Origin of the sequence: Acinetobacter sp. YQ_14 (assembly GCF_043102985.1) — a bacterium.
Classification (GTDB): Bacteria; Pseudomonadota; Gammaproteobacteria; order Pseudomonadales; family Moraxellaceae; genus Acinetobacter; species Acinetobacter venetianus.
Genome location: NZ_JBICJJ010000023.1, coordinates 288,357 through 331,567, shown reverse-complemented (window position 1 = coordinate 331,567; position 43,211 = coordinate 288,357). Strand labels below are relative to the sequence as shown.

Sequence of the window (43,211 nt, the reverse complement as noted above, 5' to 3'; positions counted from 1 at the left end):
TTCGTATGAGTGGGGGTGTTTCTTTATTGGGGAAAAGGAAGATAATTAGAGTATATTTAGCTTATATAGAAAGTATTTTTAAAGAGCTAATATGGTTTATAAATTAAGTGATCAGTTAGATCACATAGGTAATCCAAAATATCTTTTTGAAGCATATGATGAATATTTAAAGACAAATAAAAATAAATTACCTGAAAGTCTACTAGTTCTCCTTGCATCTGACTGATGGTATGGTGGTAGTGGTTCAACAGCTCCCTATTATTGTGAATTAGATAATTTTGAAATTATTGATTTTGGAAAAGAATCAGCTCATCTTATCCTTATATTAATTAAGAAAGATCATCGAGACTATAAAGAAAAACCTTTTCGACTTAGATTGATTTATCAAGGTTTACTAGAACTCAATATTCCTCATCAAAAAGATATTTCAATTAATCCTTTTATGTGGCGCTATGATGAGTTCTTATTTTTTGATCCATGGAGTAGTTATGGACATAATGAAAGAATGTTTACTCATAATATTGAATGGGTTGGGAAAAATGTTTGGTCTATTACTGCGAAACAGATTGTTGCTACATGGGAAGATCTATAAAAGAGTATTAATTTTTTAAATTTAAAGAATGACTATGTCAATAAAATTGTAAAATAGACAATATAATTTTAATTCATTTATTAATCAAAGATATAGATGAATTGAATAAGTTTATACAACATATCTTTTTACTCATTGAGCTTAAAATTTAGTTTTTGTTGATATTAGATATTTGTATGCATTGGGTCGTCGCTGAAACCTATTCTTTTCCTTATGAGGCTCAAATCGCAAAGACTCAGCTCGAGGCGATGGCGATTCCTGCACGTATTGAAAATGAACATACAATCAATATGGATTGGTTATATTCTAACGCGCTCGGCGGTGTTCGTTTACTTGTACCTCAAGAGCATCTAAGTGTAGCTCAAAGTATTCTTGCTCAAGATTTTAGTCAAGATGTAGATCAAATTCTTGGTTCTGAACAGATTAGTTGCCCTCAATGTGGCAGTACGGAAGTAGAGCCTTATACACAAGGAAAGAAGCCAGCGTATTTAGTTTTTCTGTTGATTGGCTTTCCATTGTTTTTCTATAAGAATGGAATGAAGTGTAAGAAATGCCAGTACTTTTGGAACTAACTTATTTTAAGCATAGAGTTTCCACAATAATCTTATATGATTTGCCAATTTGAATCAAAATCAAAAGACCAGCCTTAATTGAGGTAGAGAAAAACACGCAATCGATTGATTGGGGGAGTAGCTTCACTGTGAAACATATTGCTGGATAGGGACGATCTTCTTTGGTGCTGCGAACATAGAACAATATTTTTAACGAAAATATCTTTTATTTGAGTAATATTTAATTCATCCTGCGTATGCTTGATTTAAGTGAATGTATACAAAGTGCTATAAAAACAAAAAAGAGAGAAAACATGAGCAAGAAAAAACAATTAGATAGTGTACAAACAGCAGCATTGTTGGACATATTGAAAAATCGTTTTGAACAGAATATGCAAAGACATCAGGGTCTAGCTTGGTCTGATATTGAAGATCAATTAAAACATCAGCCAGAAAAATTATGGTCACTGGATCAAATGGAAGTTACAGGTGGAGAGCCTGATGTCGTTGTGATTGATGCTGATTCATCTGAAATTATATTTTATGACTGTTCCATTGAAACGCCGAAAGGACGTAGAAGCCTTTGTTATGATCGTACTGCTTTGGATGCGCGTAAGGAACATAAACCTAAAAATAATGCGATTGACGTCGTTGAGACAATGGGTGTTGAACTTTTAACTGAAGCGCAATATAGACAGTTTCAAGAAATTGAAAATTTTGACTTGAAAACTTCTAGTTGGGTAAAAACACCAGAAGATGTTCGTACCTTAGGTGGAGCAATTTTCTGTGATAGCCGCTATGGTCGTGTATTTACTTATCATAATGGTGCACAGTCTTATTATGCGACACGAGGTTTCCGCTGTCGTTTAAAAATCAAATAAGCTCTGAAATTTGATATTTAATGATAAGAAATAAGATCTTTTTTAGTTATGAGCTTTGCCAAGCGCTTGCTTGGTTTGTTGTGTTTTGCTACCTTAGTGATCACTAAATATTCTAAAACAATGATCGATACTCGCTAGGAAGCAGAAAATGCAATTAAATCCAATGTATTACAATGAACAACATCAAGCCTTTGCTGACAATGTCCGTCGTTTTGTACAAAAAGAAATGACGCCATTTGTGAATGAGTGGGATGAGGCTGAAACATTTCCTAGAGAACTCTATAAAAAAGCTGCTGAAATTGGGTTGTTGGGCTTAGGTTTTGGCGAAGAATATGGTGGAATTCCTGATGCTGATCCATTTTATTCTCTATTAGCTGGTGTTGAAATGGCGAAGGCAGGATCGGGTGGCGTACATATTTCTTTGATGGTTCATACCATTGGTGCACCACCGATTCAGCATTTCGGTAGTGAGGAATTAAAAGCCAAAGTATTACCCGATATTATTTCAGGCGAAAAAATTTCAGCATTGGCGATTACTGAACCTGGCGGTGGTTCAGATGTAGCCGCATTGCAAACCAAAGCGATTCGTGATGGTGATTATTATATTGTGTCGGGCGAAAAAACCTTTATTACGTCAGGTATTCGTGCGGACTATTACACGGTTGCAGTTAGAACTGATCCGACCAAAACAGGTGCAGAAGGTATCTCGATGTTACTTATCGATGCACATAGTGAAGGTATTACCAAAACACCATTAAAGAAAATGGGATGGTGGGCTTCTGATACTGCACATTTACATTTTGATCAAGTTCGAGTGCCAGTGTCCAACTTGTTAGGTCGAGAGAATGCTGGTTTTAAAGTGATTATGAATAACTTTAATATGGAGCGGTTTTTCTTGGGAGTAGTGGCTTATGGTTATGCACAAGTTTGCTATGAAGAGGCTTTAGATTGGGCTCAACAACGTAGGACTTTTGGTAAGCGTTTAGTTGATCATCAAGTCGTTCGTCATAAATTAGTAGATATGGCAACTCAATTGACAACCACACGAGCTTTGCTTGAAGAAACAGCTTGGAAAATGACGCAGCCTCAATTGCAGGGTGCTGATCTCGTTGCTCAAATTTCTATGCTTAAGAATGTTGCAACTCGTACCATGCAATTCTGTGCGGATGCAGCCGTTCAAACACTGGGGGGGATGGGCTTTATGCGTGGAACGAAGTCGGAGCGTATTTATCGTGAAGTCAAAGTAAATATGATTGGTGGCGGTGCAGAAGAAATCATGAAAGATTTGATTAGTAAGCAGTTGGGTTATTGAACCTATTCAATACATCATTGAAAGTGCGGTTAACACACCGCACTTTTTTATTTAACGTTTATTCTAGTTCAGCGAGTTCTTCTAAAGAGATCTGACGGATTTCAAAGATGGGTTGTTTCAAAAATGAATTCAGCGTTTTGATATTAATAAAATTTATGTTATCTAGTGCAATACCTTCGATACTGTCTTTTTCCACATCGTAACGAATATCTGGAGTTTGTTCGATGAATTGTTTGAATAACAGTGGACTATCGCTTAACTCTGCAAGTGGTTTGTCCATCAAAGCTTCAAATTCATAGTCCATCGCATAAATATTGGCTTCCCACGACACATCACTAAAGTTCTCATCTTGACTCGAAATAATGCTACCAGTTTCATAACCTGTGAAATAGTCTTCTTCAGAGTTGATCCAGAGTACATAGCAAGGTTGTGTCGCATCGATTTCTAAGAGTTGATACCAGACAATACCTGAAATTTTGGCAAACTCGAAAGCATCATCTTCATTGAGTTTTGGAATTTCTCCATCATCAATATCAAATTTTTTGCCTGTTTTTTCTAATACAAAAGCTTCAAGTTTTTCATAGATTTCATCATCTACTTCGCCATTACCGATGTCATAGTTACATAGTTCATCATAATATAAGCCTTCGACAACCAAAGCTTTGTATGCCTTTTCCGCTTCTGCTTTATCCGTATAAATCTGTTTAATTGACCCAGTTGAAACGCAATTGGTCAGATGCCATTCATCGTTGTAAGCAAAATCATTTTGACGAATCACGTATTGGATATTACTCATGTTTATTTCCCCTTAAGTTAAGCAATTTTAGTTTTTAATTCTTGCAATTTGACTGCACTCGGTGGTGCGGCCATCCCATTATCCATCCACAGTTCAAAACGCATTGGATTGAAAAAGAAGTCTGGACTGATATCAAAATCAATCAACTTGGCTTCGCTTTTTCCCATCATTGGCAAAATGGTATTAATAAACCAACTATTGTGCGTAATCAGTAAGGACTTTAATTGACCGGTCACTGATAATGGCGAGAGTAATGTAGCTGACAGCTTTGGGTCATCAATCACATCAGCGTGGAATTTCTCTAGGCGTTTCGCTAGTCCATCTGAGGGGATATCCTGCATTGCTGCAACAAAGTCTCCGATCGTTGGAATAAAACGATGGTGGAAATCGACTAGCAAATGATCTTTTTCGCATAAGTCTTTGACTTCGATACTTTTGCCTGCACTATTTTCAAAGTGGTGTCCAAAAATCGGAATAATCACTTCTTGCACGCCCCAAAAAGTATGCAAGATACGATGGCGATTGTCAGTGCATAGCATTTTGGTACTGTCGATTAGAGCATGAATATCAATATAATCTTCAAGCTCGCCCCCACGACGTTTCACCGAGATATTGGCATGTTGAACTGGATTCATTTTTACATTTTTATAATCATTGATGTTTCTGAAAAATAGCAGTTTTTTAGGCAAACGCAAATAGAATAAATGGGCTAAACGTTAAGTTATGTCGTGATTAAAATATAAATAGTTCTTAGAAGACTTGATATTTATGATCTGTCCAATCTGTATTTAAAATTGCCCAGCGCTCATGGTCTTTCCATTCTTTTCCACCGACTCGAAGATATTGGCGAGAGAAGCCTTCTTTCACAAAACCTGCATTTGCGGCAAGGCGAATAGAGGACAGATTGTCTGGTTGAATATTGGCTTCTAGTCGATGTAGATTCAGTGTTTGAAATGCTTCTTGTAATAGAAGTTGCAGTCCGTGTCGCATATAGCCATGACCCGCATAGGGGTAAAAGGCCTCATAACCTAAATAGGCAGAATGGAAATGACCTCGAATAATATTTGAGATATTAAAGGTGCCTACAATGACATCATTTTCTATTAAGCAGACAAAATAACGATGCTCTTGAGTGAGATACTGCTCAAAGTCGTTCGGTGGGTAAGTCCAAGGTTGATGAAGTCGAATACTATTTTGATAGGCGAGTTTAATTTCTGCTAAATCATTTGGTTGAGGTTTGCGTAAATAAATATTTTCTATTTTATTCATATTGCTTTAGTTCATTTTCTAATTCTTCTTTTAAATCCAGAGGATCTATAATCCAAACGGTTGTTCCTAGATTAGGTAACACGCCTACTTTTAGGCCGCCATTATTTAAATTTGGTAGCCATGTTTCAAGAAAGGTATCTAACTGTATTCGTGATGGTTTAAGCGATGGGTAAGCTTCATAAAAAGCTAATGTGTAGTCAGCATGGGGCCATACAGGTAAATATTCGAGGTCCTGTTGCGGAGTAATAATTAGGAAATTTTCATTATTGTCTTCTAATATCCAAAGTTCCTCCCAATCACAAACTTTTGAAATAAAATGCTCATAACGTTGTTTGCTTGTTAACGCAAATACATTCTCTAGTTGTTTTGGATGCATTCGATAACTCATTTCAAAGCCATTTCCCAAACCATTTCAGTCAACTCATCAATTTTGACTTTACCTTCTGGTCTATACCAAGTCACAGTCCAAGAAATAGAACCACCAACTAAACGACGCCAGATAAAAGCATCATGTTTAACTTTACCGAGTACGCGTAATTTCTCAATGACATCGAGCCAAACTTGCTCATATTCATTGCGCATTTTTAAAAGATAATCTTGTTTTTCTTTAGAAAGGGCAAACCATTCATGCACAAGTACCGCCATGGCTGCGCCAGTATCGCCAGCAATCGAAAGTAATTCAGCTTTAATTAAATGACGTAATTGCTGTTCAGGATCATTTGAGCGTTCAGCTGCTTCTTTTAAACGGGCAAAATTATAAATGATGGTTTGTTCCATCACGGTTGCAAGAATTTCATCTTTACTTTTGAAATGATGAAATAAACTGCCAGATTGGATACCAATAAATTCACCGAGTTGGCGTACTGTGGTTTTGTCATAACCTTGTTTGTAAAATAGATAGGCAGCACCTTGCAATAAGCGCCCGCGTGGAGTGTCATCAAAACAAACAATTTTGGGTATTTGCTCAATTGAAGTTGCGATCATGCCGATTTTTCTATCCCGTCTCATCTAAAGTGTATTGTAACAAAATTCATTTCATGAATTGTCTTATCTTTTTATAACAAGCATTTGCCTGTATTTGTCTAATTTTGCCAATACAGCATATCATTATGCACTTTACAAACCAAGCACTTGCTTGGTAATGTTAAGTCGTTTTTAGCAATAACAATGAGAAAGCGCATGACAAGTGTCAAACAGGATGAGCAGAGGGTAATCACAATAGGCTGTGCATCAGGATTTTGGGGAGATACCAATACTGCTGCATTTCAACTCGTGCATTTGAGTGACATCGATTATCTAGTCTTTGATTATTTGTCAGAAATCACCATGTCGATTATGGCAAAAGCGATGATGACTGATCCAAATCATGGTTATGCACTAGACTTTGTTAGTCGCGTCATGTCGCCGCTGCTCAATAAAATTGCTGAGAAAAAAATAAAAGTAATCAGCAATGCAGGTGGGGTGAATCCACTGGCTTGTCGTGATGCGTTACAGAAAATTATTGATGAAAAAGGTTTAGATTTAAAAGTTGCTGTGGTTCTAGGTGACGATGTATTGCCAAAGCACACTGAATTACAGCAAAAAAATATCAAAGAAATGTTTAATGGTGAGCCTTTACCAGCACATGTTGCTAGTAGTAATGCGTATCTCGGTGCAGTTGCGATTCGTGATGCACTAGATTTAGGTGCTGATATTGTGATTACTGGGCGTGTGGTTGATTCGGCGGTTGTGCTTGCCCCATTATTGCATGAATACAAATGGTCACTTGATGATTATGACAAGTTGGCACAAGGTTCATTGGCAGGACATGTCATTGAATGCGGCGCTCAATGTACAGGTGGGAATTTCACCGATTGGCGTTTAGTGCAAGGCTTCGACAATATGGGCTTTCCAATTGTCGAAGTCAGTGAAGATGCTTCATTTATTGTGACGAAACCACAAGGCACAGGTGGACTGGTTTCAAATGCAACGGTGGCAGAACAAATTGTCTATGAAATTGGCAATCCGCAGGCTTATTTACTTCCTGATGTGACGGCTGATTTTAGCCAAGTGCATTTAGAACAAATTGATGAAGATCGAGTCAAGGTGACTGGTGCAACAGGTCGAGCACCAACACAACAATATAAAGTTAGTGCCACTTATGCCGATGGTTATCGTGTGTTAGTGAGTTTTTTGATTGCTGGGCGTGAAGCACCTGAAAAAGCACAAACCATTGCTGATGCCATTATCAACAAATGTGAACGAGTTTTGGGTTTGCGTTCTGTACCACCTTTTAGTGAAAAATCTATCGAAATTTTGGGTATTGAAAGTACCTATGGATCTCATTCTCGAATTCAAGAAAGCCGTGAGGTTGTGGTCAAAATTGCGGTCAAACATATGTTTAAAGAAGCTTGTATGTTCTTTGCTTCAGAAATTGCACAGGCATCAACAGGGATGGCTCCTGCATTGGCTGGGATTGTCGGTGGGCGTCCTAAAGCTTCGGCAGTGGTGAAGTTGTTCTCTTTCTTAATTGATAAAGATCAAATTAAGGTCGAAGTTGATTTTGCAGGGCAACGTCATCCAGTGCAGATTCCAACAGGTTCTGCCGATCAAGCATTTACTCAACATCCTGTGGGTGAGGTCGCAGTTTATCAGGGTGATGAAATTGAGGTTGCTTTAGTTGAAGTTGCACATGCGCGTAGTGGTGATAAAGGCAATCATAGCAATATTGGCGTGATAGCGCGCAAAGCAGAATATTTGCCGTGGATTCGCGCTGCTTTGAATGAGCAGGCTGTCGCTGAATATATGCAGCATGTTCTCGATCCAGAGAAATCAAGAGTGATTCGTTATGAACTGCCTGCCATGAATGCATTAAATTTCATGTTGGAAAATGCCTTAGGTGGTGGTGGTATCGCTAGTTTACGTATTGATCCACAAGGCAAGGCATTTGCTCAGCAATTGTTAGATATGCCAGTAAAATTACCTAGAAAACTATTATCTTGAGCTGCATTTACCTGGTGTTGGAGTCTCGTTTGTCGTAAAGCGGCACAAACGAGATTCTGATACTTTTTACATTATGTCTAACCCACAAGAAACCAGATAGTTATAGATTGAGTCATAGTATTTTTGAGGTCTTGTTGGATCTTTTCCATCTACAGCAGGAATAAAAATAACCATACCTTGTCGGGCTCGGGTTAATAGAACTCTATAAGCATTGAGAAGGTAACTTTTAGCTGAGTCTTTATTAATATTCTGCCACTTTGAACCTTTAAAGTTTTGAAATTTCCAACCTTGATCATAATAGAGGTTAATATCCCAAGCTACGCAGGTATAGTCGATTTCAAGTCCTTGGATATCGAACTCAGTCGCAATATCCTCTAAATAATAAGATGATCGGGTATCATCTTGATGATTTAAAAACCAATCAGTTGGAGATATATTATTCTTAACATAGATACCTTCTGCTTTTAGTCTTTTAGCGCCTGAACTTGTGATTAGTCCAATTCTTTCCGTACCTCTAGCTTGATGTCTTAACCAGTTTTTTGCCTTGTCTAAATCTCTCGTGATTTTAATTGGATAATTATGTTTGATGTCTTGGAAAATTTGAGCGGCTTGATCATTTTGATTGTCTAAAATGGATTGGATCAAGGATGCAACTTTTTCACTTCGAAATGAGCGGACAGAGGTGGATAAATGAAGATCAGTTTTTTGATGTCCATGTTGTTCTAACCAATGTGATAAATCTGAATTATTTAGATAGGTATTAGGTTCAGCCAAAATCTTATCTGAATAATAAATATCCCAAGATTGGTATTTTGTTTTTAACGACTCAATCCATTCTGAAACACCGGCTTCACCTGTATTGATTTCTTGTCCGCCTCCGATTAAACATATAATTGCACACCAATCTTCATGTCGATCCATTACACTGATTAAATATTCGGGTTCAGACATGTCAAAGTTTGTGATTCCCTTTTTCTGTTGCATAAACTTGGAGACTTGTTCTTTTTGCCAAGCTCTTTGTGCTTCATCGAAAACGACAACCTTTTCAATAGGGGCATGAGGCGTTCTTAAATTGTCATCTCTAAAATGATGAATATTTTGGATAAAAGCCTTTGCTTTCCTTTCAGCTTCTGTGCGTAATATTCTCTGACCACTCCTTTTAGCAGATTCTACTGAATCTCTGGTCAATGCTTCTCTCAAGACATCAACTAACGGACCATTACCAGATAGAAATACTGAGTGTTCTGATTCATCTGCTTTTAGTCGTTCATTTGCGATGTTTAGACCTGCAAGCGTTTTTCCTGCACCAGGAACACCTGTTAAAAAGCAGATTGATTTCCTATGCTGGGCTTTAGAGTCTTCGATAATTTTATTTATTAAAATAGAGGTGTTGGAGAGGTTAATTGCACCAGCATCACTTCTTGAAATTTCTTTAACACTATGGCCTTTATATAAAGCTTGAGCTGCTTCAATAATAGTTGGTGTAGGTTTATATACGCTATTTTCCCAAGTCTGAATATTTAAACTTTCTTCTATTTTTATATGGTCTAGAATTTTGATCAGCGTTGCTTTAAAGTTTTCTTTATTACATAGGATACAACTGTTCAGCGCTAGAGAGCTCTCAATCTGAGAGGTAGTATTAGGGGCATTCGTCGCGATAAGGATCGGGATAATCGTTTTATTATGACTTCTTTCATGAAAATTTTGTAAATCTAAGCAATAGTCAATTGCCTGATTTTGAGCATAGTTTGAATAACTTTTTTCGCCTACTTTGAACTCTATTACAAATATTAAATTATTTATAATTAATATATTATCTACTCGTTTTCCCATTCTAGGGATAGAGAATTCAAAATATAAGTGTCCACAAAACTCTTTAAGTTCCTGTTTTAGAAAATCAATTTGTTCAAGCCAAGCATTTTTCTGTAAATCTTCTAAATCATGTTGATGATGACGTGCAAGTTGTCCAAAAATGGCATTTTTATTTTCATTTAAAAAAAAATCTATTGAACTTTGATAATAGCTTGTATTCATTGTCAGTTTTTAAAATTTAAAAAAATCTTAGATTGAACAGCATGTTAGCACTATAAATAATATTTTAGCAAAAAATGACATTTTAATTTGAATAAGAAAGGCATCTTGGTACTTTACAAACCAAGCACTTGCTTGGTAGTGTGTATTCAGTTAAAAATAATAGATGAATGGATCATAAAACATGGGTTATCAATCAATTTTCAGGACAGATGCATTTGCTGACAAAGTTGTGATTGTTACAGGAGGAGGCTCTGGTATTGGCCGTTGTACTGCACATGAGTTGGCATCTTTAGGTGCTCAAGTGGTGATTACTGGGCGAAAAATCGAAAAGTTAGAAAAAGTCAGCCAAGAAATTATTGAAGATGGTGGCAAAGTCCATTTCATCGTCTGTGATAATCGCGATGAAGAACAAGTCAAAAACATGATCGCGGAGATGCTGGAAAAGTTTGGCAAGTTAGATGGTTTGGTGAATAACGCGGGTGGTCAGTTTCCTTCTGCATTAGAGAATATTTCTGCGAATGGCTTTGATGCTGTTGTTCGTAACAACTTACATTCAACATTTTACTTGATGCGTGAAGCTTATAACCAATGGATGGTCAAACATGGTGGCAGTATCGTCAACATGACCGCAGATATGTGGGGTGGGATGCCGGGAATGGGACATTCAGGTGCAGCACGTTCGGGTGTCGATAACCTAACTAAAACGGCTTCAGTAGAATGGGGGAAATCAGGTGTACGTGTTAATGCGGTTGCACCAGGATGGATTATTTCATCTGGGATGGATAACTACAGTGGTGATTTTGCCAAAGTAATCATTCCAAGTTTAGCTGGCAATGTTCCACTAAAACGCATGGGAACAGAGTCAGAGATTTCTTCAGCAATTTGTTATTTACTTTCTGATGCAGCGGCTTTTGTTTCAGGTGTGACTTTACGTATTGATGGTGCTGCTTCGCAAGGGACACGCATGTATCCATTGGCAGATGCAACAAATAATGAAGCCTTTAATGGCTTCCATCGAGCATTTATACCAGACATATTTAAAACAGATGGAGAAGAAAAATGAGCATTCTCCAATCTGAAATTGCAGTGGGTAGTGAACAGTATCAACAAAATCGAGATGCTTTATTAGCGCAACTTGCAGAAGTCCGTGCGGTTCAGCAAAAAAGCATTGATAAATCTTATGCGGCAAAGCCTAAATTTGATAAGAAAGGCAAAATTTTACCGCATGAACGTGTGCGTTTACTGCTTGATGCAGACTCGCCCTTTGTCGAGCTTTGTGGTTTAGTCGGCTACAACATGCATGATGATAAGGATGGTTCTGAAGCGGGTGGCGGTATTATCGCAGGGATTGGTTTTGTCAGTGGTGTTCGTGCCTTGGTCACTGCCAGTAATAGTGCGATCAAGGGTGGCACCATGTCACCGATGGGTGTACAGAAAACCTTACGTCTACAAAAGATTGCGCTTGAGCAAAAGCTACCGATTGTGACACTAACTGAAAGTGGTGGTGCGAACCTGAACTATGCGGCAGAAGTATTTACCTATGGTGGTATGACCTTTGCCAATCAGGCACGCATGTCTGCGGCAGGGATTCCACAAATATCGGTGGTGCATGGTAATGCCACTGCGGGCGGTGCCTATCAGCCTGGTTTATCTGACTATGTGATTGCTGTGCGTAAGCAAACCGAGATGTTATTGGCTGGTCCACCATTATTGTTGGCAGCAACAGGGGAAGTGGCAACGGCTGAGGAACTCGGTGGTGCAGAAATGCATACCCAAGTATCAGGTGTTGCTGAGTACTTGGCGGAAAATGATGCCGATGGTATTAGACTTGCTCGCGAGATTTTTGAGCATTTGAATTGGAAGGAACAAACCACTCGTTTAGATCAAAATTATAAAGAACCGCGTTTCGCACCTGAAGAATTGCTTGGCATCATTCCTAAAGATCCAAAGCAACCTTTTGATATGAAAGAGATCGTGGCTCGACTTATTGATGATTCAGATTTCCTTGAGTTTAAACAGGAATACGATGCTTTAACAATCTGTGGTTGGGCGAAAATTGGCGGAATGCATATTGGTATTATTACTAATAATGGCCCAATTACACCGCAAGGTGCAGTAAAGGCTGCGCAGTTTATTCACCTCTGTGAACAGACGCAACGTCCGCTGTTATTTTTGCATAACACCACTGGTTTTATGGTTGGAACGGATGCTGAGCAAAATGGCATTATCAAACATGGCTCTAAGCTGATTCAGGCAGTTGCCAACGCCACCGTGCCGAAAATTTCGATTGTCATCGCAGGTTCTTATGGCGCAGGGAACTATGCCATGTGTGGACGTAGTCTATCGCCTGATTTTATTTTTGCTTGGCCGAACTCGCATGTCGCTGTGATGGGTGCGGCGCAAGCGGGCAAGGTGTTAAGGATCGTTGCTGAGGGGAAACAAAAAGCTTCAGGGATGGAACCAAATCCACAAATGTTGGATTTCCTTGAGCAAAGTACCTCGATGAAACTAGAACAACAGTCGACTGCTTTATTCAACACAGCAATGTTGCATGACGATGGCATTATCGACCCACGAGATACTCGTAAGGTTCTGATCTTCTTGTTACAGACCATTTATGAAGCACAGCAACGTGAGTTAAATCCAACACGTTTTGGTGTGTCGAGATTTTAAAAATCCCTCCCGACCTCCCTTTAAAAAAGGGAGGAGTTCCCCTCTTTGTTAAAGAGGGGTTAGGGGAGATTAAATTTAAGGAAAAAATAATGAAATTTACCGCAGAGCATGATGCATTACGCCGTACCGCACGTCAGTTTGTAGAAAATGAACTCAATCCCTTTATTCCTGAGTGGGAGGAAGCTGGGCGTTTTCCTATTCATGACGTCTTTAAAAAAATGGGCGATTTAGGTTTATTAGGTATTTGTAAGCCTGAGGAAAATGGCGGTTTAGGTCTCGATTATTCTTATAATCTTGTGGTCGCAGAAGAGTTAGGACGTGCTGCATGTGGCGGTGTGCCATTGGCTATTGGGGTGCAAACCGATATGGCAACACCTGCACTGGCTCGTTTTGGCAGTCAGGAATTACGAGATGAGTTTTTAAATCCTGCAATTCGTGGTGAATATGTGGCATCGATTGCCGTGTCAGAAGTTCATGCAGGTTCTGATGTTGCAGCAGTAAAAACGACAGCAAAAAAAGATGGCGATGATTACATCATTAATGGCAGTAAGATGTGGATCACTAATTCACTACAAGCAGACTTCTTTTGTTTACTTGCTAATACCTCAGATGACAAACCGCATGTCAATAAATCGATGATTATTGTTCCAGCAAAAACGGCAGGGATTAGTTTTTCAGAACCGCTCAATAAATTGGGTATGCGTTCAACCACAACAGCTCAAGTCTATTTCGACAATGTTCGTGTACCACAGCGCAATTTAGTCGGTGCTGAGGGCATGGGCTTTATGATGCAAATGATGCAGTTCCAAGAAGAACGGATGTGGGCATGTGCCAATGCCATTGGTGGTTTGGAAAATGTGATAAAACAAACCATTGATTATACAAAAGATCGTACTACTTTTGGTCAGCCGCTCATTAACAATCAGTATGTTCATTTCCGTTTTGCTGAGTTGATGACCGAGATTGAAGCACTCAAAGCACTCACTTATCAAGCCTGTGAACAACACATCGCAGGCGAGAATGTCACCATGTTGGCGTCGATGGCGAAACTGAAAGCAGGACGTTTAACTCGTGAAGTTGCTGATAGTTGCTTACAGTACTGGGGGGGAAATGGTTTTATGTGGGATAACCCAGCGTCACAACTTTATCGTGATGGTCGTTTAGGCTCGATTGGTGGTGGTGCAGATGAAATCATGCTCGGAATCATCTGTAAATTGATGGATATTTTGCCGAAGAAACAGAAATAAAATAGGAGAAGAAAAATGACACTTTCAACTTCTCTTACTGATCTACAGGTTGATGACAGCATCCAACTTGAACGACACGGCAGCATTTTAACACTTTGGCTCAATCGACCTGAAAGCCGCAATGCCATGAGTTTGAATATGGTCAATGCCATTCAACAGGTATTTACCCATATTGAGAATGATACTTTGATTCGCGCTGTCATTTTACGTGGTCAAGGTGGTCATTTTTGTGCTGGTGGTGACATTAAAGATATGGCGGCATTGCGTCTCGAAGCAGCCAATGTCGGCAGTTTAAAGCCTTATGTGGATTTCAATCGTCGCTTTGGTGCCATGATTGAGCAAGTCGATCAAGCTCCACAAACTGTAGTGGCCGTTTTGGAAGGTGCTGTGCTAGGTGGCGGCTTTGGCTTAGCTTGTGTTTCGGATATTGCGATTAGTCGAGATACAGCACAGTTTGGTTTGCCAGAGACTGGTTTAGGTGTTTTGCCAGCGCAAATTGCGCCGTTTGTGGTGAAACGAATTGGACTGACCCAAGCACGTCGTTTGGCATTGTTAGGTTTACGCTTCAATGGTGACACTGCACAAAAATTAGGTGTGGTACATGATGTAGTTCGTGATGAAACTGAACTTGAGCAGTTACTCAGTGAGACCATTCAACACATCAAACGTGCCGCACCTCAAGCATCCCGAAATACCAAAGCGCTGTTACACCGTACTTTGAACGAACCTTTAGAATCTTTACTTGATGACGCTGCACAGCAATTTGCGCAAGCAGTCGGTGGGGCAGAGGGGCAAGAAGGTACGATGGCATTTATTCAAAAACGTTTACCAACTTGGACTGAGCAATAATGAAATTTTCAAAAGTTTTAGTCACAAATCGTGGTGAGATTGCCGTTCGTGTGATGCAAACCGCGAAAGCGATGGGCTATCAAACCGTCGCTGTGTATTCAGATGCCGATGCCAATGCTCGTCATGTTCAGGTTGCTGATGAAGCGGTTTATATTGGTGAATCGAAAGTTTCAGCATCTTATTTATCGATTGCCAATATTATTGCTGCTTGTAAAAAAACAGGTGCAGATGCCGTACATCCAGGTTATGGCTTCTTGTCTGAAAATACCGATTTTGCTCAAGCATGCAGCGACAACCAAATCACTTTTATTGGACCAAATGCTGCTGCAATTCATCTGATGGGGAGTAAACGCTTATCTAAAATTGCCATGATTGAAGCAGGTGTTCCTTGTGTTCCGGGCTATGAGGGCGATCAGCAAGGAATTGAATACTTGGCTGAGCAGGCTGAAAAAATTGGCTTTCCTTTGATGGTCAAAGCCTCCGCGGGTGGTGGTGGTCGCGGTATGCGACTGGTTCATCAATCTGCTGATTTACTAGAGGCATTAAAAACAGCACGTTCAGAAGCAGAAAATGCCTTTGGTTCTGGTGAACTGATTATTGAAAAAGCCGTGATTGCGCCGCGTCATGTGGAAATCCAAGTCTTTGGCGATATGCATGGCAATTATGTCTATCTATTTGAACGAGATTGTTCGATTCAACGTCGTCATCAAAAGGTTGTCGAAGAAGCACCTTGTCCAGTAATGACGCCTGAATTACGTCAAAAAATGGGTGAAGCAGCAGTTGCTGCCGCGAAAGCTTGTGACTATATCGGCGCGGGAACGGTTGAGTTTTTGTTGGATCAATCTGGCGAATTTTATTTCTTGGAAATGAACACGCGTTTACAGGTTGAACATCCTGTCACTGAGATGATTACGGGATTGGATTTGGTAGAATGGCAACTCCGTGTTGCCAATGGTGAAACTTTACCACTGCAACAAAATGAACTGACTCTAAATGGACATGCCATCGAAGTCCGTTTATATGCAGAAGATCCGCGTCAGGACTTCTTGCCGCAAACAGGCAAAGTATTACGTTGGCAACCTGCGGGCTCTGATGGAATGCTACCGAATGTTCGTATTGATCATGGCATGTCAGAGGCGGGCGAAATCAGTCCGTTTTATGATCCAATGGTGGCGAAGGTGATTGCTTATGGTAAAACCCGTCAAGATGCAATTCGTTTATTAGCGCGTGCAGTAGATGATTGCGTATTACTTGGTGTAAATAGCAATAAACAATTTTTGGTGAATTTATTACGTCATCCGATTATTGTGGCTGGCGATACCAATACTGCATTTATCCAACAGCATTTTCAGGATGATGTGAGCTTGCATCAACAAGTTCCAAGCATTGAAAGTCTAGCGATTGCAGCAACATTATTTGCACAACACAGGGCTTTAACGGCATGGCAAACAGGCATTGCAACGCCGTTACCATTAAAGTTGAAATGTGCAGATCAACAATTGTCACTACAAGTCGAGATGGATCAGCAGCAAGTCACTGTGCGATTATGTGATCAACCCTGTACGATTCAGGTTGTAGAAATAACGGATACTCAGATCATCTATAACGTTGATGGTGTGCGCCGTAAATTGAGTTATGTACTTGATCACAATCAACTCTATTTAGATGCAGCAAACGGTAATTTAGTGATTGAAAATATCACTTATGCCGCGCCTGAAGCTGCTGAAGTGGTGGGTGATGGTAAAATTCGTGCACCGATGGATGGAGCAATTGTGAATCTATTGGTCAATGCAGGAGACACGGTTGTTAAGGGACAAACCTTATTGATTTTGGAAGCCATGAAAATCCAACAACAGATTAAATCTGATGTGGATGGGGTTGTGGATGAGTTGATCGGGCAAATTGGACAGCAAGTGAAAAAACGACAATTGTTGTTGAATGTCTCAATTACATAAAACCGAATAATTAAAAAGCTAGGCTAGACCTAGCTTTTTAATAGCTTCTCTACTGCTTTTAAGGAGTTGGTGGAGTTTCCTTTTAATTCTTGAGTTGCAAACTCTGCTAGAGCTTGCTCATGCGCTAATAAATATTGAAGAAACACTTGAGTTTGAGCATCCGCATGTTGATTCATTCGCTCAAAAGTTTGCATAAAAGCTTTTGTACCCTGTTTAAGCAAATGCATCGCAACTTTCCACGGAAGCTTTGCCATCGCGATACCTGATGCTTTCGCTTGCAACTTAATGTGTGGTCGAATTGAGGCAGTGTGACCCTGTTGCGCTAAGAAATCTTCTAACCGTTGAAGTGTTTGAGTTTCCAGTTGTGCCAATGTTTTCCATTTTTGCTGTTGTTCTATAGAACGAGCATGTTGAGCAGCATTCAGAAAAATTAATTCTCCTAAGATTTCTGATTCAAGTGCAATATTTAAGTCATGTTGGAATTTGGGATAATTCATTCCATTGATTTCCAAAAAGAGGTGATGGGATATCACAAGCTAATTTTTCAAATGTTAGCAGTATAGGAAAAAATGGAATATGGTGAAATAGTCGCCACCCAAGTCGCTGGATGGCGCGAAAGCTAAGGAAACATTTTCAGTCTTAAATTTTCTAATCGTGTTTCATATTGCTGTTGCCATTCAGTGTTTGAAAGCTGAGTTTTTAATGGCTCCATATCTTGTTGTAATTGTTTTAATGCTTGTTGATATTGATCAACTTTTTGCTGCTGTTGACCTTCACGTTGTTCTTTAAGTTGCATATCAACTTGTTCTTGTTTGGTCAAATAACGCTCTTGTAAAGTCTGCTTTAATCGTTCTGTTTCAGCAGGATTACTTGAGTTTTGATTGAGCAAACGTAACGCTTGTTCATATATGCCAATTTTACTTTCCTGTTGAACTGCATCTGGATATTGTTGCTGTAATTCATCAAAGGCTTTAAGACGTTGTTCCGTGCTAAGGCTCGAATTATTTACCAAGTCATTGTAAGCAAATCGGTAATCTGCATATTGACGTTCTTGTCCAAAACCAAGTTTGGCTTCGGCTTGTCCTAAGGTTTGTTCTCTTAGTTCCCAGATCTGATTAAAGCGTTCCTTAGGCGATAAGCTTGTTGAGAGAACTGTACTTTGCATTTGCTGTTCATATTGCGGCATACGCTGTAATAAATTTTCAACTAAATGCGCAAATTTTTGATCAGGATAATTGGCTAAAGCTTTGACAAGCGCAGCATTGCAATCCTGAACTTTACAGCTTGCTTGAAAATCAGTTAAGAACTGAGTGATATTTCCTGGTTGTTGCTGCAACAGATGTAGTTGTTTTGATAAAGACTCTTGAAGAAGCTCATCCTGAGTTTTATTTTGCATCGTTTCATTCGTTGAATGTTGTGATGAATTTGTAGAGGCTGTTGTGGATTTGGCTTGCTGGGTTGCAGCGGAAGAGGCGGTGCTCTTCCAAACTACAATCCCGACCAAGACCACTAAAACAATAATTATTGTCAGTAATAGTCTTTTGTTCATACCGTTTTCCGAAGTTTAAGGACTGTAATTAAATTGTCCCATTACAGGGAAGTGGTCTGATAAATCCCAAGTCATATAAAGTGGGTCAGCAGTCGTACGTAAAATACGAACATCATTGCGTGATTGGATCGGTTGACGATGTGTATTTGACGCAACGATATAATCGAGGTATTCGACAGCTGTACCACCTGAACCTGCTGCACCAGCCAATTTATTGACACGAGGATCAAAAGTTGATGCTGTATAACCTGTGCTTGGAGCTGCGGTTGCATTGAGGTTCATCAGCATATTTTGATAGTCTTGAGGCCATAACAATTTATTGACGTTGAAGTCACCACCCATCAAGACAGCGTCAAAACTTGGAACATTTTGCTGATTTACAAGTTGGCGAATTTGCTGGAATTGAACTTGACGTAGCGCACGAGCTTCATCCGTATCAAACGATGCGGTATGTGTTGATGTCACATGGTACGCCTTACCATTTTTAATAATCTCAGCATATAGTACGCCCTTATCAGCAAAACAGTCCGTTCCAGTGCAATCTGGATAAATCAATTGTGCTGTTTTTACAATAGGGTATCGGCTTACGATAACTAAACCGCTATCAAATAGGTTATAGCCTGAACCTACAGGGATATGTGTTTGATATGGATACTGTTGTGCAAGTTGATTTAACATACCCGTACGAGAAGAGGCGAATGCTTCTTGCATCATAATCACATCATAACCACTTAGATGATTTGGAAGCTCTGCTAAACGCTCACTAATTTTACTCGCAACCATTGGTAAAGCGTAAATGTTATACGTCAATACCTTTAATTCATCTGCACTCGCAGAGACTGGTTCTTGTACAGTATTTTGGTGGATTGTGTAATGGAAATCATCATAACCACCTGTATATTCTGCCTTTACAGCAGCTTGAGCTGATAAGCCAGCATAGGTCGTATTGATACGATGTACATCACGATCAGAATACCAAGGAGAGGTCGTTGATGCTGTTTGGATACCATGTTTAATTGAACTACCAGACCAAGTGCCAGTCATAGTTTGTTTTAACGTTACTTGTGAATTACCACTTGTAACAACTGTATCAAAATTATAAGTTTTACCTGACTTTAAACCTGTATAACGGTTCATACGAAGAACACGTTTAGTCTCATAAGGTGCAATTTGAGTGGCTTCTTGAGCCCATTCATTTCCCTGTTCTAAAATGTCGGTCCCTGTATGGTTGACTTGTATTGATACAGTTTGTGGTGTGGTATTTGTGACAAAAACATAAGAATCAGCGAGCGCATCTTGCATTGCAAAACCACTCACCATTAACGCTACCCCTGCGCCTAGTTTTAAGCTCTTCAGCTTCATTTTTCTCTCTCCATAGTGCATAAAGTCTATGAACAAAGAACAATCAAAGTTATAAAATATTCATTATTGAAAAAATGATGATTGTTATTTGTTCGAAATTTATATTAGTGAAAATTTGTTTCTGATTCATGTAAATTTTTGACCACTTATCTGAACTAATTGCTTAATAATTATTATTTTTTACTATTATTGTGATTTATTTTGCTTTTATATTATTTTTAAAGAAAAAAAATACTCAATAATTTTCTTAAATGAAAATTACTGGGGTGTGAGTTTATCAATCTTTTGTTTTAAATTTTATGAAAAGTAGTGTTGTTACAGAAAATTGAAAAGAACTTTTATAACGAGCAAGAATGAAAAACCGACAGCCTTGGCCACTGTCGGTTCTTAATAATAAAGAAAAAAAGTGTTATGTTTGATCAGCAGCGACAATTGCAGTACTTGCTTGCTTTAAGCTGTAAAGTAATTGACCGAGTAAAACATCTTTATTACTGAGCGTTACCATCACCATTGGATGATGTGGAGCGGGGATGGATGTTAAAATCGCTTTCCCATTCTCAGCATCTAACGTGATACTCTGACAGCCTGTGAGTTGAATCTCATTTAAAAATGCGCTTACCATCGCCAAAATAGAGCTACTCACCGCAGCAAGTTTAGTACTGTTGTATGGATTCTTTTTGTAGATAGAAGCCAGCTCAAAGCCATCGGTCGAGCAAAGCATAATATAATCAATCCCACGGATATTGGTGATGATCTCATTGGCTTGAGCTTTAGCCAATTGGATAAGTTCAGTTGGCGCTGTACGTTGTTGACTTGGAATGCTGAACATAATTTTTCTCTTTTATAAAGTAATTAGTTTGTTGCTCTAAGATTCACTTCAAGTGCTGCAATAAGTGATTCAACCATCAGCAAAATGTGTTCTTGTTTTCTAGCATCAATAAAAAATAAAGGGTATTGGTAGTCATTTTGGATCAACCAATCTCGATAAATTGAAATTGGTTGTCCTTTGTTCTCATCTACATGAGTAATACCAATCGAGATATTTTTTGTATAGTCTTTAAATGTATCTAAATATCCTTCGAGTTCTTCGAGAGGGACTGTACTGTTATGATCAACTAGAATAATTGCACCAAGAGCTCCTTGGCAAATCACTGGCCAAATAAAGTCGAAACGCGCTTGTCCAGGCGTGCCATACAATCCAATTTTGGCGCCGTCGTCCAATGTAATTTCACCATAATCAATGCCAACAGTAGTTTGCATTTTATTATGAGCCTGACTATCTGTATTGAATGCTTCGGTCGCAAGTACAGGAATTTCAGAGAGAGATTTAATAGCTTCAGTTTTACCTGCACCCATGCTTCCTGCAAATACGATTTTATATTGTTGGAGAATCATAGTATTCCTTAAAGCCCAAATCGGCGTCTGATTTTGCCGAAAAATTTATTTAAAAAGCCGTTTTGTTCAGCGGATTGTTCATCTGTTTCTGATTTTAAATAATGGCTGTCTGATGCTGAAATAATACCGCCGTTATTGGATGCAATGCAGGCAGCAATAAATTGTTGAACCGTTTGAATAGGAAGTTTTAATTGAGTTGCGACTTGAGAGAGTTGAGCTCCTTGTATAAAACATGCTGCGAGTAAAAGCGTTGTTTTGCGGTCAGCACTTTTGAAAGGCTGAGGCCAATATTCGATTTTAAAGTACTCATTTTCGCTTGGTGCGAGCGCTTGAAACTCCAAAGAATGCCAAAAAAGGTTCCACAACCAATCTTGTAGATCGTACTCAACCTTACGAGATACCTTGGTAAAGTCAGAAGTCGTTGCAAAGCTATAATTGAAGCTATGATTGGTTTGAGTTTGTGTTCTCGTCGGCTCTAACCAAGCAATTTGGCTGCGTGTATCAATAATTGCTAGCGTGCCATGATCATCAAAAAGATGTAGCCGAGCATTCTCAGGATTTAACATATCGTTAAGAAATTTCTCATTTACAACATGATATGTCGAAACCTCTTCTTTTACTTGAGGTTGTTGTGATTGTTGATGTGACAAATAGCTAAGCAGTCGAAGATGAATCCAGTTTTTTAAAGCATCGGTTTGTTGGAATGGCAAATAAAGTGTGTTGTTTTCCTCAATGTTGCAAGCACCTTGAGCTTTAGAAACTTTTAAGCATGGTAATTTTTTTTCTTCGATAATACGTTGGATACCTTCGGTATCAAAAAAATTTTCGTTTATTAATAATAAGTCTATATTTGGATCGGCAATATTAATCCAGTTAATTCCAAATTCATTCGGTATTGTTTTTCTAAGTTCTATTTTTAATTCATCTGAAACTTTTAAACTTATACCTGAAATTGCGATATTAATGCAATGTCCATTCATAGTATCACTTTAATATTTTATAAAACATTGGACTGCACAACTTTAGTCTTAATACTAAAGACTAATAATAGACCGCTTGTATTATTTTAAATTTACTTACTGGTCAAATAAATAAAATTAAAATATATACAAGAAGTCTAATATATTAAAGATTCTGCAAAATTAATTAAGCAAAGTCTAATTCTTTCTCGAAAGTTTTAAGTTCGTGGCGAGCCATCGCTAGGTTAGATTTAGTACGGTCTAAAACGAGGTAGAGAAACAGATTGCCATTGCTTTCTAATGGACGGATTAAGTGATATGCCTTACCAAGTGTAATCAGGATATCTTCGATGTCATCGTTGAGTTTCAATGAGTTGGCAACACGGCGTTTTGCTCGAATAACCTCGGTATTACCTGCAGCTGCTAATTCTAAGTCGATTGCACCCCCACCTTGTGTTGCCAGCGCCAAACCGCTTTCTGTGTCTACTAACGCTGCTGCAACGAAACCATCAATATTTGTCAAGCTTTCTAATGAAATTTTAGCCATGATATTATCTCTACTAATACATCTTGTTTATGAATTTATATTCCCTACTTTTGTTTTAGATTATTCTTCAAAAGCAGTTAATTTCATTATAGGAAACTCTTTTATTAAATCAATCATGTTTGAAAATAATTAAAATCACAGCAGTGCTATTAATTGACAATTTTTGTCAATAAAACGTTTTAAAGTGGAAAGTGGGGATAATATTTTTAATTTTCTGTGATTTTATTCACAGTAATATTTTATTTTAAGTAAGTTTTTTGATTGTAAATAAATGTAAAATATTTTTTATTAAAAAGTTTTGAATTAATAATTAAATAAATTTAAAAGTATTTTAAGTGTATGATAGGAAAAGCATTTGTACTTTTCCTATCATCCTCTTTAATAAATTAATGCCCGATTAATTGACTATATGAGCAATAGAGTGACAGCAAAATGACCAATGCAACGATTGGGGAAAGCAGGTAAGACCAGCCTGGGATACTTGGTTGTTCAACGTCAAGTTCTTCTGCGTGATGAACGTTAGGCTGTGCTTGATTAACCATTTGATTGAACTCCTGCATGGTTGCTTCTAAAGAGATTTCTTCTTGTTCGATTGGTTTGGAACCGATGAGCTCAGTGAGCTGATTGGTCGACCAAACCCAATCTTCTGCTTGGCCAGAAAGATGTTCAACTTGTCCTAATAACAACTCTGCTAAGCCTGTTTGACCAAAGTTGCCTGTCTGATCCAATTGATTTAACTCATTAAACTGTAAGCTCACAATCTCAGAAATACTGGATTCTTGCTCTGATGCTGTTAATTTCGATTGGTTCTTTGCAGAGGTTGTTAGATGGCGTGCAATTTCTTGAATATAAAGCGGGTCAGTTGCTTTAATTTCTTGATATAGCTTTTGTGGATTCTGCTTCCAAAGGCTAATTAACTGACCCAATGTCAGCGCATTTACTTCCTCAACAAATGCACACTTCTCTTTGGGCGAGTATGTGCTAAAAAGTTGTGGTTTTTGAATTTTAATTTGTTCAGAAAAATACTGAACTAAGTCAAATGCCATCTCGGACGTCCTCTTTTATTTTTAATCTAAGATTCTTAAAGACGGCTTCTTCTTGCTCGGTTCCGCCTCTTGTTTAGTTTCATCTGTTTGCGTAATTGGTTGCTCTTGAATATCTTCATATTCACTTGGATCGAAAAATAATCCTTGACCATTTTCACGTGCATAAATGCCGAGAACAGCCCGAATAGGGACATAAATTTCTTTGGCCACTCCACCAAAACGCGCTGAAAAAGTAATTGCATCATTACTCATGTGTAATTGATGAATTGCATGAGGAGCTAAATTCAAAACGATTTGACCATCTTTCACAAATTGCTGAGGAACTTCAGTGTTCGGCTGAGTCGCATCAACTAATAAATATGGTGTTAGTTGGTTATCGCAAATCCATTCATAAATGGCACGAGCAAGATACGGGCGTGTTGGAGAAAAAGTGATTTGCTCAGACATAATTTATAAACTTGTTAAATCGTTGAAATGAATTCATTGTAGCTGTTTTTTTCTTGAGCTGTCATTGATTTAGTGAAAGAAGGTCGGCTAAAGATACGATGACAATACAAGAAAATAGGTCGACAGTGTTGTTGTGGTAACTCGATTCCCATGCTTTTTAAGCGCAAGAAGATCGGTGCTAACATACAGTCCAAAATTGAAAAGGTTTCAGACATAAAAAAGGGAAAGTGTTGAAATAGTGGAGTCAATGAAATCAGCGTATCTCTTAATTCTTTTTGCGCTTTTTGCTTTTGAGTTAAATCTAATGTATCTGCATGTCGAAGCATACTGTCTGCAAGCTTGAACCAGTCTTGTTCAAAACGCCAAATATATTGTCTTTGTTCTGCTCTTGCCATAGGAGCATCTGCATAAAGTTTATTCTGGCGATAACGATCATCCAAGTATTCTGCAATCACATTTGGGGAAAATAGCTTTAGATTTTGCTCAATTAGCATTGGTAACTGATTGTATGGATTGAGGTCAGCCAAATCCTCATCTTCATGATCTGTGAGAATCAGATGGTATTTAATTTGTTTTTCAGCAAGCAAAAAACGAATCCAGTGCGAACGGAAATCATCGGCATGACTATACAATGTGATGCCTTGAACAGGGCTTGGGGGATTTTCTAAAGACATAAATCCGAAAAATTATGATTGACTGTTTAGAATACTAAAATTAACGTTGGAAATCACTTAAAGCTTAAGAATATGATGATTCAAAATAAATCTAATATTCAATAAATTCAAAGAGAGAAAAATTAAATGAAATATTATGGCTTGATGATCTTGTCGAGTATGTTATTGCTGAGCAGTTGTGCAAGTGTGTCTAATCAAGGATCAGCAGTTGATGTTCGATCTGAAAATGATATGCAAATCTCAATTGCGGCGGATTCTTGTGATGATCAGAGTGCTGATGCTTGTAATGAGGTGCAAGATTACGGTGGTATCAAAAGTGAGTACGTGGTCAAGGGATGTAAAGTAACGATTTATAATAATGGGCCGATCAAAATGGTAAATGAAAAGACTGATCAGCCATGTAATGCACCAATCCCAGAAGACCATCCGTTTTCGACAAGAGAAACTAAGACTTATATGCAAGATGGTTGTCTTGTGACAGAGTATTCTACAGGTGATGCTGTTATGGATTGTTCTAAGAAGAAATAATCGGCAAATAAAAAAACCTCGGAAAAATCCGAGGTTTTTTGTCCAATTCGTAAAACGATTAACGTTTAGAGAATTGAGGACGTTTACGAGCTTTACGTAAACCAAGTTTCTTACGTTCAACTTCACGAGCGTCACGAGTAACGAAACCAGCTTGACGAAGAGCAGGTTTTAAAGTTTCGTCAGCAGCGATCAATGCACGAGTAATACCGTGACGGATAGCGCCAGCTTGACCACCCATACCACCACCTTTAACAGTGATGTAAAGGTCATATTTTTCAGTTGCTTCTAAAAGCTCTAAAGGCTGACGCACAACCATACGAGCAGTTTCACGACCGAAATATTGCTCTAAAGTACGATTGTTGATTACGAGTTTGCCTGTACCAGCTGATAAGAAAACACGTGCAGTTGCGGTCTTACGGCGACCTGTACCATAGTTAGTAGCCATGTGCTGTATCCCTTAGATGTCCAAAACTTGTGGCTGTTGAGCAGTATGAGGATGCTCGCTACCAGCGTACACTTTCATCTTCTTGATCATCGCATAACCAAGAGGACCTTTTGGCAACATACCTTTTACAGCACGTTGGAAGATTTCTTCTGGTTTGTGCTCAACTAATTTTTCAAAATTAGTTTCGCGAATACCACCAGGGAAACCAGTGTGGCGATAGTATTTTTTATCAAGTGATTTGTTACCAGTCACTTGAACTTGTTCAGCATTGATCACAACGATGTAGTCACCAGTGTCAACGTGAGGAGTATAAGATGTTTTGTGCTTACCGCGTAAACGACGAGCGATTTCAGTCGCAAGACGACCTAAAGTTTTGCCTGAAGCATCAACAACGTACCAGTCGTGTTGAACTTCAGCAGGCTTAGCGCTGAGAGTTTTCATTAACCACTACCTATTATAGTTGGTTTGAGCAAGGAATCGCCCAAACAAAAGGAGACCGAATTCTATATGAATTTGTAAAAGCGCACAAGAACAATTCCATCAAGATGTCATATTTTGCTGCAATGTGACTGATTTTGTAAACAACAAGCGTGGATGGAAATCATGATTATTTATCTTGTGAGTGTATAGGATTTACCCTATTATTTTTATACCAAGTAATTAAAAAATAGAATTATTTATTTGTTTTTATGGGGAATTTGATGGAGTTGTCGTTTTCTACAAAAATTGTTGTAGTTGCACTATTAGTCGGTGTTTGTTCAGCACAGACAAATGCTCGACGACTTTATAAATGGATAGATCAAACCAGTGTTACGAACTACTCTGAATTCCAGCCAAAAGAAGGTACTAGCCGAAAGCTTGAAGTTATCGAAAGTCGTGGGGATGAACATATCGACCCGATGATGGCTGTTACGAATGAAATGAAAGCGATTGAAATCCCTGTGGATCCGATGAATCTTCAAGACACATCAAGTGGCACAGCATCTCAAGCACCGAAAGCAACGACGCAAACAATTGTTAAGCAAGGTGTCCTTGCTGCTCAACCTTATGTGAGTCCTGCAAGTGGTGTGGTTGCTTCATCGCCAGTTGAAAAGAAAGAGCAACCAATTGCTGTTGTTGAGAAAAAGGAAACAGTCGTAAATCCAGTCGCTGAAAAAGTGAGTAGTAGTGTTGCGGTTATCGATAGACCTAGTAGTAGTGTGGTTGTCGTAGAGAAAAAAGATGAGTCTGCAACTGTTGCTCGTCCTGAGCATAAAAAGACACAGCAAAAGATTAATCCTTGGTCAAGATCACCAAATTTTGTACCTTCCAACTTAGTGCCTGAAAATTTACCGAAGTCTACAACGCCATAGCTAAGATGTTTTTCAAATGAAATACTATAGCTGCATTTAGATTTTCGCTACACTATATTGAAATCTAGATGATTGGCTGTTTCTATGCTTCCTTTATATGTGACTTCAGGTGAACCTGCGGGAATTGGCCCAGATATCTGTCTGAGTTTGGCGAACCGTGTAGATGAACGCCCAGTGGTTATTCTCGCTGATATAAAAATGCTAGAGCAGCGTGCTAATCAGTTAAATTTAAATGTTGAGATTGTTCCATATAATGGCCAAGTGCAATCGAGTTTAAAGGGGCAACTTTTTGTAGAACATGTACCTTTGAAAAACTCAGTTGTTCTAGGTCAATTGGATTCGGCTAATTCGGCCTATGTATTAGAACAATTACGACGTTCTGCTGATTATGCGATGACTGGAAAGAGTGTCGGGGTTGCGACAGCGCCTGTGCAAAAGTCAATTATCAATGATGCTGGTATTCGCTTTAGTGGTCATACTGAATATTACCAAGAGTTTGCGGGTGTTGATCGTGTGGTGATGATGTTGGCCACTAAAACTTTACGTGTTGCATTAGTGACGACTCATTTGCCTTTACGCGATGTACCAGATGCAATTACCAAAGAGCGCCTAAAGCAAGTGATTGATATTTTAATTCATGATCTAAAAACAAAATTTAAAATAGCTGCACCCCGTGTTTTAGTCTGTGGTTTGAATCCACATGCGGGTGAAGATGGCTATTTAGGGCGTGAAGAAATTGATGTGATCAATCCAGCTTTGGAAACTTATCGCGATCAAGGTATTGAAATGAGTCTGAGCTTACCAGCAGATACTCTATTTACTCCAGAAAATCTGAAAGATGCGGACGCTGTTTTAGCGATGTATCACGATCAAGGTTTACCTGTGTTAAAATCACAAGGCTTTGGTGAAGCAGTCAACATTACCTTAGGCTTACCATTTATTCGTACATCTGTCGATCACGGTACAGCACTTTCTCTTGCAGGCACTGGACAAGCAAAAGCATCGAGTTTGCATGTGGCAGTAGATTTAGCACTTGATTTAGCTCGAATCTCCCCAAATCCCTCTGCGTAAAAGAGGGGAGAGTTAAATCTGAAATTTTGAGTATAAATATATGTATCAAATTAATGCCCTAAACCCTAAAGATGAAGGGCATCAGGCTCGAAAACGTTTTGGTCAAAACTTTTTACATGACCAACGTGTGATTGCCAAAATTGTACGCTCAGTGAATCCGCGTGCCGGCGAAAATATTGTAGAAATTGGCCCTGGCTTGGCTGCGTTAACATCGCCTTTAATTGGTGAGTGTGATGCATTGACTGTTGTTGAGCTGGATCGCGATTTAGCAGCTGGTTTACCGGGGCGTGTACCTCATCCTGAACGTTTGACGATTATTGAAGCAGATGCTTTGAAATATGACTTTACTCAACTTTTTCAAGAGGGTCGTCCGCTTCGCGTCGTTGGGAATTTGCCATATAACATTTCAACACCTCTGTTGTTTCACCTCTTGGAATTTGGCGACAAAGTGAAAGACATGCACTTCATGTTGCAAAAAGAAGTGGTTGATCGTATTACTGCAACACCAAACACTAAAGAATATGGCCGCTTATCAGTAATGATCCAATACTTCTGTAAGCCAACGTTCTTATTCGAAGTGCCGCCCGGTTCATTTAACCCTCCGCCGAAAGTAACATCTGCTGTGTTCCGTTTAGAACCTTATGAAACTAAGCCAATCGTTGCAAAAGATGAGAAAGCATTGGCACGGTTAGTGGGGCATGTATTTACTCAACGTCGTAAAACCTTACGTAATAGTTTAAAGGGAATGTTGGCGGATGATGGTTTTGAAAAAGCTGGTGTTGATCCAATGGCCCGCCCTGAAACCTTGAGTTTAGCCGATTTTGTCGCATTGTCGGATCAAATGGTGGCTTAATGTCTAAACGCTATAATTATGTCATTGGTGATGTGCAAGGCTGTTTTGACGCATTGAAAGCATTGCTAAAAGAAATCCGTTTTGATCCTGATCAAGATTTTTTATGGTTCGCTGGTGATTTGGTTGCGCGTGGAGAGAATTCTGTAGGTGCTTTACGCTTTGTAAAAAAGTTAGCTGATCGTGGTGCTGCTGCAACTGTATTGGGCAATCATGACCTAACCTTGATTGCATGTGCGCGTGGTTTTAAAAAAGCAAAAGAGAAAGATGGTACGCAAGATATTATTGATGCCATAGATGGTGATGAACTGATTGATTGGTTGCGTAAACAACCTTTAAGTTTAAGTCCAAATGCTAAAACGCTAATTACACATGCAGGTGTTCCATGTATTTGGGACGCTGAGCAAACAATACGGTTGGCAAGCGAAGTACAGCAGATTGTTGGGCATGATGATCTGACCGTTTTGGATACTTTTCTTGCTGAAATGTATGGTGAACAACCTGATCTTTGGTCAGATGAACTGACAGGAATGGCACGATTGCGTTGTATTACCAACTATTTAACCCGTATGCGTTTAACTGATGCTAAGGGGCGTTTGGAGTTTGGTTTTAAAGATGCGCTTGATGCACCGATGCCAGTAGGTTTCCAGCCTTGGTTTGAGTTTGAAAGTCTGGCAGCACAAACCTATCACTTAATTTTTGGGCATTGGGCTGCTTTACAGGGCAAGACTATTAATCCTCAAATTCAAAATGTTGATGGTGGCTGTGTTTGGGGGCAGCAATTGATGGCGTTCCGTTTGGAAGATCAACACATGTTTGCGGTGGATAATCCTTTGGCTTGAATAAGTACAATTTGAGTTTGATCTAAATATTTTTATCTAGAGTTTGTTGGGGAAAATTATCTTAACGGAGTCTTGATAAATTCTCATCGGACTACAGAATCAGCCTACGGCTCGCCCTACTTTTCTTTTGGGAAAAGTAGGCAAAACCTGAGCGACGAATAGCAAAGATTAATAATCTTTGCCGTACCGTAAGATGAAAACTATGCTTGAGTCCTAGACTACGCACTTCGTTTATCTTGCGCTAAGCCAATGCTTAATCGCTTTGGCTTGCTCAGGTTGTTGATGACGTTTCCGAGGATCATGTTTCTGATCAAACTTAGGTTAAGTATTTATTGTGTTGTGTGCAAATACCCAGTTTCAGACTGGGCATTTTTTATTTTAAGACTGTCAAAAAACTGTCATACACTGATCATTAAAGTGTCAAAAATTATTTATAAGCTGTAAAGCATGAAAATAACGACACAAATGGATGGCGATATGCAAAGTACATACGCGACATCTTTATTAAAGCAAGATCAGTTTCCAGATAGTTTTAAATTCTACTTCAAAAGGAAACAGCTTAAAAATAAGCAAAATGAGTTTTCTGAACTTGAAGAACTCGTACGTCCCCGTTTAAAAATAGCAATTGTGACTGAAACATGGCCACCTGAAATTAATGGTGTTGCTTTATCAATGATGCAGCTTTGCCAAGGGTTACAACGCCTTGGACATAAAATCTTATTAGTCCGTCCAATTCAAAAAGCAGCATGTACTGAATTTCATCCTGATCAGGAATGTTTGGTCATGTCACAGCCAATCCCTAAGTATCCAAGCGTACAGTTTGGCTGGCCGCAGTACATTAAAGTATCTAAAGCTTTTGAACGCTTTTCACCAGATGTTGTGCATATTGTGACAGAAGGGCCTTTGGGTCTGACGGCACTCCAAGCTGCAAAGTCAAAGAAAATTGCAGTCTCAAGCGGATTCCATTCGGCATTCCATGATTTTAGTCGCTTCTTTGATTTAGCCTTCTTGGTAAAACCGATCCAGCGCTATTTAACATGGTTTCATAACAGTACGGATGTAACTTGTGTTCCAAGTCAATATACGGAACAAGCCTTACGTGGTTTTGGTGTGACATGTCCTTTAGTTATTGTTGGGCGTGGGGTAGATACCAATAAGTTTTCTCCGCAACATCGCTCGCAAACGCTAAGACAACAGTGGGGTGCCGACGCTGATACCCGTGTCATGCTATATGTGGGGCGATTATCTCCTGAAAAAGAAGTGGATGTATTGATTAAAAGTTTTCATGCTCTGCAAGCACAACAGGGTGAAAATGTTAAATTTGTGATTGTTGGTGAAGGGCCTGATCGAGCCCGTTTAGGAAAATTAACAACCTCGAAAGACGTTATTTTCACTGGTAGTTTGAGTGGGCAAGCGCTTTCTGAAGCATATGCGAGTGCAGATGTATTTACCTTTGCGAGTCAAGCTGACACTTTTGGAAATGTCGTTTTAGAAGCAATAGCAAGTGGTCTGCCTGTCGTGGCATATGATTATGTTTGTGCGCATCAATATGTAAAACAAGAAGTAACAGGATGGTTGAGTCCGCTTGGGCATACATCCGATTTAATCCAATCCATTTGTCATTTACCAGCGCTTCCAAAACTAAGACAAATGGGATTGCTGGCGAGCGAAAGCGTACAAGAAAGTAGCTGGCAGTTTCCCGTACAACAATTAGAACAAGCACTTTATCAGGTAGCAAAGGAGTCTCCCATGACCTCTACCTAAAGTATCCTCAGAAAGGAGAAAAATATGAATCTTCAAAATGCAAAAATAAAAATACTAGATTTAGATTTAAAAGGGTGTGTATACCTTAACCATCTCTCACATTCTCAACGTATCGCCTTATTCTTTAAAACGATTAGTCGTTTGGGCGATGGGCCATTTTGGTATGTCATGTTGTTGTCCGTTTGGGCTTTACAAGGCTTGGCATATGGTCTTCAAATCTTATATCTAATTGTCGCAGGGTCGGTTGGTACGCTGATATACAAATATCTAAAACACAAAACAACACGGCCAAGACCTTATCAAGTTCATCAAGTGATTGTCCTCGGTGAGCGACCTTTGGATCATTTTAGCTTTCCGTCAGGTCACACTTTGCACGCAGTTATGGTGACAATTACTTTAGGTTATATACAGCCAATTTTGCTGATATTGATGTTGCCATTTACTGTATTGGTTGCATTATCAAGAATGGTATTAGGTCTTCACTACCCAAGTGATGTGATCGTCGGTGCGACAATCGGTACGACAGTTGCAAGTAGTATTATTCTCTTAGCACCAAGCTTTAACATTGTTTTGTGAGCAATCGGGTTGTGAATTTCTCAACAGAAAACTATTTTTTCAAGCGTATGTTTTGTTAAAGTAGCTCCAATCTCAAATATTTATTCAGGTTGTCATATGGGCTTACGTTGGACTGATACGATTGATATTGCAATTGAACTCGTAGAAGCACATCCAGATGTTGATCCACAATGGATTCGTTTCACAGATTTACATGCATGGGTTTGTGCTTTACCTGAATTTAATGATGATCCTAATAAGTCAACAGAAGGTTTGCTAGAAGCAATCCAAATGGCATGGCTGGATGAAGTTCGATAAAAATTCATCAGAAATCGCTGAACTTTTACAGATTCAAGCTGATTATTGGCGATGACATCGGTATAATGCGGCAAATTTTTTTAGTTTACACCATAATAGGAGTCAATCATGGCGATTGAACGTACTTTATCTATCGTTAAACCTGATGCAGTTTCTAAAAACCACATCGGTGATATTTTTGCTCGTTTTGAAAAAGCTGGCTTAAAAATCGTTGCAACTAAAATGAAACACCTTTCTCAAGCTGATGCTGAAGGTTTCTATGCAGAGCACAAAGAACGTGGTTTCTTTGGTGATTTAGTTGCTTTCATGACTTCAGGTCCAGTTGTTGTATCTGTTCTTGAAGGTGAAAATGCAGTTCTTGCTCACCGCGAAATCTTAGGTGCTACTAACCCTAAAGAAGCTGCTCCAGGTACAATCCGCGCTGACTTCGCTGTAAGCATCGACGAAAATGCTGCTCACGGTTCTGACTCAGTTGCTTCAGCTGAGCGTGAAATCGCTTACTTCTTTGCTGATAACGAGATCTGCCCACGCACTCGTTAATCCAAAGCATTCGAACCAGATAAGTGGTATACTGCTTATCTGGTTTTTTGTTTTCTATAGATTGAGTTGTGTAAGTAATGCACAGCATTTCTAGCGTTGATATGGTTTAGGTAAATATTCATGAGTTCTGCAGTGGTCGTTTCATCAGAAAATTTAGATGAAAAACAACAGTCTGTTTCTACGCCTGTCGTTCATGCTGCCGACAAAAAAGTGAATCTACTAGGCATGTCACGTGCAGAGTTAGAAAAGTTTTTTGAAGATTTGGGTGAGAAGAAGTTTCGTGCTGGTCAGGTCATGAAATGGATTCACCAATTTTTTGTGACTGATTTTGCTGAGATGACCAATATCTCAGGTAAGTTAAGAGAAAAACTAGAAAAGATTTGCGAAATTAAAGCCCCTGAAGTGGTGCACCGTAATTATTCTAAAGATGGAACACGTAAATGGGTGTTTCGTGTAGGTGATGGTGAAGGCTCTTTAGTTGAAACTGTTTTGATTCCTGCTGAAGATAAAACAGGCGCAAGAAAGACGCTTTGTATTTCTTCACAGGTGGGCTGCGCACTTGACTGTTCATTTTGTTCGACAGGAAAACAAGGTTTCCAACGTGATTTAACACCAGCTGAAATTATTGGTCAGTTGTGGATGGCGAACTATTCCTATATGGAAGACGTGCCTGTTGCAGAGCGTGAACGTACTGTGACCAATGTGGTGATGATGGGTATGGGTGAGCCATTACTCAACTATGATGCTGTACTCAGCTCAATGCAATTGATGTTAGATGATTTTGCGTACGGAATGTCAAAGCGTCGTGTGACTTTATCGACCTCAGGCGTTGTACCTAAAATTGATCAATTGGCACAAGATATTGATGTCGCTTTGGCGATTTCTTTACATGCACCAAATGATGAGTTACGTAATGAACTTGTTCCAATTAATAAGAAGTATCCACTGGAACAACTGATTGCTGCATGTCAGCGTTATTTAGCGAAAGATGGTAATGAAAGTGCTCGCCGTCACGTAACGATTGAATATGTAATGTTAGATGGCGTAAATGATCAACCAGAGCACGCACAACAATTATTAAAATTATTGAAAAACTTACCGAGTAAGATCAACTTAATTCCATTTAACCCGTTTCCACATGCGCCTTATGGTCGCTCAAGCCGTAATCGTATTATCGCATTTCAAAAAACTTTGTCTGATGCAGGATTTGTGTGTACGATTCGTCAGACACGTGGTGATGATATTGATGCTGCGTGTGGTCAATTAGTGGGACAGGTTGCTGATCGCACGCGTCGTGCTGAACAGTGGAAAAAGAAAGTGGCGCAACGGCAAGAAATTTTGCGCACACAAGGATAAAACTTGGGGAAAAGCGTTGAATACAACTCGATCAAAAACGATTATAGCAACTACTATTTTGTTCACTGTATTGGGTCTAACCGCCTGCCAATCGACAAAGACAACAAAAGATCCTGAAAAAGCTGTGCAAGTTCGAACACAACTTGCAGCAGAATATATTCGTACGCGTGACTTAGACTCGGCTAAGCGATCATTAGATCAAGCCCTGAAAATAGATTCGCGAGATGCAAATGCCAATATGATGATGGGAATTTTGCTACAACAAGAAGGTAGCAAAACCAATATGGAAAAAGCAGAGTCTTATTTTAAGCGTGCAATTTCTTCTGAACCTGATAATGCCCAAGCTCGTAATAATTACGGTACATATTTGTATCAAATGGAGCGTTATAATGAGGCGATTGAGCAGTTTACGATTGCAGGTGCAACCTTAGGTTATGATCAACGTTTTCAATCGTTGGAAAATCTTGGGCGAATCTATTTAAAACTGGGTGATGTTGCGAATGCTGAAAAAGCATTCAAACAAGCGCTACAAGCAAATCGAAATGCGACAATATCAATGTTAGAGTTGTCGGAAATTTTCTATTTGCAACAAAACAATAGAGATGCATCGCAACTCTACGAACAATATGTTCGTAATGTGGGGCAGAAAAACCAAGGTGCTCGCGCGCTTTGGATAGGTTTACGCATTGCTCGAGCGAATGCGGATCAGTTAGGAATGCAAGTGTTAGTCAATCAGTTGCGTGCTTTATTTCCTGATAGTCCAGAATATCAACGTTATTTGCAATTACAGTACAGTACTGAGGCCGTATGGAAATAAATCCAAATTCACATCAGCCAACTGGCTCAAACTCACCGTCGCCTACGTTAGGAAATATTCAACGACCTGGTGAGTATTTGCGTCAAATTCGTATTGCACAAAAGAAAGAACTTGAAGAGATTGCAAACGTATTGAATATGCCAGTCAAAACTTTGACGGCATTAGAGCAAGATGATTATAAATCTTTGCCAGAAGCAACCTTTATCAAAGGATATTATCGTGCATACGCAAAATGTTTAAATGCTGATGCGAGCGCGATCATTCAACGTTTCGATGAAATTTATGCGAATGATACGGGCCTTAAAGCAAGTCATGCTTTGAGTAACTCACCGATTAAAACCATGGGTAAGTTAACTGGTTCAAAGAGTGTACGTAATCGTCAGTGGTTAAAGCGTATTGTGATTTTGGCTGTCGTGCTATTGTTGGCATGGTTAGCTGTGATGGCCGTGCAAAACTGGACTTCAAGTCACAAAGATGATGCAGATGTACCAAAGATTAAGAACTCTGAAGTTGAGATTCTTCCAATGGGGAATGCAGTCGCTACTTCTGGAGATCAGCTTGTCTTGAACTTTAGCCGACCAACATCTGTGCATATTGTCGATGCCACAGGTAAAGTACTGGCAACAGGTCGTCAAGCATCAACTTTGAATTTGAGTGGTGAGTCACCGTTTCAAATTCGCTTAGATGATGCGACAGCTGTAGCATTGACTTTAAATCAGGAACAAATTTCTTTGTCTCCTTATACTGTCAATGGAAAAGCAGAATTCCGTTTGTCTCGTTAATGCCAAAGAGTAGAGCTATACGATGATTGTGAACCCCATTAAACGCCGTCCAACACGTAAAATTCGTGTTGGTTCTGTGTATGTCGGTGGTGATGCGCCGATTAGTGTTCAAAGTATGACGAATACTGAGACTTGTGATGTTGATGCAACTGTTGCTCAAATCCAACGTTGCGTAGATGCTGGTGCAGACATCATGCGTGTTTCAGTTCCATCAATGGAAGCCGCTGAAGCATTTGGTGCGATTCGTAAACGCGTTTCTGTGCCTTTAGTTGCTGATATTCACTTTGATCATCGTATTGCATTGGCAGTTGCTGATTACGGTGCAGATTGTTTGCGGATTAACCCAGGTAATATTGGATCGGATCAAAAAGTTCGAGAGGTTGTTGCCGCAGCTAAACATCATGGTATTTCAATCCGTATTGGTGTGAATGCAGGCTCTTTGGAAAAAGATTTGCAAGTCAAATACGGTGAGCCAACGGGTCAAGCTTTGCTTGAATCTGCAATGCGCCATATTGATATTTTGGATCGTTTAGATTTCCATGAGTTTAAAGTCAGTGTAAAAGCATCGAATGTGTTTTTGACCATGGATGCTTATCGTTTACTTTCTCAGCAAATTGACAATCCATTGCATTTGGGTGTGACTGAGGCAGGTATTTATCGTACAGGTACAGTGAAGTCAGCAATCGCCTTGGGTGGTCTGTTGATGGAAGGTATTGGTGATACCATGCGTATTTCGCTTGCAGCTGAGCCTGAAGATGAAATTAAAATCGGTTTCGATATTTTAAAATCTTTGGGTTTGCGTTCAAATGGCATTAACTTTATTGCTTGTCCAAGTTGCTCACGTCAGGAATTCAATGTAATTCAGGTGATGCAGGCTTTAGAAGAGCGTTTAGAAGATGTGCGGACACCGATGGATGTGTCTGTCATCGGGTGTAAAGTGAATGGCCCGGGTGAAGCAAAAGAAGCGGATATCGGGGTGGTGGGTGCTGCTCCACGTTCACTTGTGTATCGTAATGGCGAGAAAAGTCATTTAATTGATACAAATCAGTTGGTTGATGAAATTGAAACAATGGTTCGTCAACGTGTTCAAGAGCTTGAAGAAGCAAAATCTAAAGAAATTATTCGTAGTTCATCATGAGTTCAATCGTCGCTATCAAAGGTTTTAATGACATCCTTCCATCGCAAACTGCGGCTTGGAGAAGTCTGGAACAACAACTTGCATCATTGATGGATGCTTATGGTTATCAACAAATCCGTTTGCCAATCGTTGAGCAAACTGGATTATTCAAGCGTGCTATTGGTGATGCAACCGATATTGTTGAAAAAGAGATGTATACCTTTTTTGACAAAGGGACACCGCCTGAATCACTGACTTTGCGTCCTGAAGGAACTGCGGGTTGTGTGCGTGCGATGTTGGAACATAACCTATTACGTGGTGCAACACCGCGTGTTTGGTATGTTGGGCCAATGTTCCGCTATGAAAAGCCTCAAAAAGGTCGTTATCGTCAATTCCACCAGTTTGGTGTGGAAACCTTTGGTGTGGCAACGCCTGATATTGATGCTGAAATCATTCTGATGACCGCTCGTTTGTGGAAACGTATGGGTGTTGCAGCGAATGTTCGTCTTGAACTGAATACTCTGGGTGAAACAGATGAGCGTGCAGAATATCGTGCTGCATTAGTCGAGTTCTTAAATCAGCACAAAGATGCATTAGATGAAGATTCTCAACGCCGTTTAACCACCAATCCTTTGCGTATTTTGGATTCTAAAAGTGAGTTTACGCAAAAGATTTTGGAAAATGCGCCGAAATTGCACGATTTCTTAAAAGAAGATTCTCTCAGCCACTTCCAACAACTACAGCAGTATTTAACCGATGCTGGTGTCGAGTTCGTGATTAATCAAAAACTTGTTCGCGGGCTTGATTATTACAATAAAACGGTATTTGAATGGACCACAACCATGTTGGGTTCTCAAGGCACTGTTTGTGCTGGCGGTCGATATGATGGCTTAGTTGGTCAGTTGAAAGGTAAAGCTGATCAATCAGTTCCAGCGGTTGGTTTTGCGATGGGGATGGAGCGTTTATTGCTTCTACTTGAGCAAGTTGAACAAGCAAAAGTTGTTCGTGATTGTGAAGTTTTCTTAGTAGCTGAACCAGCTTATCAATCGAAAGCTTTGGTATTAGCTGAACAAATTCGTGATCAGCTTGAAGCAGTGAATAGTTCGATTCGATTCAAAATGGGTTCACAGGGCAGCATGAAAAGCCAAATGAAAAAGGCTGATCAATCTGGTGCGGTTTTCGCTGTGATCTTGGGTGAGCGTGAATGGGAATCTCAACAGCTATTGGTAAAAGAGCTTGCAACAGCAGAACAGTCTCAAGTGGCATTGAATGAGCTGACAGCATTTTTTATCGAAAAATTTAAACAATAAATTGCACAATATCTAGGAAAAGGACAATCACATGAGTTTAAGTGATGAAGAACAACTCGACCAGTTAAAGTCGTTTGCCAAAAAATATGGTTCTGCAATTATTAGCGGAATTCTCATTGCCTTGATTGCCTTTTTCGGATGGGAATATTGGCAAAAGAAGAATCTTACTGAAGCTCAAAGTCAAACGGCCAAAGTGCAAAAGTTAATGGACGAAGCAAAAGCTGCCTCAAGTCAGCCGAACGCTTTTGCAACATTATCTGAAGCCGCAGATAAAATTGTGAAAGAAGATCCTGATTCAGTTCAAGCGATCCAAACACAATTTATTTTGGCTAAAGTTGCGTATGATAAGCAAGATTATGCTGCTGCTGAGAAAGCATTAAAAAAAGTTGAAAACTCAAAAATTAAAGATGCTGGTCTGTTACAGATTGTCAAACTTCGTTTGGCTGATGCTCAGTTAGCACAAAAGAAATATGATGATGCTTTAAAAACTTTGACAGCGGTGACTGAGCCATCATTCAAAGCAACAGCCGATGAACTTCGTGGTGATATTTATGTTGCTAAGAAAGACAATGAATCTGCTCGTAAAGCGTATCAAAGTGCATGGGATGATCTCGTTAAGCGTAAACAAGAACGTCAGCTTTTACAAATTAAACTCGAAAGTGTCGGCGTTTTAGTAGATGATCCTGAAATCGATAGCCCGATTGTAGATACCAAAGTGGATGAGTCTTAATGCAGAATAAACTAAAACTACCTTTGGCGATTGCAATTGCTTCAGCTTTATTGGTTGGATGTTCGAGCAATAAAGTAAAAGAAGCAAAACCAAATCCATTGCCAAAAATCACGCAACAACAAAATTTAAACCTCGTATTTTCTCAAAGCGTTTCCTCAACGAACGCTGCTGAAGCTTTACGCTTACAGCTAGATACGGATAACGGTGTGATTTTTGCTATTGATCCAGATGGTCAGGTTTCTGCGTATCAGGGTAAACAGCGTCTTTGGAAAAGTAAAATCACGAAACAAGAACTGACGGCTGGTGTTGAGGCTGGTGAAGGTGTTGTTGTTATCGGTAACCGTAAAGGGCAGCTTTTTGCTTTAGATCAAGCTACTGGTGAACAAAAGTGGACGACACAGCTATCAGGTGCGATTTTATCACCTTCATTGATTGAGTCAGGTCGTGTTATCACACTTGCCAATGACGGTACTGTATTTGCGCATGACGTGGTCACTGGACAGCAAGTTTGGGCATATAAGCTTCCAAATGTTCAGTTTAGCTTACGTGGACAGCCAGCACCCGTTGCATTAGATGAGCGTACAGTGTTAGTCGCTTCTGCAAATGCTTATATCTATGCTTTAGATATCATCAGTGGTGTACCTCGCTTCCAACGCCGTGTTGCAATTAGTGATGGCCGTTCTGATATTCAGCGATTGATTGATATCGTGGGTGATCCTGTTGTTGCTGGTCAGTTCTTGGTGACAACAAGCTTCCAAGGTCAAGTAACAGTAACCGATTTAGCTTCACAACGTGTAGTGTGGAGTGAAGATGCAAGCAGTACAAATCGACCTGAAGTTGCTGATGACAAAGTATTTGTATCAACAGTTGATGGTAAGCTGAATGCATATAACCTTACTACGGGTGAACTACTTTGGCAAAATGAAGAGTTATTAAACCGTAAGTTAAGCAATCCAGTCATGCTTGGTCAAAACCTTGTAGTAGGCGATTTGGATGGAGTGATTCACCTTATTGATCCGACAACAGGTAAGTTGGTTGGTCGTGCAAAAACTAGCGGTGAAGTGCAAACCTTACGTGTGATTGATAATCAACTTTATGTGTCGACTCGAAAAGGTGCATTAAGCATTTGGCAGAATCGTTAATTTTACCTTCTCTTGTGGTAAAATATTCGATTAGCTATGGCTAACAAAAGAATGATCGGGGTATTTGTTTAGACAAAACCCCGAATTTTTATTGTGATCTGTGATCACCAAAATCTTCCATACTATTTCTGATACGATGTCATCTAGCGTGGCTCGTCTGAATTAAGGTTAATTTATGAAACCCGTTATTGCGCTCATTGGTCGTCCAAACGTCGGAAAATCAACGCTATTTAACCAAATCACAAAAAGTCGTGATGCTTTGGTTGCTGACTTCGCTGGTTTAACTCGTGACCGCAAATATGGTGACGCGGTTTATCAAAATAAATCTTTTATCGTTGTTGACACTGGTGGTATCGGTGAGAGCGAAGGCGGTATTGATTCGTACATGGCTGAGCAGTCAAAAACAGCGATTCATGAAGCAGATATTATCGTTTTTGTTGTCGATGCTCGCGCAGGTTTATTGGCTTCAGATGAGCAAATTGCACGTGAACTTCGTACATTAGGCAAGAAAGTATATTTAGTTGCAAACAAAGTAGATGGTGTTCACGCTGAAGCTGCCTTAGTCGAGTTCTATAAACTTGGTATGGGTGAGCCAATGCAGGTTGCTGCGAGCCACGGGCGTGGTGTACAGCAAATGCTTGAAGAAGTATTAGCTGAGGTTCCAGAAGATGAAAACCCAGATGAACATAATAAAAATACAGGTTTACGCTTAGCGATTATTGGTCGTCCTAACGTAGGTAAATCAACCTTAGTCAACCGTTTACTTGGTGAAGAACGTGTGGTTGCATTTGACCAACCTGGTACAACCCGTGACTCAATTTATATTCCTTATGAGCGTGATGGTCGTCAATATACATTGATTGATACTGCGGGTGTTCGTCGTAAAGGTAAGGTCGATGAAATGATCGAGAAATTCTCGATCGTTAAAACACTACAAGCAATGAAAGATGCGCATGTCGTTGTGGTGGTGGTTGACGCTCGTGAAGGTATTGTTGAGCAAGATTTACATTTGATTGGCTACGCGCTTGAAGCAGGGCGTGCCATGGTGATTGCGATCAACAAATGGGACAACATGACCGAGTATGATCGTAAGCAATGTAAACTTGATGTGGAACGTCGTTTTGACTTTATTCCATGGGCGAAAATCCATTTGATTTCGGCATTACATGGTACGGGTGTGGGCGAGCTTTATCCATCGATTCACCGTGCTTATGAATCTGCAAATCTAAAAGTTTCTCCTGCGAAACTGACTCAGATTTTAAGTGATGCGACGGAGGCTCACCAGCCACCAATGATCAGTGGCCGTCGTATTAAAATGCGTTATGCGCATATGGGCGGACAAAATCCACCAACCATCGTAATTCACGGCAACAAGGTCGATAAGACTCCAGCGGATTATCGTCGTTATTTAGAAAATGTATTCCGTAAAGTGTATAAGCTTGAGGGCACACCAGTCCGTATTGACTTTAAAACGTCAGAAAACCCATTTGAAGGACGTAAGTCACAAGTGGATGAACGCGTTGCTGCACGTAAGCGTCGTTATGTTCAGAAATTTAAAAAAGCAGAAAAGAAATACAAGCGTTAAGCTAATCTTGAAGCAAAAAGCCCAAACTCTGCTTTGGGCTTTTTAATTGCGCTTTTTTAGATGAATAGTATTAATTAATAATGCATTTATTTGTTAAGTTTAATTTCATAATTTATATCAACATTGTGGTTTTTTAATATATTGTTGATTTAAGTATTTGATATATATGTAAAATAATTTTTTGTTAAATTTCGTACTAATGCTATAATGCCACCGCTCAAAATCCTTGTTTTAATGTTTTTTAATATATTTGGATTCAAAATTGAATGTTTAAGTTACATCTAACGGAACCGACATTGACTTATGCACAGCAAGATTATGCTGCGCTTAGTGCTGTTCCTGCAATGCAACGTCGACGTTTATCTCCATTGGCGAAAATAGCTTTAAATAGTGCTTTGAATGCTTTAGATGGCTGTCGGGTAGACTATATTGTTTGGGCTTCAAAATATGGTGATGAACAAAAAACATTGGATATTCTACAAGATGTATTACAAGGTCAAACGCCATCACCAACACAATTTTCAACTTCTGTCCATAATGCTATTGCAGGCTTGTATTCTATTTTATGCCAAGATGATACGCCTTCAACAAGTTTGAGTTGTGAATGGACAGAAGCCTTAATAGAAGCCTATGCCGTGTTGAAATCATCACCTGAAATACAGCGTGTTTTAGTCGTGTCCTATGATCAAGCTTTACCCAATGTTTATTGTGATGCCTATGATTTTCCTGCATATGCTTTAGCATGCGTAGTTAGCCTTGAAACTCCCAATTTAGAAATCATTGACTTATCTAATCCTGATTTAATAGAGAGTTTAGCGTTTTACAAATTTTGGCAATCTGAAAATATTCCACAGTCTAGAGTGAGATGGAAAAAATGCTAAAAGCCAATAAAATCAATAAAAAAGCTAATTATGCGTGGCGTGTTGCTGCAACAGGTTTCAGTTTTGCAAGTTTTGGTGCAGGCGGACTAGGGATCGCAACAGTTGT

At 39.4% G+C, this 43,211-nt stretch carries 45 protein-coding genes and 1 pseudogene (1 of these 46 only partly in view); 28 read left to right on the top strand and 18 right to left on the bottom strand.

Annotation, left to right across the window (positions count from 1 at the left end):
* Positions 1–768 precede the first annotated feature (768 nt).
* The 3 genes from ACF8D3_RS13115 (at position 769) to ACF8D3_RS13105 (ending at position 3,336) form a co-directional block, all read left to right on the top strand.
* Entirely contained in the window at positions 769–1,164 is a 396-nt protein-coding gene (locus ACF8D3_RS13115) for a DUF2007 domain-containing protein (protein WP_019383671.1), read from the top strand.
* 293 nt (positions 1,165–1,457) lie between these two features.
* The gene (locus ACF8D3_RS13110; protein ID WP_392471774.1) at positions 1,458–2,024 is read left to right on the top strand and encodes a DUF4256 domain-containing protein; all 567 of its coding nucleotides are present in this window, start codon (positions 1,458–1,460) and stop codon (positions 2,022–2,024) included.
* A gap of 148 nt (positions 2,025–2,172) precedes the next feature.
* The gene (locus ACF8D3_RS13105; RefSeq protein WP_392471772.1) at positions 2,173–3,336 is read left to right on the top strand and encodes an acyl-CoA dehydrogenase family protein; all 1,164 of its coding nucleotides are present in this window, start codon (positions 2,173–2,175) and stop codon (positions 3,334–3,336) included.
* A 58-nt stretch (positions 3,337–3,394) separates the two neighbouring features.
* Here ACF8D3_RS13105 and ACF8D3_RS13100 read toward each other — a convergent pair whose 3' ends face one another.
* The 5 genes from ACF8D3_RS13100 to ACF8D3_RS13080 all read right to left on the bottom strand — a co-directional run bounded on the left by ACF8D3_RS13100 (position 3,395) and on the right by ACF8D3_RS13080 (position 6,385).
* On the bottom strand, positions 3,395–4,132 hold the full coding sequence (locus tag ACF8D3_RS13100; protein WP_392471771.1) for a hypothetical protein: 738 nt from the start codon (positions 4,130–4,132) through the stop codon (positions 3,395–3,397).
* Positions 4,133–4,149: 17 nt separating this feature from the next.
* Complete coding sequence (locus ACF8D3_RS13095) at positions 4,150–4,767, bottom strand: DUF6915 family protein (RefSeq protein ID WP_278596485.1); 618 nt, start codon at positions 4,765–4,767, stop codon at positions 4,150–4,152.
* Positions 4,768–4,882: 115 nt separating this feature from the next.
* A complete protein-coding gene (locus tag ACF8D3_RS13090; protein WP_392471778.1) occupies positions 4,883–5,392 on the bottom strand; it encodes a GNAT family N-acetyltransferase in 510 nt (169 codons plus the stop codon).
* A gap of 1 nt (position 5,393) precedes the next feature.
* On the bottom strand, positions 5,394–5,789 hold the full coding sequence (locus ACF8D3_RS13085) for a DUF2750 domain-containing protein (RefSeq protein ID WP_392471769.1): 396 nt from the start codon (positions 5,787–5,789) through the stop codon (positions 5,394–5,396).
* Complete coding sequence (locus tag ACF8D3_RS13080) at positions 5,786–6,385, bottom strand: TetR/AcrR family transcriptional regulator (protein WP_130135026.1); 600 nt, start codon at positions 6,383–6,385, stop codon at positions 5,786–5,788. The genes ACF8D3_RS13085 and ACF8D3_RS13080 overlap by 4 nt, the downstream gene beginning before the upstream one ends.
* A gap of 195 nt (positions 6,386–6,580) precedes the next feature.
* Here ACF8D3_RS13080 and ACF8D3_RS13075 point away from each other — a divergent pair, with 195 nt between their 5' ends.
* The gene (locus ACF8D3_RS13075; RefSeq protein WP_392471768.1) at positions 6,581–8,383 is read left to right on the top strand and encodes an acyclic terpene utilization AtuA family protein; all 1,803 of its coding nucleotides are present in this window, start codon (positions 6,581–6,583) and stop codon (positions 8,381–8,383) included.
* A 66-nt stretch (positions 8,384–8,449) separates the two neighbouring features.
* On the opposite strand, the gene ACF8D3_RS13070 is transcribed toward ACF8D3_RS13075, so the two are convergent.
* A complete protein-coding gene (locus tag ACF8D3_RS13070; protein WP_278596488.1) occupies positions 8,450–10,417 on the bottom strand; it encodes a DUF2075 domain-containing protein in 1,968 nt (655 codons plus the stop codon).
* A 181-nt stretch (positions 10,418–10,598) separates the two neighbouring features.
* Here ACF8D3_RS13070 and ACF8D3_RS13065 point away from each other — a divergent pair, with 181 nt between their 5' ends.
* The 5 genes from ACF8D3_RS13065 to ACF8D3_RS13045 all read left to right on the top strand — a co-directional run bounded on the left by ACF8D3_RS13065 (position 10,599) and on the right by ACF8D3_RS13045 (position 17,141).
* On the top strand, positions 10,599–11,480 hold the full coding sequence (locus ACF8D3_RS13065; RefSeq protein ID WP_392471767.1) for an SDR family oxidoreductase: 882 nt from the start codon (positions 10,599–10,601) through the stop codon (positions 11,478–11,480).
* The gene (locus ACF8D3_RS13060; RefSeq protein WP_392471766.1) at positions 11,477–13,090 is read left to right on the top strand and encodes an acyl-CoA carboxylase subunit beta; all 1,614 of its coding nucleotides are present in this window, start codon (positions 11,477–11,479) and stop codon (positions 13,088–13,090) included. Before ACF8D3_RS13065 ends, ACF8D3_RS13060 begins: the two co-directional genes overlap by 4 nt.
* An 89-nt stretch (positions 13,091–13,179) precedes the next feature.
* Positions 13,180–14,337, top strand: coding sequence for an acyl-CoA dehydrogenase family protein (locus ACF8D3_RS13055; RefSeq protein WP_392471765.1), 1,158 nt, complete (start codon positions 13,180–13,182; stop codon positions 14,335–14,337).
* A gap of 15 nt (positions 14,338–14,352) precedes the next feature.
* The gene (locus ACF8D3_RS13050) at positions 14,353–15,186 is read left to right on the top strand and encodes an enoyl-CoA hydratase/isomerase family protein (protein ID WP_392471764.1); all 834 of its coding nucleotides are present in this window, start codon (positions 14,353–14,355) and stop codon (positions 15,184–15,186) included.
* The gene (locus ACF8D3_RS13045) at positions 15,186–17,141 is read left to right on the top strand and encodes an acetyl/propionyl/methylcrotonyl-CoA carboxylase subunit alpha (RefSeq protein WP_392471763.1); all 1,956 of its coding nucleotides are present in this window, start codon (positions 15,186–15,188) and stop codon (positions 17,139–17,141) included. The genes ACF8D3_RS13050 and ACF8D3_RS13045 overlap by 1 nt, the downstream gene beginning before the upstream one ends.
* A 29-nt stretch (positions 17,142–17,170) precedes the next feature.
* Here ACF8D3_RS13045 and ACF8D3_RS13040 read toward each other — a convergent pair whose 3' ends face one another.
* From ACF8D3_RS13040 to ACF8D3_RS12995, 10 genes are all read right to left on the bottom strand, one after another.
* Entirely contained in the window at positions 17,171–17,638 is a 468-nt protein-coding gene (locus ACF8D3_RS13040) for a hypothetical protein (RefSeq protein ID WP_392471762.1), read from the bottom strand.
* Positions 17,639–17,760: 122 nt separating this feature from the next.
* The gene (locus ACF8D3_RS13035; protein WP_392471761.1) at positions 17,761–18,690 is read right to left on the bottom strand and encodes a lipase secretion chaperone; all 930 of its coding nucleotides are present in this window, start codon (positions 18,688–18,690) and stop codon (positions 17,761–17,763) included.
* A 15-nt stretch (positions 18,691–18,705) separates the two neighbouring features.
* A complete protein-coding gene (locus ACF8D3_RS13030; RefSeq protein WP_061396817.1) occupies positions 18,706–20,052 on the bottom strand; it encodes a sphingomyelin phosphodiesterase in 1,347 nt (448 codons plus the stop codon).
* 409 nt (positions 20,053–20,461) lie between these two features.
* Positions 20,462–20,881 (bottom strand): roadblock/LC7 domain-containing protein, encoded by a 420-nt coding sequence (locus tag ACF8D3_RS13025; RefSeq protein ID WP_061392644.1) that lies wholly within the window; start codon positions 20,879–20,881, stop codon positions 20,462–20,464.
* 23 nt (positions 20,882–20,904) lie between these two features.
* Positions 20,905–21,447, bottom strand: a complete 543-nt coding sequence (locus ACF8D3_RS13020; RefSeq protein WP_004877440.1) for an ATP/GTP-binding protein — start codon at positions 21,445–21,447, stop codon at positions 20,905–20,907.
* 8 nt (positions 21,448–21,455) lie between these two features.
* On the bottom strand, positions 21,456–22,427 hold the full coding sequence (locus tag ACF8D3_RS13015; protein WP_061392643.1) for a hypothetical protein: 972 nt from the start codon (positions 22,425–22,427) through the stop codon (positions 21,456–21,458).
* Between the two features lie 166 nt (positions 22,428–22,593).
* The gene (locus ACF8D3_RS13010; protein ID WP_004877436.1) at positions 22,594–22,953 is read right to left on the bottom strand and encodes a hypothetical protein; all 360 of its coding nucleotides are present in this window, start codon (positions 22,951–22,953) and stop codon (positions 22,594–22,596) included.
* Between the two features lie 386 nt (positions 22,954–23,339).
* Complete coding sequence (locus ACF8D3_RS13005) at positions 23,340–23,999, bottom strand: hypothetical protein (RefSeq protein ID WP_061392642.1); 660 nt, start codon at positions 23,997–23,999, stop codon at positions 23,340–23,342.
* A gap of 21 nt (positions 24,000–24,020) precedes the next feature.
* On the bottom strand, positions 24,021–24,446 hold the full coding sequence (locus ACF8D3_RS13000) for a ClpXP protease specificity-enhancing factor (RefSeq protein ID WP_004877433.1): 426 nt from the start codon (positions 24,444–24,446) through the stop codon (positions 24,021–24,023).
* Positions 24,447–24,460: 14 nt separating this feature from the next.
* Positions 24,461–25,120: a glutathione S-transferase N-terminal domain-containing protein gene (locus tag ACF8D3_RS12995; protein WP_061392641.1), complete on the bottom strand. Its 660-nt coding sequence runs from the start codon at positions 25,118–25,120 to the stop codon at positions 24,461–24,463.
* A 294-nt stretch (positions 25,121–25,414) separates the two neighbouring features.
* Between ACF8D3_RS12995 and ACF8D3_RS12990 the strand changes: the two are divergent.
* Positions 25,415–25,555, top strand: a pseudogene (locus ACF8D3_RS12990) (hypothetical protein); the annotation flags it as partial.
* Positions 25,556–25,706: 151 nt separating this feature from the next.
* On the opposite strand, the gene rpsI reads toward ACF8D3_RS12990, so the two are convergent.
* On the bottom strand, positions 25,707–26,093 hold the full coding sequence (gene rpsI / locus ACF8D3_RS12985) for a 30S ribosomal protein S9 (RefSeq protein WP_004877427.1): 387 nt from the start codon (positions 26,091–26,093) through the stop codon (positions 25,707–25,709).
* Positions 26,094–26,105: 12 nt separating this feature from the next.
* Positions 26,106–26,534, bottom strand: coding sequence for a 50S ribosomal protein L13 (gene rplM, locus ACF8D3_RS12980; RefSeq protein WP_004877426.1), 429 nt, complete (start codon positions 26,532–26,534; stop codon positions 26,106–26,108).
* Between the two features lie 260 nt (positions 26,535–26,794).
* On the opposite strand from rplM, the gene ACF8D3_RS12975 reads away from it, so the two are divergent.
* From ACF8D3_RS12975 to ACF8D3_RS12890, 18 genes are all read left to right on the top strand, one after another.
* On the top strand, positions 26,795–27,445 hold the full coding sequence (locus ACF8D3_RS12975; RefSeq protein WP_392471760.1) for a hypothetical protein: 651 nt from the start codon (positions 26,795–26,797) through the stop codon (positions 27,443–27,445).
* 84 nt (positions 27,446–27,529) lie between these two features.
* Positions 27,530–28,516 carry a 4-hydroxythreonine-4-phosphate dehydrogenase PdxA gene (pdxA, locus tag ACF8D3_RS12970; RefSeq protein ID WP_392471759.1) on the top strand — a complete coding sequence of 329 codons (987 nt, stop codon included), beginning with the start codon at positions 27,530–27,532 and terminating at the stop codon, positions 28,514–28,516.
* Between the two features lie 40 nt (positions 28,517–28,556).
* On the top strand, positions 28,557–29,369 hold the full coding sequence (rsmA, locus tag ACF8D3_RS12965) for a 16S rRNA (adenine(1518)-N(6)/adenine(1519)-N(6))-dimethyltransferase RsmA (RefSeq protein WP_392471758.1): 813 nt from the start codon (positions 28,557–28,559) through the stop codon (positions 29,367–29,369).
* Positions 29,369–30,208: a symmetrical bis(5'-nucleosyl)-tetraphosphatase gene (locus ACF8D3_RS12960; protein ID WP_392471757.1), complete on the top strand. Its 840-nt coding sequence runs from the start codon at positions 29,369–29,371 to the stop codon at positions 30,206–30,208. The genes rsmA and ACF8D3_RS12960 overlap by 1 nt, the downstream gene beginning before the upstream one ends.
* A gap of 447 nt (positions 30,209–30,655) precedes the next feature.
* Positions 30,656–31,972 carry a glycosyltransferase family 4 protein gene (locus ACF8D3_RS12955; protein ID WP_392471756.1) on the top strand — a complete coding sequence of 439 codons (1,317 nt, stop codon included), beginning with the start codon at positions 30,656–30,658 and terminating at the stop codon, positions 31,970–31,972.
* Positions 31,973–31,996: 24 nt separating this feature from the next.
* The gene (locus ACF8D3_RS12950) at positions 31,997–32,548 is read left to right on the top strand and encodes a phosphatase PAP2 family protein (protein WP_392471755.1); all 552 of its coding nucleotides are present in this window, start codon (positions 31,997–31,999) and stop codon (positions 32,546–32,548) included.
* A gap of 96 nt (positions 32,549–32,644) precedes the next feature.
* Positions 32,645–32,845 carry a Fe-S cluster assembly protein IscX gene (gene iscX, locus ACF8D3_RS12945; RefSeq protein WP_004877416.1) on the top strand — a complete coding sequence of 67 codons (201 nt, stop codon included), beginning with the start codon at positions 32,645–32,647 and terminating at the stop codon, positions 32,843–32,845.
* A 108-nt stretch (positions 32,846–32,953) separates the two neighbouring features.
* Positions 32,954–33,385, top strand: coding sequence for a nucleoside-diphosphate kinase (ndk, locus tag ACF8D3_RS12940; RefSeq protein ID WP_003654870.1), 432 nt, complete (start codon positions 32,954–32,956; stop codon positions 33,383–33,385).
* Between the two features lie 120 nt (positions 33,386–33,505).
* On the top strand, positions 33,506–34,741 hold the full coding sequence (rlmN, locus tag ACF8D3_RS12935) for a 23S rRNA (adenine(2503)-C(2))-methyltransferase RlmN (protein WP_061396808.1): 1,236 nt from the start codon (positions 33,506–33,508) through the stop codon (positions 34,739–34,741).
* Between the two features lie 16 nt (positions 34,742–34,757).
* Positions 34,758–35,558 carry a type IV pilus biogenesis/stability protein PilW gene (gene pilW / locus ACF8D3_RS12930; protein ID WP_007482693.1) on the top strand — a complete coding sequence of 267 codons (801 nt, stop codon included), beginning with the start codon at positions 34,758–34,760 and terminating at the stop codon, positions 35,556–35,558.
* Complete coding sequence (locus tag ACF8D3_RS12925) at positions 35,549–36,340, top strand: helix-turn-helix domain-containing protein (RefSeq protein ID WP_004877405.1); 792 nt, start codon at positions 35,549–35,551, stop codon at positions 36,338–36,340. Before pilW ends, ACF8D3_RS12925 begins: the two co-directional genes overlap by 10 nt.
* 22 nt (positions 36,341–36,362) lie before the next feature.
* Positions 36,363–37,478, top strand: coding sequence for a flavodoxin-dependent (E)-4-hydroxy-3-methylbut-2-enyl-diphosphate synthase (gene ispG, locus ACF8D3_RS12920; protein WP_004877403.1), 1,116 nt, complete (start codon positions 36,363–36,365; stop codon positions 37,476–37,478).
* Positions 37,475–38,767: a histidine--tRNA ligase gene (gene hisS, locus ACF8D3_RS12915; protein ID WP_392471754.1), complete on the top strand. Its 1,293-nt coding sequence runs from the start codon at positions 37,475–37,477 to the stop codon at positions 38,765–38,767. The genes ispG and hisS overlap by 4 nt, the downstream gene beginning before the upstream one ends.
* Before the next feature lie 31 nt (positions 38,768–38,798).
* Positions 38,799–39,497 (top strand): tetratricopeptide repeat protein, encoded by a 699-nt coding sequence (locus tag ACF8D3_RS12910; protein WP_004877396.1) that lies wholly within the window; start codon positions 38,799–38,801, stop codon positions 39,495–39,497.
* The gene (gene bamB, locus ACF8D3_RS12905) at positions 39,497–40,639 is read left to right on the top strand and encodes an outer membrane protein assembly factor BamB (protein ID WP_061516688.1); all 1,143 of its coding nucleotides are present in this window, start codon (positions 39,497–39,499) and stop codon (positions 40,637–40,639) included. The genes ACF8D3_RS12910 and bamB overlap by 1 nt, the downstream gene beginning before the upstream one ends.
* 175 nt (positions 40,640–40,814) lie before the next feature.
* Complete coding sequence (gene der, locus ACF8D3_RS12900) at positions 40,815–42,224, top strand: ribosome biogenesis GTPase Der (protein ID WP_004877392.1); 1,410 nt, start codon at positions 40,815–40,817, stop codon at positions 42,222–42,224.
* 266 nt (positions 42,225–42,490) lie between these two features.
* Positions 42,491–43,105 carry a beta-ketoacyl synthase chain length factor gene (locus ACF8D3_RS12895; RefSeq protein ID WP_392471753.1) on the top strand — a complete coding sequence of 205 codons (615 nt, stop codon included), beginning with the start codon at positions 42,491–42,493 and terminating at the stop codon, positions 43,103–43,105.
* On the top strand, positions 43,090–43,211 hold the 5' end (the start) of the coding sequence (locus ACF8D3_RS12890; RefSeq protein ID WP_392471752.1) for a lysophospholipid acyltransferase family protein. The gene runs 700 nt beyond the window's last position; only the first 122 of its 822 coding nucleotides appear in the window; the start codon lies at positions 43,090–43,092; the stop codon falls past the right edge of the window. Before ACF8D3_RS12895 ends, ACF8D3_RS12890 begins: the two co-directional genes overlap by 16 nt.

What these genes read in the sequence shown, in the direction of transcription:
- ACF8D3_RS12975 (WP_392471760.1), top strand. Translation starts at nt 26,795, where the DNA reads ATGGAGTTGTCGTTTTCTACAAAAATTGTTGTAGTTGCACTATTAGTC.
- ACF8D3_RS13030 (WP_061396817.1), bottom strand. Translation starts at nt 20,052, where the DNA reads ATGAAGCTGAAGAGCTTAAAACTAGGCGCAGGGGTAGCGTTAATGGTG.
- hisS (WP_392471754.1), top strand. Translation starts at nt 37,475, where the DNA reads ATGAGTTCAATCGTCGCTATCAAAGGTTTTAATGACATCCTTCCATCG.
- ACF8D3_RS13115 (WP_019383671.1), top strand. Translation starts at nt 769, where the DNA reads ATGCATTGGGTCGTCGCTGAAACCTATTCTTTTCCTTATGAGGCTCAA.
- ACF8D3_RS13015 (WP_061392643.1), bottom strand. Translation starts at nt 22,427, where the DNA reads ATGAATGGACATTGCATTAATATCGCAATTTCAGGTATAAGTTTAAAA.
- ACF8D3_RS13050 (WP_392471764.1), top strand. Translation starts at nt 14,353, where the DNA reads ATGACACTTTCAACTTCTCTTACTGATCTACAGGTTGATGACAGCATC.
- ACF8D3_RS13035 (WP_392471761.1), bottom strand. Translation starts at nt 18,690, where the DNA reads ATGAACAAAAGACTATTACTGACAATAATTATTGTTTTAGTGGTCTTG.
- ACF8D3_RS13010 (WP_004877436.1), bottom strand. Translation starts at nt 22,953, where the DNA reads ATGGCTAAAATTTCATTAGAAAGCTTGACAAATATTGATGGTTTCGTT.
- der (WP_004877392.1), top strand. Translation starts at nt 40,815, where the DNA reads ATGAAACCCGTTATTGCGCTCATTGGTCGTCCAAACGTCGGAAAATCA.
- ACF8D3_RS13045 (WP_392471763.1), top strand. Translation starts at nt 15,186, where the DNA reads ATGAAATTTTCAAAAGTTTTAGTCACAAATCGTGGTGAGATTGCCGTT.
- ACF8D3_RS13040 (WP_392471762.1), bottom strand. Translation starts at nt 17,638, where the DNA reads ATGAATTATCCCAAATTCCAACATGACTTAAATATTGCACTTGAATCA.
- ACF8D3_RS12925 (WP_004877405.1), top strand. Translation starts at nt 35,549, where the DNA reads ATGGAAATAAATCCAAATTCACATCAGCCAACTGGCTCAAACTCACCG.
- rplM (WP_004877426.1), bottom strand. Translation starts at nt 26,534, where the DNA reads ATGAAAACTCTCAGCGCTAAGCCTGCTGAAGTTCAACACGACTGGTAC.
- ACF8D3_RS12895 (WP_392471753.1), top strand. Translation starts at nt 42,491, where the DNA reads ATGTTTAAGTTACATCTAACGGAACCGACATTGACTTATGCACAGCAA.
- ACF8D3_RS12955 (WP_392471756.1), top strand. Translation starts at nt 30,656, where the DNA reads ATGAAAATAACGACACAAATGGATGGCGATATGCAAAGTACATACGCG.
- ndk (WP_003654870.1), top strand. Translation starts at nt 32,954, where the DNA reads ATGGCGATTGAACGTACTTTATCTATCGTTAAACCTGATGCAGTTTCT.
- rlmN (WP_061396808.1), top strand. Translation starts at nt 33,506, where the DNA reads ATGAGTTCTGCAGTGGTCGTTTCATCAGAAAATTTAGATGAAAAACAA.
- ACF8D3_RS12995 (WP_061392641.1), bottom strand. Translation starts at nt 25,120, where the DNA reads ATGTCTTTAGAAAATCCCCCAAGCCCTGTTCAAGGCATCACATTGTAT.
- ACF8D3_RS13075 (WP_392471768.1), top strand. Translation starts at nt 6,581, where the DNA reads ATGACAAGTGTCAAACAGGATGAGCAGAGGGTAATCACAATAGGCTGT.
- ACF8D3_RS13055 (WP_392471765.1), top strand. Translation starts at nt 13,180, where the DNA reads ATGAAATTTACCGCAGAGCATGATGCATTACGCCGTACCGCACGTCAG.
- ACF8D3_RS13025 (WP_061392644.1), bottom strand. Translation starts at nt 20,881, where the DNA reads ATGTTCAGCATTCCAAGTCAACAACGTACAGCGCCAACTGAACTTATC.
- ACF8D3_RS13110 (WP_392471774.1), top strand. Translation starts at nt 1,458, where the DNA reads ATGAGCAAGAAAAAACAATTAGATAGTGTACAAACAGCAGCATTGTTG.
- ACF8D3_RS13105 (WP_392471772.1), top strand. Translation starts at nt 2,173, where the DNA reads ATGCAATTAAATCCAATGTATTACAATGAACAACATCAAGCCTTTGCT.
- ACF8D3_RS13080 (WP_130135026.1), bottom strand. Translation starts at nt 6,385, where the DNA reads ATGATCGCAACTTCAATTGAGCAAATACCCAAAATTGTTTGTTTTGAT.
- ispG (WP_004877403.1), top strand. Translation starts at nt 36,363, where the DNA reads ATGATTGTGAACCCCATTAAACGCCGTCCAACACGTAAAATTCGTGTT.
- ACF8D3_RS12910 (WP_004877396.1), top strand. Translation starts at nt 38,799, where the DNA reads ATGAGTTTAAGTGATGAAGAACAACTCGACCAGTTAAAGTCGTTTGCC.
- ACF8D3_RS12960 (WP_392471757.1), top strand. Translation starts at nt 29,369, where the DNA reads ATGTCTAAACGCTATAATTATGTCATTGGTGATGTGCAAGGCTGTTTT.
- ACF8D3_RS13095 (WP_278596485.1), bottom strand. Translation starts at nt 4,767, where the DNA reads ATGAATCCAGTTCAACATGCCAATATCTCGGTGAAACGTCGTGGGGGC.
- ACF8D3_RS13070 (WP_278596488.1), bottom strand. Translation starts at nt 10,417, where the DNA reads ATGAATACAAGCTATTATCAAAGTTCAATAGATTTTTTTTTAAATGAA.
- rsmA (WP_392471758.1), top strand. Translation starts at nt 28,557, where the DNA reads ATGTATCAAATTAATGCCCTAAACCCTAAAGATGAAGGGCATCAGGCT.
- ACF8D3_RS13100 (WP_392471771.1), bottom strand. Translation starts at nt 4,132, where the DNA reads ATGAGTAATATCCAATACGTGATTCGTCAAAATGATTTTGCTTACAAC.
- ACF8D3_RS13065 (WP_392471767.1), top strand. Translation starts at nt 10,599, where the DNA reads ATGGGTTATCAATCAATTTTCAGGACAGATGCATTTGCTGACAAAGTT.
- rpsI (WP_004877427.1), bottom strand. Translation starts at nt 26,093, where the DNA reads ATGGCTACTAACTATGGTACAGGTCGCCGTAAGACCGCAACTGCACGT.
- ACF8D3_RS13000 (WP_004877433.1), bottom strand. Translation starts at nt 24,446, where the DNA reads ATGTCTGAGCAAATCACTTTTTCTCCAACACGCCCGTATCTTGCTCGT.
- ACF8D3_RS13005 (WP_061392642.1), bottom strand. Translation starts at nt 23,999, where the DNA reads ATGGCATTTGACTTAGTTCAGTATTTTTCTGAACAAATTAAAATTCAA.
- ACF8D3_RS13060 (WP_392471766.1), top strand. Translation starts at nt 11,477, where the DNA reads ATGAGCATTCTCCAATCTGAAATTGCAGTGGGTAGTGAACAGTATCAA.
- bamB (WP_061516688.1), top strand. Translation starts at nt 39,497, where the DNA reads ATGCAGAATAAACTAAAACTACCTTTGGCGATTGCAATTGCTTCAGCT.
- ACF8D3_RS13020 (WP_004877440.1), bottom strand. Translation starts at nt 21,447, where the DNA reads ATGATTCTCCAACAATATAAAATCGTATTTGCAGGAAGCATGGGTGCA.
- ACF8D3_RS13085 (WP_392471769.1), bottom strand. Translation starts at nt 5,789, where the DNA reads ATGAGTTATCGAATGCATCCAAAACAACTAGAGAATGTATTTGCGTTA.
- ACF8D3_RS12950 (WP_392471755.1), top strand. Translation starts at nt 31,997, where the DNA reads ATGAATCTTCAAAATGCAAAAATAAAAATACTAGATTTAGATTTAAAA.
- pdxA (WP_392471759.1), top strand. Translation starts at nt 27,530, where the DNA reads ATGCTTCCTTTATATGTGACTTCAGGTGAACCTGCGGGAATTGGCCCA.
- iscX (WP_004877416.1), top strand. Translation starts at nt 32,645, where the DNA reads ATGGGCTTACGTTGGACTGATACGATTGATATTGCAATTGAACTCGTA.